Genomic DNA, 56,071 nt, shown 5'->3' with positions numbered 1-56,071 from the left:
ACCTACGACAGCATCGTGCGGGTCAACAGCCAGTCGGGCAAGGGCGGCATCGCCTACCTGCTGCAGCGCGACCACGGCGTGGTGATGCCAAGGCGGATGCAGGTGGAGTTCAGCGCCATCGTGCAGCGCCAGGCCGACAGCAGCGAGACTGAGCTGAGCAGCGAGGCGCTGTGGCAACTGTTCGCCCAGACCTACCTGGCCCCGGCGCGACCCGGCGGCGCCTTGGCCTACGTCTGCCACCGGCTGTTCGAGGCCGAGGGCGGGCAGGGCATAGTGCTGGAGGTGGAACTGGCCGACGGCCGCCGCCGGCAGCTGCAGGGCATGGGCAACGGCCCGATCGACGCCAGCGTGGCGGCCCTGGGCCTGCCGATCCGCATCGACGGCTACGAGGAACGCAGCCTCGGCGGCGGCGCCGACGCCCAGGCCCTGGCGCTGGTGGAAGTGGCCTGGCCGGGCGAGGCGGGCACGCGCTTCGGCGCCGGTTGCCATGCCAACATCGTCAGCGCGTCGATTCAGGCTGTGCTTTGTGCGGTGTCGCGCTTTGCTGGGAGTGGTGAGTTGCTGGGGGACGTGTAGCGACTGGAGTGGCTTTTCGTAAGAGCGAGGGGGACGCCTAGTTCTTGCTCGCGAACGGACGGTACTGGTGACTTCGGCGTCGGGTGCACGAGCACCCTCTCCCCAGCCCTCTCCCTGAAGGGAGAGGGGGCTTTATCCGTGCCGAGAGAAGGAATGGTTTCAGCTGGAAACCACCGGGACTGCCGGCTGACTCCAGAATACCGAGCCCTGCCCAACGGTCCCCTCTCCCTTCAGGGAGAGGGTTAGGGAGAGGGAGCGGAGTCAACCGAGTGCACTGAAATCACCAGCGAAGCCGGTTCGCGAGCAAGCTCGCTCCTACGAAGAGCGCCCTGGAGTGGCCTACGAGAGCTGCCCACTAAAGCGGAAAAGGCCGCAACCGCCCCCGCGCGCCATCTACCGCAAGGGCACCCAGCACCAGCCGGCTCACGCTTTCAGCCACCGCCCGGTAGTCCGCCTCCGCCGGCCGTGTCTTGCCGGTGATCAGCGACGCCTGCCAGCCGAAATGGGTGTGCGCCTGGGTGGCTGACCAGAGGAACAGCAGCAGGTGCTGCGGGTCGGCCGTGGCGATCAGGCCGCGTCCCATCCAGCTGCGCAGGCAGGCGAGGTTGTCCTGGGCGGCCTGGCGCAGGCGTTCGCCGCAGGGGGCCGGCAGTTGCCGGGCGCCCAGCAGCATTTCGCCGAGCACGGCCTTGTAGGTGTGCGGGTGTTCGTGGGCCACGCGCATCCGTGCCTCGATGTAGGCGGGCAGGGCCTGCTCCGGGGGCAGCTCGGCGCGCAGCAGGGCGGCGGCTTGCAGCAGCGGTTCGACCAGGGTCTCCAGCACCCGCGCGTAGAGGTTCCGCTTGTTCTGGAAGTAGTAGTAGACGTTGGCCTTGGGCAGCCCGACGCGGGCGGCGATGTCTTCGGTGCGCGCGGCCTGGAAGCCCTTGGCGGCGAACTCCTGGCTGGCGGCCTTGAGGATCAGGCGCAGGTTGCGCTCGCGGATGCCCAGGGCTTCGCTGTCATCGACGGCCGCCTTGCGGCGGTTGGCGGGGGTACGGGCAGGGCGGGTGGCCTGGTCGCTCATGGGATATCCGGGGACTGCTATCGCTATTTACAAAAGTATATAGCGCTAGGCGAGGCCTTGTCCCCTGGACCTTCCGCCGCCTCAGGGCAGGGTGTACAGGCGCAGCAGCATGCGTTGCTGTTCCGAGGGCCGGCCGAAGTAGCGGCTGTACAGCGCCTCGCCGCCGGGGCCGCGCAGGGTTTCGCTGATGGCGCGGTCCACCAGCAGGCGGAAGGCGTCGTCGTCGCGGGGCAGGGCCAGGGCGACGCGGGCCACTTCGAACAGGTGCTCGGAGACCTGCAGGCGGTCGCCTTCGGCCGAACGGGCCTGGTAGTTGAGCAGCGACAGGCGCTCGCCGAAGAAGGCGTCCACCTGGCGGCGCAGGACGCGCTCGACGCCTTCCTGGTAGCTGCCGACCTCCTCCAGGCGCGACTGCAGGCCCAGGGCGCGGGCCTGCTGCTGCGCCCATTGCACGTTGGTGCTGCCGCGCAGCACGGCGAAGCTGCGCTTGTTCAGCCCCTGGTTGATGGTCGCCCGCCAGGTCGGGGTGCGTTCTCGCGGGGCGCCGCTGAGCGCGGCCAGCAGGGTGGGGTCGGCGTCGCGGCGGAGGATCACCCCGAGGCCGGCGGTGAACACCGGCAGCGAGAAGCTGACGCTCTCGCGGCGCTGCAGGGTTTCCACCAGCGGGCTGCAGAACAGGTCGACCTGGCCGCCGTGCACGGCTTCCAGGGCCTGCTCCAGGGGCAGCGGCCGGTAGCGCACCTGCAGCTCGCCCAGGCCCGGCTGGCTGCGCAGGCGGGCGACCAGCGCCTGGCACAGGTCGATGGCGTAGCCGCTGGCCGTGCGCTCGTCGCCCTCGGAGAAGGGCGCGTTGTCGGCCAGAAAGCCCAGCGTCAGGGTATGGCTGGCCTGGATGCGCGCCAGGGTGTCGGCCTGGGCGGCGGGCACCAGCAACAGCAGCGCGAGCAGAGGAACGAGCAGGCGGTTCATGGCGACTCCGGCGGCGCGGCGAGGCGCTCGTAGGCCTTGACGAAGCGCTTGGCGATGAAGCCGAACAGCAGGTAGCCGACCACCATCACCAGGGCCGCACCGAACACCGCTTCCAGCCCCGAGGCGTAGAGCGCGTAGAAGCAGTAGCAGGCGGCGACCAGCATCACGGCGGTGTTGCGGCGCACCAGGTCCAGGCCGACGCCGGCCTTGTAGAGGATCACCACCAGCCCAGTCAGCGAAGTGATGTAGGGGATGATGTTGGTGACCGCGGCCAGGCTCACCAGCTTGTTGAACTGGGCAGTGGCGTTGGGCGAGATGGTCGAGAGGGCGATCAGGCTCTGCAGCACCGCGCAGGTGACCAGCCCTGCCAGGGGCGCGCCGCGCCCGGTGACGCGGGTGAACAGCTGCGGGAACAGGCCCTGGGCGGCGGTGACCTTGGCCGTCTCGGCCAGGGTGAACTGCCAGCCCAGCAGCGAACCGACGCAGGCCATCACCGCCAGGGCCATCACCAGGTTGCCCACCCCGTCGTTGAACAGGCGCGCGTAGGCCAGGGCGAAGGGCGCGCTGGAGTTGGCCAGCTCCGGGTTCGGCACCAGGCCCTGGATCACGGTGGTGGACAGCACGTACACCACCGCGGCGCCCAGGGTGCCCAGCAGGCAGGCCAGCGGCACGTTGCGCTTGGGGTTGTCCACCGCGTCGGAGTTCTGCGCCGCCGATTCCATGCCGAGGAAGGCCCAGAGCGTCAGCGGGATGCTGTCGGTGATCGCCTGGCTGACCGGCAGGTCGTTGGGGTTCCAGGCGGCGGCGAAGACCTCGGGGCGGAACCAGAACCAGCCGAAGAAGCCCAGCCCGGCCACGGGGATGATCACCCCCCAGACGGTGACCGAGCCCAGCCGCCCGGTGATCCGCGGGCCGCCGAAGTTGGCCAGGGTGGTCAGCCAGATCAGCCCCAGGGTCCCGAGTAACAGGGGCACCGAGCCGCTGCCCAGCCAGGGGAAGAAGGGCGTCAGGTAGCCCACCGCGGAAAGGCTGATGGCGACGTTGCTGATCACCAGGGACAGGAAGTACAGGTACGAGCAGAGGAAGAACGCCGACTTGCCATGGGCCTCTTCGCTGTAGGCGGACATGCCGCCGGAGCGCGGGCAGTAGATGCCGCATTGGGCGAAGCAATAGGCGATGGCCATGGAACCGACGGCGGTGAACACCCACGACAGCAGCGAGACCGCGCCCAACTGGGCCATGCTGGAGGGCAGCATGATGATCCCCGAGCCCATCATGTTGACCATCACCAGGGTGGTCAGCCCGGTGAGGCCCATCTTCCTGGTCGCGGCCATGCAGGCCTCCTGGGGCGGTGAGCGAAGCGGCGGAATGCTCAAAGAATAGGCACGGCCTGGCGGGGCGGCCATCGAGTGGCGGGGTGTTTTTCAGGAATGGGATTGGGGTGGCATTTGCGGGGGAGTGGAGTACAGGGTTGGCAGCGGAGTGGCGGTGAAGTCCGTTGCCCTCACCCCAGCCCTCTCCCGGAGGGAGAGGGGGCCGTTCGGAGCGGGCGGAAAGTTCGGAGTCATCCTGTGAGCGCGTAGGGCGTATAACCGTTCGCGGTTATACGCCGTTGGCCGGCGCGCCGATGCCTGACGATTCTGGCCCCGTAGGAGCGGACTCCGTCCGCGATTGGTTTGACTAGACGGATGAGGGGGCAGGGAGCTTCGTGAATGCGCTTCACGCCGAACGGTCCCCTCTCCCGCTTGCGGGGGAGGGTTAGGGAGGGGGAGCGGAGTCAGGGTTGGCAGAGGTGTGTGGGTGGAGTCCGTAACCCACCCCAGCCCTCGGCTGCGCGCCCCGCCCTGAAGGGAGAGGGGGCTGTTTGGAGTGGGTGGGGAGTTTGGAGTCATCCTGATACTCCTAACCCCAACCCCGTCATTCCCGCGAACGCGGGAACCCAGTGGCTTGGGGGCTTGGTGTAGCGCGCCGCTCCGAGTGCGTTGATGTTTCTCGTTTCGCCCCCTCGTGCGAGTCCCTTTTGTCAAACGGTGGAAGGCCACCCCCGCAAAAGGAACCAAAAAGGCTTGCCCCAACATACGGGCCCGATGAAGCCGGGCTACCCTCACGAATTCCCCCGCCACGGAGGCCCGCCCCGAGGGTACGTCCCTGTAGCCCATCGGGGCTCTCGCGACATCCATGTCGCATGACCTCCTGAGCGCCGGTTTCGCTCGGCCTTCTGAAGGGGCGTTTCGGAGTGCGCGGAGGTTTCTCTGGAAGTCCCAAGAGCGGACGCGCTTTTGCTTTTCGTAGGAGCGAGCTTGCTCGCGAACCCGCCAGTCTCTGGATTCCCGCGTTCGCGGGAATGACGGGGGAGGAGGATCGGCGCGTGAGATAAAGGCTCGCCATCAAACAAAACATGCCCCAGAAAAAACGCCGTTCCCCTCAACAGGAAACGGCGCTCTTCCAGACCCAGGCACTATCCATCCATCACCAGTGCCGATACCCACGGTAGTAACCATGGGGCGGCCCGTAATAACGCGGCCCATAGTACGCCGGCCCGTAGTACACCGGCCGGTAATAGCGCACCGGCGGCGCCACCACCACGGCCACCGGAGGCGGCGGAGCGTAGTACACCGGGGCCGGCGGATAGTAGGCCGCCGGCGGCGGGGCAGGCTGCACGTAGACCGGGGCAGGCGGCGCGGAGGCGCCGGCGACGACAGCGCCACCCACGACGGCGCCGATCACCGCGCCGATGGCCGCCGCATCGGTATTGCTGTTGGCCGATGCCTGCCCGGCCAGGGCGAAGGACGCGCACAACACCAGGGCGAGTTGCGGGATCCGGCGAATCATCTGTCTTACCTCCTGAAATTCCCGGCCTGGGGGCCGGATACTTCTAAGACATTCTGTTCCCGCAAAGTGTAACCGGCGCTGTGTAAATCCTGTGTAAAGGGCGCCGTACGGTCGTTCCGGGGCCGATTCGATGCAGCCGGCAACACAAAAACCGGGCCGGCTGCGGCGCGGCTTGTTATGGTTGCGGTTTTCCCTCAAGCCAAGGAGGCTTTATGCCCTTGAATCGAGCCCTGCCGGCCATGCTGTTCGGCGCCATCCTGCTGGCCGGTTGCAGCAGCGCCGACAAGCCCGCCGAATCCCCGGCCGCCGCCGCGCCCGAAACCGGCCGCTGCAATGCCGGGGCGGTGCAGTCGCTGGTCGGCAAGCCGCTGTCCCAGGCGCTGGTGGAGCAGGCCCGGCGCGACTCCGGCGCGCAGAGTGCACGCGCGCTGCACCCCCATGATGCGGTGACCCTGGAGTACAACTCGCAGCGCCTGAACATCAATGTCGACGACAGCGAAATAGTGCGCGGGCTCAACTGCGGTTGAGGCGGCGAAACCGCGCCCGGCGTGCAATGCCCGGGCGCGGGGTGACGGGAGCCCGGCGAGGGCTCCCGCACCCTGGGTACCCGGTCAGCGGTTGGCCGGTTTGCGGATGATGCGCAGCGCCTGGGTGGTGTGGTTCACGCAGGACTCGTAGTCGCCGGCGGCGCGGGCCTTCTCGGCCTGGTCGATATGCTCCTGCACCACGTTGACCTTCACGCCGGTGGCGTTCTTGCTGGCCGTGGCGATGAAGTCCTTCAACTGCGTCAGGTTGGCGTCGCAGAGCTTGCTGTCGGCCATGGCTGCCAGCGGCAGGGCAAGGGTGGCGGCGAGGACGAGGGCGATCTTCTTCATGGGGCTGTCTCCTGGATGGGTTCACCATGAACCTGGGGCGCAGGGCCTTGGCAGGGCGAGCCTGCGGGTCCGTGGATGGCGCTTCACCCGATGCCGATCGGGGCGGTCAGGAATACCTGACGCCTGTTTCGACCTTGCCTTCTGCCGGACGTGTCATTTTTTTCGCGTTACAGCGCGGAGAAGCGTTGGTCCAGCTGCCGCGCGCGGAACTGCTCGAGAACGAAGTCGACGAAGGCGCGGGTCTTCGCCGGCAGCAGCTTGTGGGCGGTGTAGTAGAGGCTGGTGATGCCGGCGTCCACGTACCAGTCCGGCAATACCCGCAGCAGACGGCCATCGTCCAGGTAGGGCACGGCGTGCTGCATGCTCACCAGGGTGATGCCCAGCCCTTGCAGGGCGGCGTGGCAGGCCGCCTCCGGGTCGCTCATGTACATGCGCTCGCCCAGTTCGATGGGCGCCTGGCCCTTGCCGCCACGGTGGCTCAGGCCCCAGGGGCGCACGCGGCCGGTCTGCGGCGAGCGGATACGGATGCCGTCGTGCTGCGCCAGGTCCTCCGGCGTGCGGATCGGCCGGCGGCTGTCGAGGTAGGCGGGGCTGGCCAGCAGCACCAGGTGCGCCGGCGACAGGCGCCGCGCCACCATCCCCGGCGGCAGCTCGAAGCCACCGCCTATGGCGGCGTCGAAGCCCTCGGCGATGAGGTCCACCTGGCGGTTGTCGAAGTGCCAGTCCGGGCGGATTGCCGGATAGCGGCCGAGGAACTCGCCCAGCAGCGGCAGGATGTAGTCGCGGCCGAACACCAGCCCCATGCTCACCTTGAGGGTGCCGCTGGGCTGGCCGTCGGCGCTGGCCAGGTTGGCCAGGGCGTTGCGGATGCTGCCCAGGCCGGGCGCCACCTCGGCCAGGAAGCGTTCGCCGGCCTCGGTCAGGCTGAGGCTGCGGGTGCTGCGCTGGAACAGGCGCACGCCCAGGCCGGCCTCCAGGCGGGCGACGTTCTTGCCCACTGCCGCCGGCGTCAGCCCCAGGCGCCGGGCCGCCGCGGCGAAGCTGCCGGCCTCGGCGCTGCGGACGAAGCATTCGATGCTGTTGAGGGTTTCCATGGCCGTGCTCGCATAAACCAATCGGATCGACTGAATATAGCGATTACCGGCTACCGGGTAGGGAATCCCAGGAAGAGACTGTGCCTGTCGCTTCACTTCCCACCCTTTCCCGGAGCACCGACATGAGCACCAGCACCCCCAACACCTCCCTCGCCGGCAAGGTCGCCTTCGTCCAGGGCGGCTCGCGCGGCATAGGCGCGGCCATCGTCCAGCGCCTGGCCCGTGACGGCGCCGCCGTGGCCTTCACCTACGTCAGCTCGGCGCAGAAGGCCGAAGACCTGGCCGCCACCGTGCAGGCCGCCGGCGGCCGCGCCCTGGCCATCCAGGCCGACAGCGCCGACGCCGACTCGCTGACGGCCGCCATCGAGCGCGCCGCCGCGCACTTCGGCCGCCTCGACATCCTGGTGAACAACGCTGGCGTACTGGCCGTGGCACCGCTGGACGAGTTCACCCTGGAGGACTTCGACCGCACCCTGGCGGTCAACGTGCGCAGCGTGTTCGTCGCCACCCAGGCCGCGGCTCGGCACATGGGCGAGGGCGGCCGCATCATCACCGTCGGCAGCACCAACGCCGAGCGCATGCCCTTCGCCGGCGGCGGCGTCTACGCCATGAGCAAGGCCGCGGTGACCGGCCTGACCCGCGGCTTCGCCCGCGACCTGGGCCCGCGCGGCATCACCGTGAACAACGTGCAGCCCGGCCCGGTGGACACCGACATGAACCCCGACAGCGGCGAGTTCGCCGAGTCGCTGAAAGGCCTGATGGCCCTGGAGCGCTACGGCCGCGCCGAGGAAATCGCCTCCTTCGTGGCCTACCTGGCAGGCCCGGAAGCGGCCTACATCACCGGCGCCAACCTGCTGATCGACGGCGGCTTCGCGGCTTGAGACCTTTCATGGAGGCGCGTGGCGGCAGGGGATGCCGCCACGCGCCTTACCCATCATCCCGCCAAAGCCAGAGGGCATGACTCGCATTGAGAAGCGCAATCCCAGGGGCTGGCATGGATATAAGGTATTTATCGGAATTCTAATAAAAGGCTAATATCCGATGAACTCCGTCAACTGGACGCGGAAGGCGGTCAAGCAGTTGCTCAGGTTGGACGGGCGCCACCAGGCACAGATTCGCGATGCCGTTGGCGAGTTGAGCCGGATGCCTGATTGCCGGCATGTGAAGGCGCTGAACAATCACACTTACGGTTACCGGCTTCGCGTCGGCAACTACCGGGTACTGTTCGATTGGGACGGTGAAATCAGGATCGTTGCGGTGCAAGAGGTGAAGAAGCGCGATGAGCGAACCTACTAAGGTGCAGATCATCAATGACACGGACGGTAAGCCGGCCTTCGTGGTGATCCCCTATGCCGACTATGTGGCGCAGCATCGCCTGGATGAGAACCTGATTCCCCATGACGTGGTCAGCCGCATGGTGGACGGCGCCAGCGCCATCCGGGCCTGGCGCGAGCACCTGGGGCTGACGCAGCTGGAGGTGGCCGAACGCCTGGGCGTGACGCAGTCCGCCTATGCGCAGCAGGAGGCGTCGACGCGGCCGAGGAAAGCCACCCGGGCGCGCATTGCCAGTGCGCTCGGCATAGCGCCGGCGCAATTGGAGCTGTAGTTTCCCGACACCGCAGTGGGCGCCCGAAGGCTCACCGCGCCGGCGCCCGGTCGCGGCTCTGGATGTTCCAGTGCGCGGCGCTGCCGGCCAGTTGTGCGGAGAGCTGTTCCACCTGCTCGTACAGGCGCAGGGTCAGCCAGTAGAAGCCCTGCACCTCGAAGGAGCCGGTGAGGCTCTGCGGGCGCGGCGGCAGGTGGCCGCTGCCTTGGCATTCCTGCACCAGGCGCGAGGTGCGGCTGAACTTCAGGGCGTGGGCCGATTGCAGCAGCAGGCGGCCGATGGCCTGGCGCATGGGTTCCAGGTCGGCGGGCGGCGGGGCGATGTCGCCGGCCTGGGCGGCGAACTGGCGCGAGGCGAGCAGCGATTCCAGGGTGCCCATGATGGCCCGGTGGGCGCGCTGGATCAGTTCCAGCTCGCGCAGCGGCATGCCGGTTTCCCGCGCCACCGGCGCCAGGTGCGCGCGGGAGGCCACCAGGCGCTGGTCCAGTTCCTCCAGCTGGCTGGCGAAGTGCTCGGCGCGCAGGTCGGCGTTGCTGCTCAGCTGGCCGAACAGGCGGGCGCAGGCGCGCAGGTTGTCCGACAGCAGGTAGCGCCAGACGTACACCGCGCGCAGCGGGTAGATCTGCGCGAAGACCAGCGCCAGGGCCACGCCGATCAGCACGTTGAGCATGCGCCAGAGGCCCTCGGTCATGCTGTTGTCGCCATGCCCGGCCACCGTGCACATGGTGATGCCCGCCAGTAGCGCCACGTAGCCGGGGCGGCGGATGGCGTAGAAGGCGGCGATGGCGCCGGCCAGCGACATCAGCAGGTAGACCAGCACGTTGGAGCCGCTGAGGTTGTGCACCAGGATGATCGCCAGGCCCACGGCGGCGCCCAGCAGGGTGCCCAGGATACGGTCGCGGGACTTGCCGCGGATGGTGCCCTGGTGCACCAGCCCGCCCATCACCACCAGCACCGTGACCGAGGCCCAGAGGCCGTGGGGGATGTCGACGCCGGTGGTCAGCAGGATGGAGGCCAGCAGCGCCAGGCCGACGCGCACGCAGTGGATCCAGGCGGCGTAGCGGTAGCGCGTGTAGGGGTTGGCCAGGCGGCGCCAGGGCAGGGCCAGGGATTGCAGGATGTTCGCCAAGGGGGCTCCTCGTGGAGTGAACCCGCTCAGCTTAGGTGCTGTGGCCGACGAGCGGCAAACCCGGCGGCGCCCCGCAACCGAAATGCATCTGGTTGAAGGTGCCGGCGCTTGGCTAGAATCTGCGCTTTTGCGCGCGCCACGGGCCGCGCTGCAGAGATTCGACATGCTGACAGGCCGCTACGACCTCGCGCTGGTGCTGATTTCCCTCTTCGTCGCCGTTCTGGCCTCCTACACCGCCCTCGATCTCGCCGGGCGCATCGCCAGGGCCCGGGGCGCCAGCGCCTGGCTGTGGATCGGCGGCGGCGCCGTGGCCATGGGCATCGGCGTGTGGTCGATGCACTTCATCGGCATGCTCGCCTTCAGCCTGCCCATCCCGCTGGGCTACGACCTGAGCCTGACGCTACTGTCGCTGGCCCTGGCGGTGCTCAGCTCCGGCTTCGCCCTGGCCCTGGTCGGCCAGCGGCAGCTGCCCACCTGGCAGTTGCTGGCTGGCGCCCTGGTGATGGGCTGCGGCATCGCCGGCATGCACTACCTGGGCATGTACGCCATGCTCATGCAGCCGGGCATCGACTACGACCCGCTGCTGTTCGGCCTGTCCCTGGTGGTCGCCGGCGTCGCCTCGGGCGCGGCGCTGTGGATCGCCTTCCGCCTGCGCCGCAACACCCCATACGTGCGCCTGGTGCGCGGCGGCGCGGCGCTGTTGATGGGCCTGGCCATCGTCGGCATGCACTACACCGGCATGGCCGCCGCGCGCTTCCCCCTGGGCAGCTTCTGCGGCGCCGCGCCGGCCGGGCTGGACAACGGCTGGCTGGCGCTGCTGGTGATCCTCGTGACCCTGGCCATCCTCGCCATCGCGCTGCTCACCTCGGTGCTCGACGCCCGCCTGGAGGCGCGCACCGCGCAGCTCACCGACTCCCTGGCGCAGGCCAACCAGGAACTCACCCAACTGGCCCTGCACGACAACCTGACGCGCCTGCCCAACCGCCTGCTGCTGGAGGACCGCATCGGCCAGCTGATCGCCAAGGTGCAGCGCCACGGCGGCTGCTTCGCGCTGATGTTCCTCGACCTGGACGGCTTCAAGCCGGTCAACGACGCCTTCGGCCACCACATCGGCGACCAGCTGCTGCAGGCCGTGGCCCGGCGCCTGCGCGAGAGCCTGCGCGGCGAGGACACCCTGGCGCGCATCGGCGGCGACGAGTTCGTCCTGCTGGTCGAGCTGAAGGCGCCGGAGGACGCCGCGAGCCTGGCCGGGCAGCAGATCGGCCTGCTGGCCGAGGCGTTCCACGTCAACGATCAGGAGCTGCGCATCTCCGGCAGCATCGGCATCGCCCTCTACCCGGGCAATGGCGCCACCCAGCAGGAACTGCTGATGAACGCCGACGCCGCCATGTACCACGCCAAGGGCAGCGGCAAGAACGCCTACAGCTTCTTCGAGCAGTCGATGAACACCAACGCGCGCAACCACCTGCAGATGCTCCAGGACCTGCGCGCGGCCCTGGAGCTGCGCCAGTTCGTGCTGCACTACCAGCCCAAGTTCGACGCCGCCAGCCAGCGCCTGGTCGGCGCCGAGGCGCTGCTGCGCTGGCAGCACCCGCAGCGCGGCCTGCTGATGCCCGACGCCTTCATCGCCCTGGCCGAGCGCACCGGGCTGATCATCCCCATCGGCGAGTGGGTGCTGGACGAGGCCTGCCGGCAGATGCGCCAGTGGTACGCGCAGGGCTACACCGACTGGCGCGTGGCGGTGAACCTCTCGGCGCTGCAGTTCTGCCATGCCGCGCTGGTGGAGAACGTCGCCGCGACCCTGCGCCGGCATTCGCTGCCGGCCAACTGCCTGACCCTGGAGATCACCGAGACCACCGCCATGCGCGATGCCGACAACAGCCTAGCGATCCTCCGCCAGCTGGCCGACATGGGCGTGGACCTGTCCATCGACGACTTCGGCACCGGCTATTCCAGCCTGCTCTACCTCAAGCGCCTGCCGGCCAACGAGCTGAAGATCGACCGCGGTTTCGTCCGCGACCTGGAGCAGGACAGCGACGATGCGGCGATCGTCTCGGCCATAGTCGCGCTGGGCCAGGCGCTGGACCTGCGCATCGTCGCCGAGGGCGTGGAGACGCCGCGCCAGCAGGACTTCCTCACCCGCCTGGGCTGCGACTCGCTGCAGGGCTACCTGCTCGGCCAGCCGTGCCCGGCCGAGCAGTTCCTGGGCCGTCTCACCCAGCCGGTGTGAGGCTGAGCTGCGCGCACAGCTCGCGCAGTTGCTCGCACAGGCTGCGGCCGGCGCTGGGCAGGTCGGCGCGGGCGTAGAGCGCCAGTTCCAGGCCGGTGATTTCCGCGAAGCCCTCGGCGGCGGTGAGCACCCGGTGCGCCGGCAGCCGGCAGCGCTGTGGCAGCAGGCTGACGCCCAGGCCCGCGGCCACCGCCGCCGACAGGCTGGCCAGGGCAGCGCTGCCGTAGGCGATGCGCCAGCGCCGGCCCTGGGCCTCCAGGGCGTGGATCATCTCCTGGCGGTACAGCGCGCCGAGCGGGAAGGCCACCAGTGGCAGCGGCTCGCGGGCGGCCGCCGGGTTGGCGGCGCTGTCCAGCCAGCACAGCGGCTCGGGCCAGCGCGCCAGGCAGTCGCTGTCGGCGCCCCATTGCTTGACCAGGGCTAGGTCCAGTTCGCCGTTGCGGTACTGGCGCAGCAGCTCGTGGCTGAGGCCGCTGGAGACCTCCAGGCGCAGGCGCGGGCGCTGCGTGGCGAAGGCCGCCAGCAGCGGCATCATGCGCTCGCCGGCGAAGTCCTCGGGCATGCCCAGGCGCAGCACGCCCTCGCTGTGTTCCTCGCCGAGGGCGGCGCGGGCCTCCTCGCCGAGCTGGAGGATGCGCCGGGCATAGCCCAGCAGGCGCTCGCCGGCCTCGGTGGGCAGCACCTGGCGGCGGCCGCGTTCCAGCAGGCGGCAGCCGAGCTGTTCCTCCAGGCGCAGGATCTGCTGGCTGACGGTGGACTGGGTGAGGTGCAGCCACTCGCCGGCGCGGGTGAAGTTGCCGGCGTCCACCACCATGACGAAGCTGCGCAGCAGGGTCGGGTCTAGCATTTGGAAATCCACTGGAAGTCATTTTTCCATTTAATTTCACCATGGAAGGCCATGCCGGGATAATCCCTTTCGACGAAAGGGGCGCCGCACGGGCCCCGCTGAAGAGGATTCCCCATGCAACACCTGGCATTCATGCGCGAAGCCCTGGCCCTGGCGCGGGCCAACGTCGAGGCCGGCGGCCGTCCGTTCGGCGCCGTGCTGGTGCGCGACGGCGAGGTGCTCGCCCGCGCCGCCAACGGCATCCACCTGGAGCACGACCCCACCGCCCACGCCGAACTGCTGGCCATGCGCGAGGCCGGCCGCGCCCTGGGCAGCCCGCGCCTGGATGGCTGCGTGATCTACGCCAGCGGCCACCCGTGCCCGATGTGCCTGGCGGCCATGCACCTGAGCGGCGTCAGCGCCGCCTACTACGCCTATTCCAACGCCGACGGCGAGCTCTACGGGCTGTCCACCGCGGCGGTGTACGCGCAGATGGCGCAGCCGGTGGAGTGGCAGGCGCTGCCGCTCAAGCCGCTGCGCCCGGAAGACGAGGAGGGGCTCTACGGCTTCTGGCGGGAGCACCAGGCGTGAGCGGCGACAAGGCGCGGGTCGGCTGGATCGGCCTGCTGGTCATAGTCGCGCTGGGCATCAACCTGCGGCCGATCCTCACTTCCATCGGCCCCTTGCTCGCGGAAATCCGCCAGGCCACCGGCCTGGGCTTCCAGGGCGCGTCGCTGCTGACGGTGCTGCCGGTGCTGTGCATGGGCCTGTTCGCCCTGGCGCTGCCCTGGGTGGGCCCGCGCCTGGGCGAGAGCCGCGGCATGCTCGCCGGGCTGCTGGCCATCGCCGTGGCCTGCGCCTGGCGCCTGCTGCTGGACAGCGGCCTGGCGCTGATCGCCAGCGCGGTGCTGGCCGGCACCGGCGTGGCGATCATCCAGGCCCTGGTGCCGGGGGTGGTCAAGCGCTGGTTCCCGCAGCGGGTGCCGGCGGCCATGGGCCTGTACTCGGCCTCGCTGATGGCCGGCGGCGGCACCGCCGCGGTACTGGCGCCGGTGCTGGCCGGTGGCTCCGGGCACTGGCAGCTGGGCCTGGGCGCCTGGGTGGCGCTGGCGGTGCTGGGCTTGGCGCTGTGGGCCCTGGTGCGCCCGCGCGAGGCGGCGGTGCCCAGCGTGGCGCGGCGTGGCGAACACTTCTTCGGCAGCCGCCGGGCCTGGCTGCTGGCGCTGTACTTCGGGCTGATCAACGGCGGCTACACCAGCATGGTGGCCTGGCTGCCGATGTTCTACCGGCAACTGGGCTGGAGCGCCCAGGGCAGCGGCCAGCTGATCGGCCTGATGACCCTCTTCCAGGTGCTCGGCGCACTGAGCATGCCGGCCCTGAGCCGCGGCTCGGCGGACCGCCGGCCCTGGCTGTGCCTGTGCCTGCTGATCCAGCTCGGCGGCTTCGCCGGCCTGCTGCTGTCGCCCCTGGCGCTGCCGGCGGCCTGGGTGGCGCTGATCGGCTACGGCCTGGGCGCCTGCTTCGCGCTGAGCCTGACGCTGACCCTCGACCACCTGGCCGAACCCGGCCCGGCGGGCAGCCTGGCGGCCTTCGTGCAGGGCATCGGCTTCATCATCACCGGGATCATTCCCTACGTCACCGGCTGGCTGCGCGACGCCACCGGCAGCTTCCAGGCCTCCTGGACGCTGCTGGCACTGTCGGTGCTGCTGATGCTGGGGGTGACCCTGCGCTTCGCCCCGGCCGGCTATGCCCGGGCGATGCACGGCTGGCGCGGCGCTCAGACCGCCGAGGTGGCGAGGTAGATGCGGTAGGTGATGATCGACAGCATGCTCAGCACGCCGACCCACATGAGCAGCACGCCCGCGCCCCGCTCGCGGATGGTGAAGCCGATGCCGAGCATGAACATGCCGAAGATGATGACTGCGAGGGTGACGCCGAAGGAATCCATGGGTGGGCCTTATCCATTGTGTCGTTGGAACAAGTCTAGGCCAGCTGCGGCTCGAAAGGGGTTGATCCGGGGCAAATCCGGCGTCATGGCACGTGGTCTTCCTGTAGGAGCGGGCCCTGCCCGCGATTCGCGCGCAGGGCGCGCTCCTACAGATGGGCATACCCCAGGCGCAAGAGTCTTGCCGACCGCGCCGAGGCGCTTCTCGTAGGAGCGAGCTTGCTCGCGAACGGACGGTACCGGTGACTTCGGCGTGTTCGGCTGGCTCCGCTCCCTCTCCCTAACCCTCGGCTGCGCGCCCCGCCCTGAAGGGAGAGGGCTGGGGAGAGGGCGCTCTCATACCCAACACCAGCGCAACCGGTAAACCCCGTTCGCGAGCAAGCTCGCTCCTACGAAGAGCAGGTCGGCGCAGCTTGTAGTCGTTTCTACAGGCGGAAGTGCTGCACCAGGCCGCTGAGGTCCACGGCCAGGCGCGACAGTTCGTGGCTGGCGCTGCTGGTCTGCTGCGAGCCGGCGGCGCTCTGGTTGGACAGGTCGCGGATGTTGCCCAGGTTGGTCTCGATGTCGCGGGCCATGGCGGCCTGGTGTTCCACCGATTCGGCGATGCGCCGGTTGCGCTCGTCGATGCTGCGCGCGGCCTCGATGATCTGCGCCAGGGCGCGGTCGGCGGCGCTGGCCTGGCCCTGGGTGTGCTCGGCCTGCTCTGCGCTTTGCTGCAGCGCCTCGACCGTGCGCCCGGTGCCTTGCTGGATGGCGCCGATCAGCTGTTCGATCTCGCGGGTGGAGTCGCCGGTGCGCTTGGCCAGCGCGCGCACCTCGTCGGCTACCACCGAGAAGCCGCGCCCGGCCTCGCCGGCGCGGGCCGCCTCGATGGCGGCGTTGAGCGCCAGCAGGTTGGTCTGCTCGGCGACGTTACGGATCACGTCCAGCACCTTGCTGATGTTCAGCGTCTGCTCGGCCAGGCCCTGGGCCTGCTGCGCCGCGTGGCGCACGCCTTCGCCCAGCTCGCGCAGCGAACCCAGGGTGGTGGCCAGCTGCTGCTGGCCGTCCAGGGCCTCGTCGTTGGAGCGCCGGGCCACCGCGGCGGTGCTCTGCGCGTGCTCGGCGACGTCGCCCACCGCCGCGCTCATCTGGCTCATGGCGCGGCTGACGTTGTCGATCTCGCCGTGCTGCTGGTGCAGGCCGCGGCTGCCTTCGTCCATCACCATGCTCATCTGCTCGCTGGAGGTGGCCAGCTGTTCGGCGGCCTCGCCGATCTGGCGGATGGTGCCCTGCAGGTTGTCGCGCATGCGCCCCAGGCGCTCCAGCAACTGCGCCGCCTCGTCGCGGCCGCGGCTGTGCACGCCCTGGCTGAGGTCGCCGCCGGCGATGCGCTCGGCCACCTGCAGCGCCTCGGCCAGCGGCCGCACCAGGCTGCGCGTCAGGCGCCAGGCCAGCAGCAGGGTGACCAGCAGGGCGCCGCCCAGGGCCGCCCAGACGATGCGCAGGGCCTGGGCGTAGGCGCTGGCGGCCGCGCTGGTGGCGCTGTCCGCGGCCTGGCGGTTGAGCTCGCGTAGCAGCTGCACCTGGGTGTCGATGGCTTCGCCCTGCTGGTCGATGTTGGCGATCAGCAGGGTGCGCGCCTCGTCCAGCTTCTGCTGCTCCAGCAGTTGCTGTTCGTCGCGGATGGTCTGGATGAACTGGCCGAAGGCCTGGTGCAGCGCCTCGATGGCGCCGCGCTCGGTGTCGTCGCTGATCAGCGCCTGGTAGGCGCGGAATTCCTGTTCGATGTCCAGGGCCAACTGCTCGATGATCACCTTGTTGCCGCTGCGCACCATGGGATCGGGGTTGGCCACCTGCTGCATGGAGCGCACGCGCAGCTGGGCGAGGTTGAGGGCGATGCTGTCAGCCAGGGCGATGCTCGGCAGCTGGTCGCTGTCGATGGCCTCGCCCTGGGCGCGGATGGCCGCCATCTGGTACAGGCAATAGGCGCCGACGCCTCCCAGCAGCACCGCGCTGAAGAGGAAGCAGAGCAGGGTACGCTGGCCGATGCGCAGGCGCCGCAGGGGCTCCCAGCGGGCGAATCGACCGAGGAGGGCTTGGAGTGTCTTCATCACGGGCTACCACGGACTGCTGTGATGCTCTGGCGAGCGGGTTTCGGACGCGCAGAGCATATGAAAGCCATGTGACAGTCTTGTGTAATGGCCAAGGGATATCACTGCCTTCGGTCGGGCAGTGCCTTGATTTGCCTGGGGAATTTCGCTGTCAGGCAGGCGTCGGATGGCGCCGGGCCGGGTGCACCAGGTAGGCGGCGAGGCTGTCGTCCAGCTCGCCGTCGCGCAGCCAGCGCAGGGCGATGGGCCAGAGGCTGTCCTGGAAGCGGCTGTGGAAGAAGGCGAAGTGGCCGATGCCGGCGAAGCCCATGGCCCGGGGCGGCAGGCGCAGGTGCAGGCAGCGGCTGTTGCGGTAGTAGTCGAGCAGGCGCTGGATGGCCGGGTCGGTGCCGAATTCGTCGTCGGTGACGCTCAGGGCCAGGGTGTCGCCGCGCAGCCCGGCGAAGCCTTCGGCCAGGCGCTTGCGTTCCTCCGCCGGCATGGCCCGCGGGCCGCGCCGGTAGGCGTCCTCGAAGCGCGGGGCGCGGTGCGTCCAGTCGCGCACCACGCCGTGGGGCGTGTCTTCCATCCAGCCCAGGCGCTTGGCCGGGAAGTAGCCGAACAGGCCGCTGAGCACCGGCATCGCCAGGTGCCACTTGAGCAGCATGCGCAGGCGCCGCTGCGGGTCGTAGTCGCGCCAGTGGGCGAACTGCGCGCCCATGCTGAACACGCGCTGGATGAGGTGGTTGGAAGGGGCCAGGCCGACGAGGAAGCCGCCGACGCTGTGCGCCACCACCTGGATGGGTTGCTGCGGGGCGTTGGCAAGGGCCCATTGCAGGGCGCCTTCGAAGTCCAGGCGGCCCCAGTCCAGCCAACTGGCGGAGAAGCCGCGCAGCGAGGCCGGGCGCGAGCCGCCGATGCCGCGGTAGTCGTAGCAGAGCACGTCGAAGCCCTGGCCGTGCAGGTAGTCGGCGAAGCGTGCGTAGTAATCGCTGCGCACCGAGGTGGCCGGGTTGACGATCACCAGCGGCCGCGGCTGCGCCGCCGCTTCGGCATGGCGCCAGAGGCGGCCCTGGAGCGGGTAGCCGTCGGTGGCGTCGAAGGTCAGTGGCTGGCCCATGGCGTTCTCTTTTCCCGTTGCGCAGCAGGCACTCTAGCGCCGGGCGACGGGGCGCCACCAGTACAGTTGCGGGAAAAAAGACCGCCGCACCCATCCGGGTGCGACCGGGGTTGGGGCGGCGGAGGCTGCAGATCGGCAGAGGGGAGGTTGGCCCCGCTGATCCGGTTGGCAGTGTGCGCTGGGGCGGGGTTGGGGGGTAGGTTCAGGTGGGATGGGAAAAAACGGAGCAGAGGGGGCGGGGCTCTTCGTAGGAGCGAGCTTGCTCGCGAATGGGCCTCGCTGCGGGGGCTGTTCGCGAGCAAGCTCGCTCCTACGAGAGGCCGTGCCTGGCTGTGCCGTGGGGGTAACGGTTTATTGGGTTCCCGCGTTCGCGGGAATGACGTCGGAAAACACCATTCTTACCCCGTCATTCCCGCGAACGCGGGAACCCAGAAAACAATGGAGCGGACTTTGTCCGCGATGGGAGTTGGCCGGTGGCTGTGGTGTTTTGGGTTGATGCCGTTCCCTCTCCCCAGCCCTCTCCCTGAAGGGAGAGGGGCTAGTCAGTGCCGAGAGAAGGCCTGGTTTCAACCGGCAATCTCTGTGCTAGCCGGCTAACGCCGAAACACCAACGCACGCCGAACGGTCCCCTCTCCCTTCAGGGAGAGGGTTAGGGAGAGGGAGCGGACTCGCCCCAGTACACCGATACCCCAGGAAAAACACCCACCAAGCCCCCCCCATCAAGCCAACAACCCACTCGCTTTGGCCCTTGCCACCGCCTGGGTGCGTCTTTCCACCTCCAGCTTGATGTTGATGCGCCGGGCATGGGTTTTCACCGTGTGCAGCGAGATCTCCAGCTGCTCGGCGATTTCCTGGTTGGAGCAGCCCTGGGCGATCAGTTCCAGCACTTCCAGTTCGCGCTGGCTGAGCATTTCCGTCGGCGCCGGGGCGGTGGTCGCTGTGGGCTGGGCCTGGGGGGCCGTGGGCAGTTGCGCCAGCAGTTGCCGCGACCAGCTGGCGTCCTTGCGCTGCAGCCTTGCCAGGGGGCGCAGCAGGGACAGCCGGCGGCAGTCCTGCAGGGCTTCGCGCAGGTGTTCCTCGGCGGCGGCCGGGTCCAGGCCGTGCAGGGCTTCGGCCAGGCGCAGCTGGCTTTCGCAGGCCAGGCTGCGCAGGCCCAGGCGCTGGCAATCGCGCTGCAGGGCCAGCAGTTCCTGGCTGGCGCGGGTGGTTTCGCCCAGCTCGCCATGGGCCTGGGCCAGCAGCAGGCGCACGCGGTACTGCAGGTCGTAGAAGCCGGTGGGCGCCAGCAGTGGGTTGAGGCGCAGCTCGGCGAGCACGCCGAACAGCTCGTCGCGTGCCTTGGCCGGTTCGCCGCTGGCCAGCCACAGGCGGGCGCGGGCCAGGCGCAGCACTTCGCGGTAGCGGATCTCGGGGATGCACAGGCGCTGCATGCGCCGCTCGGCGGCCAGCAGCAGCTGGTGGGCGCGCTCCACCTCGCCGCGCTCGCAGGTCAGGCTGATCAGCGCGTGGTAGGCATAGAGCAGGTAGGCGTCCTGGCATTCCTCGGCCTCGCGCAGGCCCTGCTGGAGCGCGGCTTCGGCGGCGACGTCCTCGCCGCGCAGGGTCAGCAGTTCGCCGCGCAGCACGTGCAGGCGGGCGCTCATGGGGCCGCCGTGGGTGCCCTTGCGCAGCTCGGCGAGCATCTGCTCGGCGTAGTCCAAGGCGTGGTGGTGCTCGCCGGAAAGGGCCAGCAGGTGGATGTGCTCGACGCTGAGCAGGGCCTCGAAGCACAGGCTGGCGTGCCGGCGCGACAGGCGCAGGCCGGCCTGGCAGTGCTGCCGCGCGGCGGTCAGGTCGCCTTCGACCATGGCCTGCTGGGCCAGGGCCTGGTGGCAGAGGATGTGCTGGCCCCAGTAGTGCTCCTCCAGGTGCTCCAGGGCGTCGCTGCAGTTGCGCCGCGCATCGGGCAGGGCGAACTGGCGTTGCAGCACGCCGAGGATGGCCTGGTAGTGCGCCAGGCTGAGCCGCTGGCGGTGGGCGTCCGGCCGCGGCAGGAAGCGCTCCAGCGCCTGCAGGCAATCCATGGCCTCGTCCAGGCGGGCGCAGATGATCAGCGCCCAGGTCTCCAGGAGGATCAGCTTGGGGCTGGACTGCAGCAGGCCGGCGGGCAGTTCGTCGCGCCAGCGCAGCAGCTGCACGGCGCTGTGCTCGACCATCATCTGGTCGCTGTTGGCGTCCTGCAGCAGCGCCACGGCGCGTTCGATGGAGCCGGCGGCCAGGGCCAGCTGGGTGGCCTGGCGCAGGTCGCCGTGCTCGGCGAACCACTGGCTGGCTTCGAGCAGGGCGTCGGTGGGCGGCGCGTCGTCCTGCTCCTGGCGCAGCAGCTCGGCGAGCGGCGGCCAGACGGCGAACCAGCCCGCGTTCTCGTCCAGGCGCCGGAGCAGCTGCAACTGGCCGAGCTGGGCGAAGGCCGCCTCACCGACCGAGCCCAGATGCCGGCACAGGCCGGCCTTGAAGCGGGGCAGGTGGCTGAGTATGCGCAAGGCTCCGCGCAGCTGCGCCGGCAGCGGGGCGAGCACCTCGCGGCGCAGGTAGTCGTGCAGCAGGCCGCCGCCGGCCTCGGGCCAGCGCAGGCGGCCCTGCAGGGCGAGCAGGCCGAGCAGTGCCGGCCAGCCGGCGCTGCGGTTCAGCAGGTCGACGCTGTCGCTGTCGCTCGCTTCGGCCTGCTGCTTGCGCAGCAGGTGCTCCAGTTCGTCGTGGTCCAGGGCCAGCTCGCCGGCGTCGAGTTCCAGCAGTTCGCCCTGCAGCAGCAGGCGCGGCAGGTTCCAGTCCGGGCGGCGGCGCGAGCCGATCCACCAGCGGATGTCGATGGCGCTGGTCTCCAGCAGGCGGGCCACGCAGGCGTCCAGCCGCGCATCGCTCTGCCGCGGGTAGTCGTCGAGCACGATCCACAGTGGCTGCGCGCTGCCCTCCAGCAGGCGCTGCAGGTCTTCCTGCCAGTTCCGCGCGCTGGGGTCCAGGTCCAGCACTATGGCCAGGCGGCTGAGGAAGTCGCCCTCCTGCAGCGGCCGGCCGCGCAGGTCCAGCCAGGCGACGCGGCCGCGCGGGCCGGCCTGGCGCGCGCATTCGTTGAGCAGCACGCTCTTGCCGAAGCCGGCGGGGGCGTGCAGCAGGTTCACCCGCTGGCGCCCGCCGAGCAGGCGCTGCAGCAGGCGCGGCCGCGCGACGTGGCGGGCCGGCAGCAGCGGCAGCGCGCCGCTGAGGGCGCGTGGGGCAGGGCGGCTGGCGATGGCGTGGAGGTTGGGGTGCGAATTCATCTGCGGAACTCCTGGCCCCGGGGCTGCCGGGGCGCTGATGCGGATGTGCTGCCGGCTCAGCCGCGCAGCGGCGGCAGGCGCGAGGCCCAGGGGCGGGCGCGTTCTAGCTCGGCGGCGAGACGGAAGAGGGTGCCTTCGTCGCCCAGGCGCGCGGCGAACTGCACGCCGATGGGCGTGCCGCCGGCGGTCCAGTGCAGCGGCACGCTCATGGCCGGCTGGCCGGTGGCGTTGTACACGGAGGTGAAGGCGGCGAAGGGGCCTGAACGGGCGAAGAAGGCTTCCAGGGTTTCGCCTTCGCGGAAGGCCAGTTCGCCGATGGCGCTCGGCGGGCAGGCCATGGTCGGGCTGAGGATCAGGTCGTAGTGCTCGTGGAAGGCGGCGATCTCCCGCGTCATGCGTTGCAGGGTGCGCTGGGCCAGCACGTAGTCGGTGGCGCTGACCTGGCCGGCCAGGCCGACCACCGCGCGGGTCAGCGGCTCGATGTCGTGCTCGCCGGCCTGGCGGCCCACCTGTTGTTCCAGGCTGCGCAGGTGCAGCGCCGCGGACACCACGAAGAGCCGGGCGAAGGCCTGGCCGACGGCGGGCATGTCGCTCACCGTCGGCGCCTCGTCGTTGACCTCGTGGCCCAGGCCGCGGCAGAGCAGGGCGGCCGATTCCAGCGCGGCGAGGCAGTCGGGGTGCACCGCGACGCCGGTGAGCGGCGTGCGCAGCAGGCCGATGCGCAGGCGGCGGTGCGGTGCGTCGACTTCCTGCAGGTAGGGGCGGGCCTTGGACGGGGCCACGTAGGGCGCGCCGTAGTCCGGCGCCGAGGTGGCGTCGAGCAGGGCGGCGCTGTCGCGTACCGAGATCGAGCAGCAGTGCTCGGCGGGCAGGCCGCCGGTGCCTTCGCCGATCTTGGGGCCGACCGGGTTGCGCCCGCGGCTGGGCTTGAGGCCGAACACCCCGCAGGCCGAGGCGGGAATGCGGATGGAGCCGCCGATGTCGCTGGCGTGGGCCATGGGCACCAGGCGCGCGGCCACCGCCGCGGCGGCCCCGCCGCTGGAGCCGCCGGCGGAGAGGCCGAGGTTCCAGGGGTTGAGGCAGGGGCCGAAGGCCGCCGGCTCGGTGGTGGGGGTGATGCCGAATTCCGGGGTGTTGCTGCGCCCGACGGTGATCAGCCCCGCGGCGCGGTAGCGGCGCACCAGCTCGGTGTCGTGATCGGCGCGGTTGCCCAGGCCCAGGCGGCTGCCGTAGGACAGCGGCTGGCCGCTCTCGGCGCCGCCGGCCAGGTCCTTGAGCAGGAAGGGCACGCCGCGGAAGGGGCCGCCGGGCAGCGGGCCGCGGGCGCGCTCGCGGGCCAGTTCGAACTGGCGCCAGATCACCGAGTTGAGCGCCGGGTCGTGCGCTTCGATGCGGGCGATGGCGGCGTCCACCAGCTCCAGCGGGGTGACTTCGCCGCGGTAGACCAGTTGGGCCTGGGCGGTGGCGTCGAGCAGGTGCAGCGAATCGTTCATGCGGGGGCTCCTGTGCGGGCGGCCAGGCCGTCGAGCGCCTGGTGGGCGGCATCCAGCGCCTGTTCGACGATGCGTTCCTTCCAGTGGTCGGTGTCGACGTAGAAGGCGTCGCGCAGGCGGCGCTTGATGGCTTCGCGGGTGCCGGCGTCGGCCTCGGGGTGGCGGCTCAGCCACTGGTCGCCGCGCAGCGCCATCAGCACCTCTTCCGAGGGCACGGTACCGTATTCCAGGCCGATGCCGGTGTATTCGGCCTGCGGGCAGGCCTGGTAGGCCAGGTGCCACATGTTGCCGGCCAGCTCGGCGGAGACGCAGTCGTCCCCGTACAGCGAGGTCACCTGCTCGCCCCACCAGGCGCGGGCCCGGGCCAGGCCCGCGGAGTCGCCGGGGCGGGCGTGGGCGATGCGCTCGCCATGGCCGCAGGGGCCGAGCGCGGTGTGCAGGTCGATCCAGCCCAGGCGCGCGCAGCGGCTGGCGTGTTCGGCCAGTATCGCGCGCAGGGTGAGGTTGCTCCAGGTCGGCGCGGCGCCGCCGTAGAACAGGCCTTCGGGGTGGCTGTACTGGCCGCCGCTGATGGCCCGCTGGATGGCTCGCGGGCCATGCTCGGCGAGGTAGGCGTAGAGCACCGCGTCAGCCTCCGGCGCCGGCCAGGTGTCCGGCACCAGGGCCTGGGCCAGGGCGTCGTAGCCGGGGTTGGCGGGCAGCGCCGGGGCGGCGTCGAAGTCCTGGAAGTTGCGGTTCAGGTCGACGTTCTCGTGGGTCCAGCGGCGCCACCAGGAGAAGCCCCAGGGGTTGAGGCCGTGGACGTACAGCACGGCGACGCCCGCGGCCGCGGCCCGGCGGTGGAATTCGGCATCGGCGAGCAGGGCGTTCTGCACGCCGGAGCCGCAGAAGCCCTCGACCCCATGGCAGGCGCTGCTGAGGATGAGCAGCGCCTCGGCGTCGGCGGCGCCGAAGCGCGCCACGTCGGTGGCCAGCGGCTCGCCGTCGCGCCCCGGCAGGGGGTGGGCGTGGCTGTGCACGTCGAGCCCGGCGGCGCGGGCGGCGGCGAGGAACAGCCCGCGGGCCTGGGCGTAGCTCTGGGCGAAGCAGGCGGGTGCGTGGATTGGCGATGACATGTCTATTCCTCGGGGCCGCTTCAAGCCGGCTGCTGCGATGTCGCCAGGGCCTTGCGCATGCCCAGGGCCATGGCCACGGCGGCGATCACGAACAGCGCGCAGAGCAGGTAGATGGCGTCGTCCAGGCTGCCGGTGCGGGTCTTGATGGCGCCGACCACGGCCGGGCTGATGCCGGCGACGCTGGCCAGGGTGTTGACCAGGGCGATGCCGACGGCGGCGCGTTCGCGCGCCAGGTAGCGGGTGACCATGGCCCAGAACACCGGGGTGGCCGCCACCAGGGCCGAGCCGCCGGTGGTGATGGCGACCAGCGTCCAGGCCAGGCTGCCGTTGCCGATGGCCCAGGCCAGCAGCAGGAAGCCGGCGGCGGCGGCGACGAAGGCCCAGGCCCAGTGCAGGCGCTGTTCGTCGCGGCGGTCGGAGCGGCGGCCGTACCAGAACATGGCGAACAGCGCGAAGACGTTGGGAATGACCGCGTAGAGGCCGACCAGCTGCAGGTCGGCCACGCCCAGCTCGCGGATGATGGTCGGCGTCCAGAAGGCCAGGAAGTAGCCGGCGCAGCCGGAGACGAAGGCGCCGAAGGCCAGCAGGTAGACCCGTGGGTCGCGCAGCGCCGCGGCGAGTGCGCCCTTGCCATGGCCGCCGCCGTCGACGTCGGCGCCGGTGGTGCCCTGCACGCCCTGGCGCACCAGTTCGCGCTCGTCCGGGGTCAGCCACTTGGCGTCCTGCGGGCCGTTGGGCAGCAGCCACAGCACCAGCAGGCCGAGCAGCACCGTGGGCATGCCCTCGATGAAGAACATCCACTGCCAGCCTTCCCAGCCATGGGCGCCGTGCAGGTTCTTCAGGATCCAGCCCGACACCGGGCTGGTGATGAAGGCCGCGGCCACCTGGGCCATGCAGAAGAACGCCAGCACCCGGGCGCGGCGCTGCGGCGGGTACCAGAAGGTGAGGTAGAGGACGATGCCGGGGAAGAAGCCGGCCTCGAACACCCCGAGCAGGAAGCGCACGACGTAGAACTGGGTGGGCGTGGTGACCAGCAGGGTGGCGCTGGAGGCCAGGCCCCAGAGCAGCATGATGCGCATGATGGTCAGGCGCGCGCCGATGCGCTGCAGGAGCATGTTGCTGGGCACTTCGAAGAGCACGTAGCCGACGAAGAACATGGCCGCGCCGAGGCCGTAGACGGCGTCGCTGAAGCCCAGCGAGCTCTTCATCTGCAACTGGGCGAAGCCGATGTTGGCGCGGTCGATGAAGTTCAGCAGGTAGCAGATGAACAGGAAGGGAATGAGGCGGCGGGTGATCTTGCCGTAGACGGCTTCGGCGTCGCCCTGGGGCGCCAGGGCGGCCTGTGCCGCGGCGGGGGCGCTGATGACTGTGGACATGCGAGGCTCCGGGGTGGGGTCTACCGCGGGTTACCGGCCGCCGCCACGGGGCCCTTGTGGGGCCGCCGCGCGGCGGGCCGGCGCCGGGATCACTGGACCTGTGTGGCTTCGGCCGCTGCCGGCTGCGGCGCGGGGCTGGGCTGTTGCGCCGCGGCGCCGTTCACCTTGCGTCGCGGCGGGGCCGCCGGCCGGGCCTTGGGCAGCGCCTTGGCGGGGTTCCTGGCCTTGGCTGCCGGTTTATCCGCGGCTTCGCCCTGCTTGCTGGCGACGGCCTTGGCGGCGGTGTGCTTCTGGCTGGCGGGCTTGTCGCCGCCCTTGCCCTGCGCCGCCGCGGCGGCCTTGTTGCGCGCCAGTTCGAGCAGGCGGCGGTGTTCGGCCAGCAGGTGGTCGCCCAGGTCGTTGAGGTCCGGCAGGGCCCGGCGGCAGGCGATCAGACCGTAGTCCAGGCGGTCGTGGTAGCTGGTCACGGTGACGTTCAGCGCCATGCCGTGGGAGGGGATGGACACCGGGTAGTAGCACAGCACCTTGGCCCCGGCGAAGTACAGCTGGGCGGGGATGCCGGTGACGTTGGAGATCACCAGGTTGGCCGGCGGCGGCATCCAGTTGGCCAGGCGCGAGCGGCCGTACATGGCGGCCATGCCGGAGAGCAGCCAGGGCGCGGCGAAGATCGGGAAGTCCATGGGGATGGCCGAGCGGAACTTGTTCATCGCCGCCTTGCGCTGCGTCGAGGAGGCGTTGATGCGCTGCAGGCGCTGCAGCGGGTCGGCCTCGTCGGTGGCCAGGTCGACCACCAGCATGCTCACCTGGTTATTGGCGGTGTCGTCGCCGGGGGCGCGCAGGCTCACCGGCGCGGCGGCGGTCAGGGGTTTCTCCGGCAGCTCGCCGCTGGCCTTGAGGTAGCGGCGCAGGGCGCCGGAGACAGTGGCCATGACCACGTCGTTGAAGCTCACGTCCAACTGGCGCGCCATGTCCTTGATCTCGGCCAGGGGCACGGTGCGCCCGGCGAAGCTGCGCTGGTTGGTGATGGCCACGTTCAGCGGGGTGCGCGGGGCCAGCAGCTTGCGCGGATCGAGGCTGCGCCAGTTGCGCAGGTTGCCGTCGCCGATCACCGGCAGCAGGCTGCGCCCGGCGCGGAGCATGTCCGGCAGCATCTTCGCCAGCTTGACGTACTGGCGCCCGGCGTTGCCGATGGCCGCCCCGGCCAGTTCGGCGACGCCGAGCTGGTACTGGTTGCGCCGCAGCCTGGGCGGCGCCGGCGGGACGACGCGGCCGCTGGGCACATCGTCGAACAGCGCGCGGACCAGCTCGATGCCGGCCTGGCCGTCGACGTTGGCGTGGTGGACCTTGGCGTACAGCGCCACTTCGCCGCTGCGCAGGCCGTCGATGATGGTGACTTCCCACAGCGGCCGGCTGCGGTCGAGCAGGCTGGCGTGGCTGCGCGCCACGGCCTGCTGCAGCTGGCGATTGCTGCCGGGCTTGGACAGGGTGATGTGGCGGATGTGGTGTTCCAGGTCCAGCTGCTCGTCCTCCACCCACACCGGGTCGGACAGGTCGAAGGGCATGAACGCCAGCTTGCGGGTGAAGACCGTGGCCAGGTGCAGGCGCCCGGTCAGGTACTGCTTGACCTCCTCGAAGAAGTCGCCGTCATGGCCCTCGGGGAGTTGCAGCACATGCAGCGAACCGATGTGCGTAGGCATCTCGGCCGATTCCATGTGCAGGAATATGGCGTCCATCCCGCTCAAATGTTTCATCGCATCACCAACCTTCGTTCTTGTTGTTGCAGGGAAAGTACTCGCAAGGCCCATTGCCGCCGGGCCGGTGTGCCCCTCAGCGCCGGGGGGCGCGGAAGGGGTAGAGCGCGCGCTTCAGACCGCGCGGCCGGAACTTCTGCCACTGGTCCTGCGCTTGCGCCAGGCGGTCGCCGATGGCGTACCAGACCAGTGGGTGTACGCCCAGGCCGATGTGGCTGGCGCAGTTGACTTCGATGTTGTCGGTCAGGCGCCCCTGGCGCTCGACGCTGCCGCCCCAGCCGACGATGCCGTCGGCGCGGCTGTAGATGGAGGTGGTGGGCACCGGCGGCGCCTCTTCGCCACGCTCCTCGCTCTCGCGATTGAAGCTGCGCACCAGGCGGTACAGCTCCCAGGCGTTGGTGCTGGTCTGCGGCGGGCCGTACAGCGGGCTGCCGAGGGTGATCACCTGGCGCACGCTGGCGGGCATGGCGCGGGCCATCTCGCGGGCGAAGATGCCGCCCAGGCTCCAGCCGATCAGGCTGACCTTGCGCCCGGACGTCTCGTGCAGTTCTTGCAGCTGCGCCAGCAGGCGCTCCACCACGCCACGGCTGGGGCCGCGGTTGAGGCCCTGGCCCCAGCCGTGGGTGTCGTAGCCGCGGTTGTCGAGGAAGCGCCGCAGGGGCAGGGTGGTGCAGTCGTGGGCCATCAGCCCGGGCAGTACCAGCACGCTGTGGCCGTCGCCGCGCGGCACGTTGAGCAGCAGCCAGGGCATGGCCGCCGGGATCGAGGCCCATTCCAGCAGGGCACGCGACTCCAGCGCCCAGAGCATGGGCGAGGGGCGGCGCTCCACCGGGTGCCGGCGGAAGGGGGCGGTGAGGGACTCGTAGAAAGCGGCGGGCATGATGGCGGTTTCCTTGTACGGGGGTACTACGGGTTCAGTTACCGGCGCTCGCTTGAGCGGCGGCGATTTCGTCCTTGAGCAGCTTCTTGGACAGTTTGCCCACGGCGGTCTTGGGCAGGTCGGCGCGGATTTCCAGGGCCTGCACCATCTCGTGCTTGCCCAGGCGCTCCTTGAGGAAGTCCTTGAGCGCGTCGAGGTCGAAGGCCGCATGGCCGGGGCGCAGCTTGACGTAGGCCTTGGGCGACTGGCCGCGGTAGGCGTCGGGGATGCCCAGGACCATGACTTCCTCCACCGCCGGGTGGGCGTAGATGGCTTCCTCGATCACCCGCGGGTAGACGTTGAAACCGCCGCACAGGAGCATGTCCTTGGTGCGGTCGACGATGTAGATGTAGCCGTCCTCGTCCATGTAGCCGACGTCGCCGGTGCGGAAGTAGCCGTCGTGGGTGAAGGACTCGGCGCTGGCCTGGGGGTTGTTCCAGTAGCCGCGCATGATGTTCGGCCCGCGGATGGCCAGCTCGCCGTTCTGCCCCGGCGGCACCTTGCGCCCGGCGTCCTCCAGGTCGAGGAAGCAGATGTCCACGCCGATGTGCGGCACGCCGCAGGAGCCGGCCTGGGGTCGCTCGGCGGGGGTGAAGGTGCCGCCGGTGCAGGTCTCGGTCATGCCCCAGCCCTCGGTGATCTGGCAACCGGTCAGGGCCTTGAACTGCTGCATCAGCTCCACCGGCAGCGGCGCGCCGCCGGAGGCGCAGATCTTCAGGCAGCGCAGGTCGTATTCGCTGACCTGCGGGTGGCTGAGCAGGGCGGTGAACATGGTCGGCACGCCGGGGAAGCAGCTCACCCGGTTGTCGTGGATGTCGCGCAATACGGCGCCGGCGTCGAAGCGCGTGTGCAGGCGCATTTCGGCGCCCGCGGCCACCGGGAACAGCAGGCAGCCGACCATGGCGTAGACGTGGAACAGCGGCAGCACCACCAGGATGCTCTCGCGGCCCTCGTGCAGGCGCTGGTCGTTGTCGACGTTGATCATCGCCACCTGGGCCGCGGCGGCGCCGAGGTTGGCGTGGGTCAGCATGGCGCCCTTGGGCAGGCCGGTGGTGCCGCCGGTGTACTGCAGCACGGCCAGGGCCTGGTCCAGCGGCGGCAGGGCGTGGGGCTGCCAGTCGCCCTGGTTGTCCAGCAACTGTTCGAAGGGCAGGCACTGCTCGCTGTAGTGCACCTGGGCGAGCTGGCCTTCCTGCTGCAGGCGGGCGCGGATCTCCCGCGGCTGCGCGCCGAACTCGCCCAGCGAGCCGACCACCAGGGTGTGCAGGCGGGTGCTGTCGAGCAGGCGGGCCATCAGCGGGTAGAGGCTGTTGAGGTCGAGGGTGACGAGGATGTCGGTGCGGCTGTCCTCGATCTTGTGCGCGAGCACCTCGCCGGCATCCAGCGGCGAGTAGTTCACCACGGTGCCGCCAGCGCGCAGGATGGCGAAGAAGGTGATGACGTACTGCGGCACGTTGGGCAGGTACAGGCCGACGTGGACGCCGGGGCCGACGCCCAGGTCCTGCAGGCCCTTGGCGGCGCGGTCGATCAGCGAGGCGAGTTCGCGGTAGTCGATGTTGCGGCCCATGAAGTCGATGGCCGGACGGTCGGGCCAGCGGCGCACCGAGTCATCGAGCATGTCCAGCACGCTGAGGCCGGAGAGGTCGGTGTTCCAGCGCACGCCGGCAGGGTATGAGCGAGTCCAGGGGGTTTGCACTTGCTGGTGTCTCCTTATTGTTTGCAAGCATGGTGAGGCTGCGGCGCTTGTATGAACTGTCCGGAATTTGCGGCTTGGAGAAAGTGCCGGTGGTGGGGGTTGGCGTTCGTGCCAAAGGCTGATGGATGGGGGCTGGAGGGGCTCTGGGGCGGGGGTTCTGGCGTGATCAGCGGCGTGGAGGGTGGGGGATTCATGGGGGTTATGGGGTGGTTGGTGTGGGGGGATAAGCAGTTGTGGTTTGGGGTTGCTGTGTTCCCTGTTTGCGATGTGCTCCTGCAGGTTGGCGGGGGTGTGTTTCCCTGGACTGCAGGAGCGCTCCCTGCGCGCGAATCGCGGACGGAGTCCGCTCCTACGGTCGTCCCCTGTGCCAGGCGCCGTAGGAGCGGACTCCGTCCGCGATTAACTCAGGTCTCGAAATAGAAACTCTGGAACCGCTCCGCCAGTTGCACGGTGAGTTGCGCCGCCTGCATATGGTTGGGATGGGGCCCATAGTCCTGGGCCGCCTTGAGCGACTCGAAACTGACGATCATGGCGAAGTCGAAGCTGTCGTCCGAGCCGACGCTGCCCAGGTTGGCCCGGGGGCCGAAGCGGACTTCGCTGACGCCGGGGATCTGCCGCAGGCTTTCGCAGGCGGCGGTCAGTTGGGCGATGTGTTCCAGGTTGCCCGGCTCTTTCAGCCAGGACACGACTACGCAATGCACGCTCATGGGCAGCACTCCTCTGTTGTTTGCGGGTTGATGCAGTTGCGCAGCGGCGCGCCCTGCAGGGCGTCGAGCAGGTTGTCGAAGGCCTCGAGGGTCATGCGCTTGTGCGTCTCGCGGGTGGAGGCGCCGTTGTGCGGCGACAGCACCAGGTTGGGCAGGCCGAGCAGCGCCGGGTTCACCGCCGGCTCGCCTTCGGTGACGTCCAGCCCGGCCGCCGCCAGCCGGCCTTCGCGCAGGGCCGTGGCCAGGGCGGTTTCATCCACCAGGCCGCCGCGGGCGGTGTTGATCAGGATGGCCTCGGGCTTCATCCGCGCCAGCTGCGGCGCGCCGATGATGTGGTGGGTGGCGGCGCTGTAGGGCAGTTGCAGGATGAGCGCGTCGCTCTGCTCCAGCAGGCTGTCGAAGTCCAGGTAGCGCACGCCGAGCCGGACTTCTTCCTCCACCGGCAGGCGCCGCCGGTTGCAGTAGGTGACGTCCATGTCGAAGCCGCGGGCGCGCTTGGCCACTTCCATGCCGATGCTGCCCAGGCCGAGGATGCCCAGCTGCTTGTGGTGCACGTCCTGGCCGAACAGCGGCGAGGAGTCGGCGCGCCAGCCGCCGCCGCGGACGAAGGCGTCGGCCTCGACGATGCGCCGGGCCGCGGCCAGCAGCAGGCCGAAGGCGAGGTCGGCGGTGGCCGCGGCGACCGCCTTGGGCGTGTTGCAGACGCGGATGCCGCGGGCCGTGCAGGCGGCCACGTCGATGTGGTCGAAGCCGGCGCTGACGGTGCTCAGCACCTTCAGGCGCGGGCAACGCTCCAGCAGGGCGGCGTCGATGCGGTCGGCGGGCAGCACCAGGGCGTAGTCGGCCCCGCTCAGCAGCTCGCCCAGGTCATCCGGGAGGCCGCGTTCGGGCATGCGGAGCTCGGCCCTTTCGCGCAGGCTTCCCAACAGCGCATCGGGTACCTGGCGCGACAGGGCGATGCAGGGAATGCTGTTCATCGCTGGCTCCTCAGTCGCGATAGCTGGTGTCGATGCGGTTGAGCTTGCGCAGCAGCGCCGGCCAGACGAAGTCGCCGCCCTGGCCGCCGGTCTGCTTGTCGACCACCTCGGCCACACCGTCGATGATCTGCGGATCGACCTGCACCAGCTGGCCGCCGGCCTGGGCCGCCAGCTGGATCTGGCAGGTGGTCTCGAAGGTGTACATGTTGAGGAAGGCGTCGGCGACGCTGCGGCCGACGGTGAGCAGGCCGTGGTTGCGCAGCATGAAGAACAGCTTGTTGCCCAGGTCCGCCTGCAGGCGCGGCTTCTCGTCGTCGCGCAGGGCCACGCCCTCGTAGTCGTGGTAGGCCAGCGAGGAGAGCACGAAGGTGGACTGCTGGCTGATCGGCAGCACGCCGCATTCCTGGGCGCTGACCGCGACGCCGGCGCGGGTGTGGGTGTGCAGCACGCACTGGATGTCGTGGCGCGCGGCATGGATGGCGCTATGGATGACGAAGCCGGCGCGGTTGGCGTCGTAGGGGCTGTCGATCACCTTGTTGCCGTCCTGGTCGATCTTCACCAGGTTGGAGGCGGTGATCTCGTCGAACAGCAGCCCGTAGGGGTTGATCAGGAAGTGATGCTCGGGGCCGGGGACGCGGGCGCTGATGTGGGTGAAGACCAGGTCGGTCCAGCCGAACAGGGCGACCAGCCGGTAGCACGCGGCGAGGTTGACGCGCAGTTGCCATTCTTCGTCGCTCACCTGGTCGCGGACATGGGGGAGGGCGAGTTCGTGGGCCATGGGGCATTCCTTCTTGTAGGTGTTGTGGTGGAGCGCCCGAGGCTAAGGCGTGGCGGGGGCCGGCGACTGTCCTGAATTTGACGTCCGTCACGCCGGCGCCCGCTCCGCCGTCGCGGCCGTTTGGGGGAGGCCGCCGATGCGCCTTGTGCTGGTTCGCCCGTCGGCCGAATAATGGCGGCAACGTCCCGGATTCCATGGAGCCTTCAGGCGTGACCTTCCCCTCGATGTTGTCGGAGTCGCACCTCGCCGTGCTGCTGGCCAGCCCCTGGTTCGGCGGCCTGCCGGAGCAGGTTCGCGACGACATGCTGGCCCGCGCCGGCGTGCGCGCGCTGAACACCGGCCAGCAGCTGTTCCGCTGCGGCGAGCCGCCGGATGGCCTGTACATCGTGCTGCAGGGCATCATCCGCCTGAGCAACACCACCCGCGATGGCCAGGAGGCGGTGCTGAACTTCTACGAGCCGGGCACCTGGCTGGGCGAGGTGTCGATGCTCGACCACAGCAACCGCCTGCACGACGCCCATGCCCACGTGCCCTCCCAGGTGCTGCATATCAGCCCGCTGGCGCTGGGCGAGCTGTGCGATCGGCACCCGGCGCTGGTGCGCATGCTGCTGGACCTGGAGGTGTCGCGCCTGCGCGCCATGCTGGTGGCCTTCTCCGCGTTTTCCACGCAGTCGCTGGAGCAGCGCCTGGCCGGGCGCCTGCTGGGGCTGAGCGAATCCTTCGGGGCGAAGGAGGCCGAAGGGGTGAGCCTGGACCTGCGGCTGTCCCAGGAGTCCATGGCGCAGCTCATCGGCGCCACCCGCCAGCGCGTCAACCAGGTGCTCAAGCAGTGGGAGCAGCAGGGCCTGATCCGCCAGCGCTACGGCCAGCTCCTGCTGCTGCGCCCGGACGCCCTGCAGACGCTGGCCCAGGAGCGGCCGGACCGCTAGCCCAGCGAACCTAGGTGCCTGCCGGCGGCTGGCCCGCGGCCTGCAGTTCGGCGCGCCGGTCGTGGGCGCGCTCGATCAGGTAGGCGCGGATCTGCTCCACCTGCTCCGGCGCCAGCCGCCCGGCGAACGGCGGCATGCCCCGGCCGGCCCGCGCGCCGGCGACGATGCTCTGGAAGTCCTCGTGCGTCTGCGCCGTCATGTAGCGCAGGTCGGGGATCACGTTCGCGCTGAAGGCGCCCAGGCCGTGGCACACCCCGCAGTGCTGGCGGAACAGCTGGTCGCCGGCCGCCACCGTGGCCGCGTCGGCGCTCAGCGGCGGCGGCTCGGGCAGTACGATGGCGCGCCGCCGGACCGCGGGCATGGGCGCGCTGCCGCCGAGCCTGAAGGTGAACACCCGGGCGTCGGGCACGCCGCGGGTGCGCTCGGACAGGGCGCCGAAGGTGATCGGGTAGGCGCCGCCCCAGCCGCTGCTGAAGGTCACGTACTGCTCGCCGTCCACGCTGTAGGTGATGGGCGCGGCCACCACACCGCTGCTCACCTCGCGCTGCCACAGCAGCTTGCCACTGTCGGCCGCGTAGGCCAGTAGGCGGCCATCGTGGGTGCCCTGGAACACCAGGTTGCCGGCGGTGGCCAGGGTGCCGCCGTTGGCGATCTGCGCGTAGGGCACCGACCAGACCTCTTTCTGCCGAAGCGGGTCCCAGGCCTGCAGCTTGCCGGTGTAGATCTGCGCGAATTCGTCGATGCTCTTGCTGTCCCGGGGCATCGGCGGGATTTCCATCCCGGTGTTCCACTGGCCCTTGGCGGGCGTATCCAGCTTCGCCTTCGGGTGGTGGATGTCGGCCGTCGATTGCGTGGGGATGTAGACCAGGCCGGTCTTCGGGCTGTAGCTCATCGGGTGCCAGTTGTGCCCGCCCTGGGAGCCGGGGAACACCAGCCTGGCCTCGCCCTTGCTCCAGTAGTCGGCCGCCTCCGGGTCGATGAGCGGCCGGCCGCTGTCCAGGTCCACGCCCTTGGCCCAGTTGACCTTGGGGGCGTACTGGGCGGCCGAGAGCAGCTTGCCCGTGGCCGCGTCCAGCACGTAGAAGAAGCCGTTCTTCGGCGCCTGCATCACCACCTTGCGCGGCTTGCCGTCGATGGCCAGGGTGGCGACGATGATGTGTTGCGTGGCGGTGTAGTCCCAGGCGTCGCCCGGCGTGGTCTGGTAGTGCCAGACGTACTGCCCGGTGTCGGGGCGGACCGCGACAATGGAGGAGAGGAACAGGTTGTCGCCCTTGCCCTGCGAGCGCTGGCCGTAGTTCCAGAAGGCGCCGTTGCCGACGCCGAGGTAGAGCAGGTCCAGTTCGGCGTCGTAGGCCATCGAGTCCCACACGGTGCCGCCGCCGCCCTGTTTCCAGTACTGGTCGCCGAACCAGGTCTTGCGGATCATGCCGATGGTGTCGCTCTCGTCGCCCTTTGCCGGGTCGCCCGGCACGGTGAAGAAGCGCCAGGCCTGCTTGCCGGTCTCGGCGTCGTAGGCGGTGACGTAGCCGCGCACGCCGAACTCGCTGCCGCCGTTGCCGATCACCACCTTGCCCTTGATGATGCGCGGGGCGCCGGTGATGGTGTAGTTGCGCGCGTGGTCGAGCACGGTGTCCACCGACCACAGGCGCTGCCCGCTGCGCGCGTCCAGCGCCTCCAGCCGGCCGTCGTACACGCCCACGTAGACCTTGCCGTTCCACACCGCCACGCCGCGGTTGGCCGCGTCGCAGCAGCCCGAGCCCTGGATGCCGCGGTAGACCCCGGGGTCGTACTTCCACAGCAGTTCGCCGGTGCGCGCGTCCAGCGCGTGGACGATGCTGTAGGCGCTGGTGGTGTACATCACGCCGTCCACCACCAGGGGCGTGGCCTCGACCACGCGGTCCAGCCCGAAGCCGTAGTTCCAGGCCAGGCCGAGCTGCCCCACGTTCCCCTCGTTGACCTGCTCCAGCGGCGAATAGCGCTGTTCGCCGTAGGTGCGGCCGGTGCTCATCCAGTTGCCGGGCTCGCTGTCGGCGGCGTTCAGGCGCTGGGCGTCGACCGCCGCCGGGCCGCCGGCCCAGGCCAGCGGAGCCGCGAGCAGCAGCGCCGCCCCGGTATTCCAAGGTGCTTTCATGGTTCGTTCCCTCATGGCGCCGCCAGCGGCGGCTCGTTTCGGGCGAGGCTCGGTGTGCAGGACGGTGCCCCGGCGGTAGGCCGCCGCCGGGGCTGGCCGTCAGGCGTGACGCGCAGTGCCGGTCACGGTTCGAGCCCCAGCGCAGCTGCCACCTGCGGGTAGGCCACCGTGTCGATCAGCTGGCGCGTGGCGGCGCCGTAAGGCGGCGTGATCAGCTCGAAGCTGCCGCCGGCGCGGCGCTCGTAGAAGCCGCGCGGGTTGGAGAACTCGCGGAAGCCTTCCTCGCCGTGGTGCCGCCCCATGCCGCTGGCGCCCACCCCGCCGAAGCCCATGGCGGCCAGCGCGCCCTGCATCACGGCGATGTTGAAGCACACGCCGCCCGAGCGGGTGCGCGTGGCGATCGCCTGGCGCAGCGCCGGGTCGTCGCTGAAGAGGTAGATGCCCAGCGGCGTGTCGCCCTGGTTGATGCGCGTGACGAGGTCGTCGGTGTCCTTGTAGGTCTGGATCGGCAGGATCGGACCGAAGATTTCCTCGCGCACCACCTGGGCGTCGTCGCGCGGGTTGACCACGATGTGGAAGGGCATGTCGCGGGCGCCGGCATCCATCTCGCGGCCGATGCGGATCACCTGCTCGCTCTTGCCCTGGGCGTCCTCCAGCAGGCGTTGCAGGCGCTCGACGTGGCGCTGGTTGATGATGCCGCTGGCGCTGCTGGCGCCGTTGTCGTGGCCGAAGCTGTGCTGCATCACTTCGCTCAGGGCCTTCACGAAGTCCTGCAGGCCGTCCTCGGGCACCAGCAGGTGGTCGACGGTGATGCACAGCTGGCCGCGCTTGATGGCCTTGATGCCGGCGATGGCCGCCAGCGTCTGCGCGTCGCCGAGCTTGTCGCGGCCGACGATGGTGGGGTTGCGCCCGCCCAGTTCGAGGGTGACCGGCACCAGGTTCTCGGCGCAGCGCTTCATGATCTCGCGGCCCACCGCCGTGCCGCCGGTGAACAGCAGGTGGTCCCAGGGCAGCGTGGCGCAGTGCCGGGCCAGCTCCAGGTCGCCGTTGACCACCGCGACCTCGTCCTCGGCGAAGTAGGCCGCGAACATTTCCTGCAGCAGGGCGCCGCTGTGGGGCGTCAGGTCCGAGGGCTTGAGGATCACCCGGTTGCCGGCGCCGAGCATGTCGATGAGCGGGCCGACGCCGACGTCGAAGGGGAAGTTCCACGCCGCCATGTTGCACACCACGCCCTTGGGGCTGTACTGCACGTAGGCCCGCGACTCGCCCTGGGTGGCCGGGTCGACCGGCTTGGCGATGGGCTTCATCCACTGCTGGACGTGGGCGCAGTCGAAGCGCACGCGCTCGACCATCGGCAGGATTTCGGTGAGGTCCGCCGCCGCGCCCGGATGGCTGCCGAAGTCTGCCGCCAGCGCTTCGTGGATCCTGGCGCGGTAGCTGTACATCATCGGCACGATGCGCGACATGCGCTCGATGCGCGTCTCGGCGCTGGGGAACATGTCCTGGGCGAAGGCCGCCTTCTGCAGCGCGAACAGGCGCTCCAGGCGCTGGATGGGGGTTTGCGTGGTCATGAAAGGTCTCCGGTGGGTAGCCGCGCGTCCCGCCCCGGATGGAGCGGGCCGTGCGGGAGGGCGCTGGCCCCCGGCCAGGGGCACGGGGGCAGCAAGATGCTCGGGCCGACGGCGTCGATGTCGGTGTGGCCGCAGAAGGCCATGCTCAGGCTCAGTTCGTTGTGGATGATCTCCAGCGCGCGGCTCACGCCGGCCTCGCCGAGGGCCCCCAGGCCGTAGACGAAGGCGCGCCCCAGCAGGCAGCCGCGCGCGCCCAGGGCGCGGGCGCGGAGCACGTCCTGGCCGCTGCGGATGCCGCCGTCCATCCAGACTTCGGTCTGCGCGCCGACCGCCTCGACTATCGGCGGCAGCGCGCGGATGCTCGACTGGGTGCCGTCGAGCTGGCGCCCGCCGTGGTTGCTGACCACGATGGCGTCGGCGCCGCGGGCCACGGCGTTGCGCGCGTCGTCCACGTCCTGGATGCCCTTGAGCAGCAGCGGGCCGTCCCACCAGCGGCGGATTTCGGCGACGTCGGCCCAGTTCAGCGACGGGTCCAGCTCGCCGCCGCGCCAGCGCGCCATGTCGGCCATGCTGTCGATGCCGGGCGCGTGGCCGACCACGTTGCCGAACGCCCGTCGCGGCGTGCCGGCCATGCCCAGCGCCCAGCGCGGGTGCCTGGCCACGTCGAGCAACTGGCGCAGGTTCATGCGCGAGGGGTCGGTCAGGCCGTTCTTCAGGTCCTTGTGGCGCTGGCCCACCAGCGACAGGTCGAGGGTCAGCACCAGCGCCGTGCAGCCGGCCGCCCTGGCGCGCTCGACCAGGCGCCGGGCGAAGGCGCGGTCGCGCATCACGTAGAGCTGGAACCAGAAGCCGGGGCCGGCGTGCTCGGCCACGTCCTCGATGGAGCAGATGCTCATGGTGGACAGCGTGAAGGGCACGCCGAAGGTCCGCGCCGCGCGCGCCGCGAGGATTTCGCCGTCGGCATGCTGCATGCCCAGCGCGCCCACCGGGGCGAGCGCCAGCGGCATGGAGGCGCGCTGGCCGAGCAGGGTGGTGGCGGTGCTGCGCCGGTCGATGTCGATGGCCACGCGCTGGCGCAGCAGCAACTGCTGCAGGTCGGCCTGGTTGGCGCGGTAGGTGCTCTCGGTCCAGGAGCCCGAGTCGGCGTAGTCGTAGAACATCCGCGGCACGCGGCGCTGGGCCAGGGCACGCAGGTCCTCGATGCAGGTGATGCAGGTCATGGCGCGCCGCCGTCGAGCAGCTTGCCCGGGTTGAGGATGCCGGCGGGGTCCAGCGCGCGCTTGATCGCGCCCATCAGCGCGCGTTCCTGCGGGCTGCGGGTGATCGACAGCCAGGGCTTCTTCTCCAGCCCGATGCCGTGCTCGGCCGACACCGAACCGCCGCGCGCGCGCAGTTCCGCGTAGACCAGCGCCTCGATGCGCGGCTTGAACCGTTCGAGGTCGGCGTGGGGCAGGGTGACGACCACGTGCAGGTTGCCGTCGCCCAGGTGGCCGAACACGTAGAGCCAGTGCGCCTTGGCTTCCGCGAGCAACAGTCGCTGCACCTGGCGCACGTAGCCGTCCATCTCGGCGATCGGCAGGGAGATGTCGAAGCCCAGCGGCATGCCGTGCCGCATCACCTGTTCCACGTCGTCGCGCAGGGCCCAGAAGGCCTGCGCGTCGGCGTCGGAGCGGGCGAGCACCGCGTCGCTCAGCAGCCCTTGCTCCAGGGCCGCTTCGAGCGCGGCCTCGAAGCGCTGGCCGTCGGCTTCGCGCTGGCTGCCCTGGGCCTCGACCAGCACGTAGAAGGGGTGCTCCTGGCCCAGCGGCGGCAGGCTCCTGGCCGGCGGCGTGGTCACCAGGCGGTAGAAGGACTGCCACATCACCTCGAAGGACGACAGCGAGCCGCCCAGCGCGCGGTCCATGTGGCGCAGCAGCCCGGCCACGGCATCGAAGCCCGGCGCCGCCAGCAGCGCGGTGTGGCTGGCCAGCGGCTTCTCGCGCAGGCGCAGCACCAGGCGGGTGATCACCCCCAGGGTGCCTTCGCTGCCGATGAACAGCTGCTTGAGGTCGTAGCCGGTGTTGTTCTTGATCAGCGGACGCAGGGACGACACCACGGTGCCGTCGGCCAGCACGGCCTCAAGCCCCAGCACCATGTCGCGGGTCATGCCGTAGCGCAGCACGCGGGTGCCGCCGGCGTTGGTGGCGGCGGTGCCGCCCAGGGTGGCGCTGCCGCGCGCGCCCAGGTCCAGCGGGTAGACCAGGCCCTGGGCCTCCACGGCTTCCTGCAGGGCCTGCAGGGTGACGCCGGCCTGCACGGTGGCGGTGCGCTGTTGCGGGTCGATGGCCTCGATGGCGCGCATGCGCTCCAGCGACAGGATGATCTCGCCGGGCCCGGCATCGGCGCCGCGCACCAGGCCGGTCAGGCCGCCCTGGGGTACTACCGGCAACTGCCGTTGGTGGCACCAGCGCAGCACGGCGGCGACTTCCCCGGTGCTGGCCGGGCGCACCAGCGCCCGCGCCCGCAGATGGTCGGCGCGGAAGGCGCCGGCCGAACGGCTGGCGAGGTCGGCCGCGCAGAGCACGCCGTTGTCGCCGACGATGGCGCGCAGCGCCTCGACTATGGGGTCCATATGCGATCGTCTCCTAGCGGGGAGCGGCGGGCGCTCGGGCGGTGTCGTGCAGCGAGGCCTTGAGCTGCGCGCGTTCCTTTTCCACCTGCTCGACGTGGCGCTGGCGCACGTGGCCATAGCCGCGGATCTTCTCCGGCAGCGAGGCCAGGGCGACGGCGGTGTCGAGGTTGCCGGCGTCGAGGCTGGCGATCAGGCCGTCGACCTCGCGCTCGTACTCGGCCAGCAGGCGCAATGCGAGCCGGCGTTCGGCGCTGTTGCGGAAGGGGTCGAGGAGGGTGCCGCGCAGGCCCTTGCAGTGCTTGAGCAGGCCGAAGGCCTTCAGCAGCCAGGGCCCGACTTCCTGCTTGTACGGCTTGCCGTGCTGGTCCAGGCCGCCGAAGGGCCAGGCGCCGACGTTGAAGTGGACCTTGTAGTCGCCCTCGAACACGGCATCGAGTTCTTGCCTGAAGGTGGCGGAAGCGTAGAGGCGGGCAACCTCGAACGCGTCCTTGATCGCCAGCAGCTTGAAGTAGTAGCGCGCCACCGCCGTGCTGAAGCGCTCGCCCAGGCTCAGCCCGCGCTCGGCCGCCATGGCGCGGTCCACCAGGGCCTTGTAGCGCCGGGCATAGGCCTTGTTCTGGTATTCGGCCAGGTAGGCCATGGAGCGCTGGACGATGGCGTCGAGGGACATGTCGATGCGCGGCGCGGGCACGACCGGCTTGCCGGCGCAGGCGGCCTGTTCCACCGCCTGCAGATCGACCGCCGCGCGGCGGCCCCAGAGGAAGCTCGCCTTGTTGAAATCGACCTGCACGGCGTTGAGTTCCAGCGCGCGCATGATGGCCGCGTGGGACAGCGGCACGCTGCCCAGCTGCCAGGCCGCGCCGAGCATGAACATGTTGGCGGCGATGCTGTCGCCCATCAGCTGCGCGGCGATGCGCAGGCCCTCCATGGCCAGCAGCTGGCCGTCGCCGCAGCGCTGGCGGATGCGTTCGACCAGCGCGCCGGCATCCATCTTCCAGTCGGGGTTGCGCGCGAAGTCGCTGGTGGGCACCAGGTCGCTCGCCACTATCACCCGGGTGCGGCTGGGGCGCACGCGCGTCAGCGCCTCGTCGCCAGCGGTCACCACCAGATCGCAGCCCACTATGGTGTCGGCTTCGGCCGTGGCTATGCGCGTGGCATGCAGGCGCTGCGCATCGGCGGCGATGCGCACGTGGGACATCACGGCGCCGTATTTCTGCGCAAGGCCCGTGACGTCCAGCACCGAGACCGCCAGCCCCTCGATGTGCGCGGCCATGCCGAGCACCTGGCCGATGGTGACCACGCCGGTGCCGCCGACGCCGGTGATCAGCAGCGAGAACTCGCCTGCGAGCGCCGGCAGCGTCGGTTCCGCGATGGCCGGAAAGTCCGCCGCGCCCACGCCCGCGGTGCGCGTCTTGCGCAGCTTGCCGCCGTGCACGGTGACGAAGCTCGGGCAGAAGCCCTCGACGCAGGAGTAGTCCTTGTTGCACGAGCTCTGGTTGATCTTGCGCTTGCGCCCGAAGGGGGTTTCCAGCGGTTCGATGGACAGGCAGTTGGAGGCCCTGGAGCAGTCGCTGCAGCCCTCGCAGACGGCCGCGTTGATGAAGCTGCGCTTGGCCGGATCGGCCCACTTGCCGCGCTTGCGCAGGCGCCGGCGCTCGGTGGCGCAGGGCTGGTCGTAGACGATCACCGACACCCCTTCGATCTCGCGGCAGCGCAGCATCACCGCGTCGAGTTCGGCGCGGTGCAGCAGCGGCACGCCGGCCGGCAGGCTGCCGGCGGGGTGCTTGGCCAGGTCGTCGGTCAGCACGAAAATGTGCCGGACGCCCTCGGCCATCAGCTCGCTGACCACCTGCGGCACCGTCAGCTCGCCGTCGATGGGCTGGCCGCCGGTCATGGAGACGAAGCCGTTGAACAGCACCTTGTAGGTCATGTTGGCCTTGGCCGCGATGGCCTGGCGGATGGCCAGGAAGCCGGAATGGAAGTAGGTGCCGTCGCCGATGTTGACGAATACGTGCTTTTCCCGGGTGAAGCGGTGCTGGCCCAGCCAGTGCATGCCTTCGCCGCCCATCTGGGTGAACATCGGCGGCGTCTTGATCGGGTCGTGCAGCACGGCCATGGCGTGGCAGCCGATGCCGACCATGGCCCGCGAGCCGTCGGGCACCTGGGTCGAGCGGTTGTGCGGGCAGCCCGAGCAGAAGCCGGGGTTGCGATTGGGCGAGGCCGGGTCGGGCAGGCCGGGCAGCTTGTTGGTGGCCGGCGGCAGGGCCATGGCGGGCAGCTCGGGGTGCAGCTTGCGCAGTTGCCCGTGGATGGCGTGCATGATCTGCGTCGGCGACAGCTCGCCCCAGCCCTGCAGCACCGCCTCGCCATGCTCGGGCGCGAAGGCCTGGGCCGCCGCGTACTTGCCGGCCACCCGCGGGTGGTTGGGCAGCGCCAGGTCGTAGAGGATGCCCTTGACCTGGTCTTCGAGGATGCCGCGCTTTTCCTCGACCACCAGGATGGCGTCCAGCCCGTCGGCGAATTCGCCGACGAACTGCGGGTCCAGCGGCCAGATCAGCCCGGCCTTGCCGATGCGCAGGCCCAGCTCGCGCTGGCGCGTCTCGTCCAGGCCCATCCCGGCCAGGGCCTGCAGCACGTCCTGGTACGACTTGCCGGCCGACAGCACGCCGAGCCGGGCGCCGGGCACTTCCTGCAGCAGATGGTTGAGCCGGTTGGCGCGGGCATAGGCCACGGCCGCCGGCAGCCGGTGGTTGACCAGGCGTTCCTCGCCCATCAGCGGGATATCGAAGGTGCGGATGTTCAGGCCCTGCGGGCCGAGGTGCGGGGCAACCTGCAATTCGGGCAGGACGATGCGCGGCGAGTCGGGGCCGACGCGCACCGAGCCGCCGCCCTCGACCACGTCGTTGTGCACCTTGAAGCCCACGGCGCAGCCGCTGAAGCGGCTCATGGCGAAGCCGTGCAGGCCCAGGTCGAGCAGTTCCTGGGTGTTCGACGGGTAGAGGATCGGCAGGCCGGCGGCGATGAAGATCGGGTCGGAGAAGTTGATGACCGAGGAGGACTTGACGCCGTGGTCGTCGCCGGCGATGGCCAGCACGCCACCGTGCCTGTGGGTGCCGGCGCTGCCCAGGTGGCGCATGGCGTCGGCGCTGCGGTCGGTGCCCGGGCCCTTGCCGTACCAGATGCCGAACACGCCGTCCACGTTGGCGCCGGGCAGCAGGCCTGCGTACTGCGAGCCCCACACCGCGGTGAGCGCTAGGTCCTCGTTGACCCCCGGCATGAAGTGGATGTTGTTGGCCTCCAGGCGCGCCTGCTGGGCCCACAGCTCCATGTCGTAGCGGCCCAGCGGCGAGCCGCGGTAGCCGGAGATGAAGCCGCCGGTGTCCAGGCCCGCGGCCTGGTCGCGCCAGCGCTGCTGCAACGGCAGGCGCGACAGGGCCTGGGTGCCGGTGAGGTAGATCCAGCCGTCGCGGATTTCGAACTTGTCGTCGAGGCTGACGCCCTGGCGAGGCAGAGGGGCATTCATCACGGTGTCTCCTGCTTATTCTTGTTCTGGCGCCTTGTGCGCGGTACAAGCGGCGGGGCGGGCAGGGCGTGCCCGCCGGGCGGCTCGTGGCGCCACGACGATCGTTGGAAAAATAGTGCGGCGCGATACCGCGGGAGACTGTTAGGTATTTGCAATGCGAGGACGCTGTAGGAGTACTCATGACTACCCCTTCCGAGGTATCGGCAAGCCACCTGCGGACGCTGCTGGGCAACCCCTCGTTCGCCCTGCTGCCGGCGGAGGTGCGCGACGATGTCCTTGCCCACGGCCGGCAACGCCGGCTGGCGGCCGGGCAGCGGTTGTTCCGCCGCGGCGACAGGGCCGATGGGCTGTACATAGTGCTGGAGGGCTCGCTGCGCCTGAGCGGCACTTCCCGGGACGGCCTGGAGGCGGTGCTGAACTTCTACGAGCCGGGCTGCTGGGTCGGCCTGGTGTCGCTGCTCGATGGCCTGCCGCGCATCCACGATGCCCAGGCGGCCATGCCGTCCCTGGTGCTGCAGCTCACCCCGGCGGACGTCGAAGGCCTGATCGGCCGCCATCCCGCCTTCTCGCGCTTCCTGCTGCACCTGCAGAGTTCGCTGCTGCGCGCGCTGCTGGTGGGTTTCGAGGCCTTTTCCACCCAGACGCTGGAGCAGCGCCTGGCCAGCCGCCTGCTGGCGCTGGCCGCGGCCTTCGGCTCGGCCAACGCCGGGGGCGGGCTGGCCATCGAGCTGCGCCTGTCCCAGGAAACCCTGGCGCTGCTATTGGGCAGCACCCGCCAGCGGGTCAGCCAGTTGCTGAAGCAGTGGGGCCAGGACGGCATGATCGCGCAGAAGTACGGCAGCGTCGTGCTGCTCGACCAGGGCCGGCTGGAGGAACTGGCCCGGGTGTGAGGCTTCAGTCTTCCTGGCATTCCTGCCAGCGCTTGCGCGCGCGCAGGTAGGCGGCGGTGTCGGCGTAGCCGAGGCGGGTGGCGATGCGTTCGCGGTCCAGGCCCTGCAGCTCCAGGTACTGCTCCAGCTCCGTGCGCACCGCGGCCAGCACCTGACGGTAGCCCAGGTCCTGCTCCAGCAGGCGCCGGCGCAGGGTGCGCGGGGTCATGTGCAGCGCCGCCGCGGCGCTCTCCAGGCTGGGCGCGGCGCCGCTTTCCAGCTCGCCGCGGATGTGCTGCGCCACCCGCGCGGCGGCCCCGCTGAACTGCTGCAGGCGCGCCAGGCGCTGTTCCAGGCCGCTGACGATCAGCTCCACCAGCACCGGGTGGTGGCCGCGCATCGGCTCTTCCAGCAGGCTCCTGTCGAAGACCAGGCGGCTGCGTTCGCAGCCGAACTGCAGGTTCGGGCCGAACAATTCCCGGTACTCGGCGTGGTAGGGCGGCCGCGAATAGGCGAACTCGGCGCGCAGCGGCAGCACTGAGTGCACGCAGCCTTCGCGCAGCTGCGTCATGGTCATCACCAGGGCATGTTCGCTGTAGTGCCGACGCAGCCGCTCCGAGGCCTCTATCTGCACCTCCAGTGCCACTTCGCCAGCGGCTTCGACGACGCGCAGGCGATCGAGGTCCGAGCCCAGGCGGGCGAAGCGCTGCCAGTGCTGCAGGGCCTCGCCGACGTTGGCGCAGCACAGGGTGAGGGGCACCAGCACGAAGCGCTCCCTGGGCAGGAAGTGGCTGAACAGGTGCAGGCCGATGGCCGGGTCGATGCGCGCCGCGCGTTGCCACAGGCGTTCCAGCTGCGTCCGGTCGAATTCCTCGGCTTCGCTGTGCTCGCTGAGAAAGCGCGCCAGCACCCGGCCCATGGCGCCGCGGTGCCGCGGCTGGACCGGCGTGGCCACTTTGGTTCGGTTTTTGTCCCTTTCTGGCATGTTCGCCAGCGTCCTCTTGCCGTTTCATGTGGCCGTTCGAGCGTGCTGTCCCGCCTTGCCTGTTGGCGGCCAGCCACGCCCCGCCGTTGATGATAAACCGAGAATAAGAAACATGACCCGCAAATACCTGCCACGCCGCGCCGCGACCCTGGCCGCGCGCCTGCTGTTTCTCGTTCTGCCCGTGCTGGGCGGCGCCGCCCAGGCGGCGGACAAGCCCAACATCGTGGTGATCTTCGGTGACGACATCGGCATGTGGAACCTCAGCGCCTACAGCCGTGGCGCCATGGGCTACCGCACGCCGAACATCGACAGCATCGCCAAGGGCGGCGCCATCTTCAGCGACCACTACGCCCAGCCCAGCTGCACCGCCGGGCGCGCCGCCTTCATCACCGGCCAGCTGCCGATCCGCTCGGGCATGACCACCGTCAGCCAGCCGGGCGGGCCGCTGGGCCTCAAGCCGCAGACCGTGACCCTGGCCGAGGTGCTCAAGACCCAGGGCTACACCAGCGGCCAGTTCGGCAAGAACCACCTGGGCGACCGCAACGAGCACCTGCCGACGGTGCACGGCTTCGACGAGTTCTTCGGCAACCTCTACCACCTCAACACCGAGGAAGAGCCGGAGGACGTCGACTACCCGAGCGACCCCGGCTTCAAGAAGCGCTACGGCCCGCGCGGCGTGCTGCACTGCTACGCCACCGACAGCGAGACGTCCGGCGAGGACCCGCGCTTCGGCAAATGGGGCAGGCAGCGCTGCGAGGACACCGGCGCGCTGACGCGCAAGCGCATGGAGACCGTCGACCAGGAACTGATCCAGGCCTCGTTCAAGTTCATGGACAAGGCCGTGGCGCAGAAGAAGCCGTTCTTCGCCTGGATCAACACCACGCGCATGCACGTCTTCACCCACACGCCGAACCAGTACCTGGAACGCTGCAAGCAGTTCACCAGCGGCGAGGACGAACACTGCGCCGGCATGTTGCAGCACGACGAGGACGTCGGCACGGTGCTGAAGAAGCTCGACGACCTGGGCATCACCGACAACACCATCGTCATCTACTCCACCGACAACGGCCCGGAGCACGAGACCTACCCGTTCGGCGGCACCAGCCCGTACCGCAGCACCAAGATGACCACCTGGGAAGGCGGCGTGCGCGTACCGATGATGGTGCGCTGGCCGGGGCACATCCCGGCGGGCGAGGAACTCAACGGCATCCAGTCCCACGAGGACCTGTTCACCACCCTGGCGGCCGCCGCCGGCATGCCCGACGTGCGCGAGCGCCTGGCCAAGGGCGACGACCTGGGCACCGGCGTGGTGAAGAAGAACTATATCGACGGCCTCGACAACCTGGCCTATTGGGAAGGCAAGACCGACCAGTCGGCGCGCCACGAGATCTTCTACTACGCCGAGAGCCGCCTGCAGGCCGTGCGCCTGGACCAGTGGAAGGCGCACTTCTATACCCGCGACGGCTACTACGGCAGCACCACCACGCTGGAGATGCCCTGGCTGTTCAACATCCGCCAGGACCCCTTCGAGAGCTACGACCAGGCGCCCGGCCCGCGCGCCAACCTGCTGCAGAAGAAGACCTACCTGTTCAACCGCATGACCGACGCCATAGTCGCGCACCTGAAGACCTTCAGGGACTTCCCGCCGGCGCAGAAGGGCGTGTCGCTGAGCTTCGACCAGCTCAAGGAACAGATCACCAAACAGGCCGAGAAATGATTCCCCGGCGGCCGCCCGACGGCCGCCAGGTTTACCCCCGCGCGCCCGTCGCGCGCAGAACAACAAGACCGGAGTTTTACCCCCGATGAGCCAGCTCAGCCCCGCCGCCATGCAAGTCTTCGCCGCCATGCAGAACGCCCCCGTGGTGTCCCGCGACCACGCCCGCGAGGCGATCCTGCTGCTGGAGGACGACCTGCCCTGGGTCGCCCTGCCCGACGGTTCCACCATCCAGCTGCTGCACGTGGACCTGAACCAGAACCTGTGGATCAACCGCACCCGCATGAAGCCGGGCTTCGGCGTCGACACCCACTACCACACCGGCCCGGTGTTCGCCGTCACCCTGCAGGGCGAGTGGTTCTACCGCGAATACCCGGACAAGGTGAACAAGGCCGGTTCCTACCTCTACGAGCCGGCGCATTCGCTGCACACCCTGTGCGTGGCCGAGGACGCCACGGAGATCGCCGACGTCTGGTTCGCCATCTTCGGCAGCAACGTCGACATCGACGAGAAGGGCGACGTCATCCGCATCCTCGACGCCAAGACCGCGCTGGCCGTCTACCGCGCGCTGTGCGCGGCCGAAGGCAAGAGCTGCGACAAGCTGATCGTGCTCGGTGAGTGAGATGAGCCGCTTGCAGAGCGCATTCGTCACCGGCGCCGGCGGCTTCATCGGCCGTCACCTGGTGCGCCAGTTGCTGGCCGAGCAGGTGGCCGTGGTCGCCCTGATGATGCCCGGCGAAGCCGTGCCGGCGGAGTGGGGCGATAACGTCCGGGTGGTGGTCGGCGACGTGCGCCGGCTGCTCGAACTGCGCGAGCGGATCGGCCCGGTGGACGCCATCTTCCACCTGGCCGCGGTGGTCAGCGACTGGGGCAGCACCCAGTCCCACGTGGAAGTGACCGTCAAGGGCACCGAGCAGGCCATCGAACTGGCCCTGGGCTGGGGCGCGCACTTCGTGGTGACCACCAGCGTCTGCGCCTTCGCCAGCGCCCTGGCCAAGGGCCGGCTGAGCGAGGACAGCCCGGTCGGCGTGCCGTCGTCGGCCTACGAGTTCTGCAAGCAGGAACAGGAGCGCGTCACCCGCGAGGGCGTGGCGCGCGGGCTCAAGGGCACCATCGTGCGGCCGGCCAACGTCTTCGGCGTGGGCAGCATGCCCTGGGTGAACTCGCTGGTGCAGGTGCTGCGCGAAGGCGCGCCCTGCCTGCTGGGTTCCGGCGACTGGGATGCCGGGCTGGTGCACGTGAACAACCTGGTGGCGCTGCTGATCGCCGCCGCGCGCTCGGCGTTCGTGCATGGCGAGGTGTTCATCGCCGCCGACGGCTTCGGCGTGACCTGGAAGACCTACCTGGAGGCCCTGGCCCAGGCCGCGCAGACGCCGCCGCCGAAAAGCCTGCCGAACTGGCTGGCGCGCTTCATGGCCAGCGCCCTGGAGTGGTGGGGGCACCTGCGCAAGCAGACGCAGCGCCCGCACCTGACGCGGCAGACCTTCCGCCTGATGGGCGGGCCCAACGAGTTCGCCATCGACAAGGCCCGGCGCCTGCTCGACTACCGGCCGCCGGTGAGCTTCGAGGCGGCCATGGCGGAGCTGGCCGAGCATTTCCGTACACAACGCCAGGCGTCGGCAGGCGCCGCAAGTGCAACAGCAGGACTGGGGAGCCAGGCATGAGTCAGTGGATCCACGGCGCGCCGCGCGTCGCCTTCATTTCCGGCGCCGGCAGCGGCATCGGCCTGCAGGTCGCCAAGGCCCTGGTGGGCGAGGGCGCCAGCGTGGCGCTGTTCGACCTGCGGGTGGACGAGGGCGTGCTCGCCGAGCTGCGCGCCCTGTGCCGGCAGCCGCAGCAGAAGGTCGAGGCCTTCATCGTCGACATCACCAAGGCCGCCGAGGTGGACGCGGCGGTGGACGCCGCCGCCACCAAAATGGGCGCGCCGGACTTCGCCTTCAATTCCGCCGGCATCCTGCGCACCGCGCTGTTCACCGAGCTGCCGGCGGAAACCTTCGAGCTGGTGGTGCGCATCAACCTGATCGGCAGCCGCAACTTCGCCGCCGGCGCGCTGCGCTACATGCAGCGGGGCAGCCACCTGGTGCTGGTGGCCTCGCTGTCGGGAATCATGGGCGGCTACACCCAGGCCGCCTACTGCGCCTCCAAGTTCGGCGTGGTGGGCCTGGCCGAGGTCCTGCGCCTGGAGCAGAAGCCGCGCGGCATCGACGTCTCCGTGGTGTGCCCCGGCGAGATCGCCACGCCGCTGCTGACCTACGAGCGCCAGCACGGCAGCAAGGTCACCGAGGCGCTCAACGCCACCGCCGGGGTGCTGACGGTGGAGGAAGCCGTGGCCGGCATCCTCGCCGGGCTGCGCAAGCGCGAATTCATGATCACCCCGGGCCTGCGCGCCAGGCTGTTGCGGGGCATGGCGCGCAAGACCAGCTCGCTGCTGCGCTGGCTCACCGACCAGACCCTGGCCAAGGCCCTGCGCCTGGAGCAGCAATGATGCGCAGCGGTACGCAGAAGCGGGCGGGCGCCCCCGCCATGGGGCAGGGTACGCGCACCCTGGGCGCGCTACTGATCGGCACGGCGCTGCTGGCGGCGACGGCGCCGGTCTTCGCCCTGCCCCCGGTGAGCCCGGCCGAGGCACGGGCCATCGCCAGGGAAGCCTATGTCTATGGCTACCCGATTGTCGAAAGCTACCGCATCGAGTACGCCTACTTCGAGCATGCCGGGACGCCGATCTTCCGGGCGCCCTGGAACCGGATCCACAACGAGACCCGCGTCGCCGGGCCGGAGGACAGGACTGTCCAGGCGGCCAACACCGACACGGCCTACTCCGAGCTGGGCCTCGACCTGCGCACCGAGCCGATGGTGCTCAGCGTGCCGCCGGTCGAGGGCAAGCGCTACTTCTCGGTGCAACTGATCGATTCCTACACCTACAACTTCGCCAGCATCGGCAGCCGCACCACCGGCAACGACGGCGGCAGCTTTCTGGTCGCCGGGCCGGACTGGAAAGGCGAGGCGCCCAAGGGCATCACGGGCGTCATCCGCGCCGATACCAGCCTGGTTTCCGTCTACTACCGGACCCAACTGCTCGACGCCGGCGACTGGGACAACGTGAAGAAGGTTCAGGCCGGCTACAAGGTCCAGCCGCTGTCGGCCTTCCTCGGCCAGGCGGCGCCGCCCGCCGCGGCGAAGATCGACTTTCCCGCGCCGCTCAAGCCCGGCAGGGAAAACACCTCGCTGGACTTCTTCAAGCTGCTGAACTTCAAGCTGCAATTCGGCCCCATCCACCCTTCGGAGAAGGCCCTGATGGCCCGCTTCGCCAGGATCGACGTAGGCCCCGGGCTGAACTTCGACACCGAGCGCTTCTCGCCCGAGGCGCGCAAGGCCATCCAGGCCGGCATGAGCGATGCCTGGGCCGCCCACGACGCGCTCAAGCCGCGCATCGATAGCGGCGAGCTGGGCGACGCCGTGTGGTTCGGCACCCGCGAACACCTCGCCGGCAACTACCTCTACCGCATGGCCGGCGCCTACCTGGGCATCTACGGGCTGTCCAAGGAAGAGGCGATGTACCCGAAGTACTTCGTCGACTCCCAGGGCCGTGACTTCGACGGCAGCCACCGCTACAAGCTGCGCTTCGCTCCGGGCCAGTTCCCGCCGGCCAACGCCTTCTGGTCGATCACCCTGTACGACCTGCCGGATCGCCAGCTCTATGCCAACCCGCTCAAGCGTTACGTCATCAACTCGCCGATGCTGCCCAGGCTCAAGCGCGATGCCGACGGCGGGCTGACCCTGTACGTCCAGCACGCCTCGCCGGGCAAGGCGCACGAGGCCAACTGGCTGCCGGCGCCGAAGGGTGCCTTCTTCCTCAACATGCGCATCTACTGGCCCAAGCCTGAAGCGCTGGATGGCCGCTGGAAGCAACCGCCGGTCGAGCGGGTGGACTGAACGGCCCGGCGGCGAACCTCGTCAACCCAGGCCCCGTGGCTGATCCGCGCAGCCACGGCCTGGCACCGAACCCAAGGAGCACCGATGCGATCATTACTCGAACCGGGCCTCAAGCGCCTGGCGCTGCTGGTGCTGGCCGCGTCTCCCTGGCTGGCGCACGCAGCGCTGCCCAGCCCCGTCGAGGCCCGCGCCATCGCCAGGGAAGCGACCGTCTACGGCTTCCCGATGGTGGACAGCTACCGCGTCCAGTACACCTATTTCGTCGACCGGCAGAACCCGGAATACAAGGCGCCCTGGAACACCCTGAAGAACGTCGCGCGGGTATTCACCCCCGAAGACAAGACGATCCAGACGCCCAACTCCGATACGCCGTTTTCCTTCCTCGGCGCCGACCTGCGGGCCGAACCGCTGGTCATCAGCGTGCCCGCGGTGGAAAAGGGCCGCTATTACTCGGCGCAGTTCGTCGACATGTACACCTTCGACTTCGCCTACGTCGGCACTCGCGCGACCGGCAACGGTGCCGGCAACTTCCTGCTGGCCGGCCCGCGCTGGAACGGCCCGGTTCCGCCGGGCATCAAACAGGTCCTGCGCTCGGAGACCGACTTCGCCTTCGTGCAGTTCCGCACCCAGCTCAAGGCCCCCAGTGACCTCGGCAACGTGGAGAAGGTGCAGGCCGGCTACAAGGTCCAGCCGTTGTCGGCATTCCTCGGGCGGACGCCACCGGCGCCTGCGGCCAGGATCGACTTCCCCAGGCCGCTGGGCGCGGGCGAGCGGACCTCGCTGGAATTCTTCAACCTGCTGGGCTTCCTGCTCCACTACGCCCCGGCCCACCCCGCGGAGGCGGGGCTCAGGGCGCGCCTGGCCCGGCTCGGCCTGGAGGCCGAGGGGTTCGACGTCAACCGGCTGCCCGCCGATGTCCGCGACGCGCTGCGCCAGGGCATGGCCGACGCCTGGAGCGACTACGAGACGTTCAAGGCTCGAAAGGTGGATACCGGCATCCTCACCGCCGCCGATGTCTTCGGCACGCGCGAATACCTCGACGGCAACTACATGGGGCGCATGGCGGGGGCGGTGCTCGGCATCTACGGCAACCCGAAGGAAGAAACCCTCTACCGCACCTACTACCTCGATGCCGGCGCCCGCAAGCTCGACGGCGCCAACCGCTACCGGCTGCGTTTCCCGCCGGGCCAGTTGCCCCCGGCGAACGCCTTCTGGTCGGTGACCCTGTACGACATGCCGGCGAACCTGCTCGTCGCCAATCCCATCGACCGCTACCTGATCAACTCGCCGATGCTGCCCGGGCTGCAGCGTGACGCCGATGGCGGGCTGACGCTGTACATCCAGCACGGGTCCCCGGGCAAGGAGCGGGAAGCGAACTGGTTGCCCGCGCCACGCGGCCCCTTCCAGGTCACCCTGCGTATGTACCTGCCCAAGCCGCAAGCACTTGACGGCAGCTGGAAACGACCGCCGCTGCAGAGGATGGACTGAGCGGGAAGGCCCTGCATGAGATTCCCGAAACAAGGGACGGAGACAAACCATGTGCAAACATAAAAAAGCCATTCAAACATTGGGCATCCTCTTGCTGGCCACGCAGTTGCACGGGTATGCCCATGCCCAGCCGATACAGGAGCCATTGAACGGCCAGCCGGAGGCCGGCAGCCGCCCCTCGGTGAGCGACTTCGACTACCAGGTGAAGTACCAGCGCGCCTTCGAGGCGGTGCTCTGGTCGCTGCCCAGGGTGCAGACCCAGGGCGGGCGGGAGGCCACCCTCGGCGGGCTCGGCATCAAGGACAACGACATAGTCGCCATGTCCGGCACGGCCACGCCCAAGTTCGAGACCTGGACCGCCAACAGCTCCACGCCCTACGTCTTCGCCTATTCCGACCTCAAGCGCGAGCCGGTGGTGCTGGAGGTGCCGCCGGCCGGCCCGGACGGCAGCCTCTACGGCCAGGTGGTGGACGCCTGGCAGCGGACCATCGCCGACATCGGCCCCTCCGGCATCGACGCCGGCCGCGGCGACAAGCTGCTGCTCACCGGCCCGGACTTCAAGGGCACGGTGCCGGCCGGCTACCGCCAGGTGGTGTCGCCGACGCGGCGGATCGTCTTCGCCTTCCGCTCGGTGCGCGCGCCGGGCAAGAGCGCGGCGGACGCCTACGCCTATGCCAAGCGCTTGAAGATGTACTACCTGTCGCAGGCGGCCAAGCCGCCGCAGCAGCGTTTCGCCGACCCCGTGAAACAGCGCTATTCGTCCCTGCTGCCGCAGGACGAGCGCTACTTCCAGCTGCTCCACGACACCGTCACCTACGAGCCGGTGCAGCCCGAGGACAAGCACATGCTCGGCCTGCTGGCCTCGCTGGGCATCGAGCAGGGCAAGCCCTACCAGCCGGACGAGAAGACCCGCCGGGCCATGCGCCAGGCCGTGGTGGACGTCTGGTACTACCTGCAGCAGCGCTTCGACCAGCTGCCCCGGGACTATTACTACTGGGCCGACCGCCAGTACGTGCCGCTGCTGCTGCCGGACGCCAACCGCGGCTTCGGCTTCGACTACCCCGGGCGCCTCGACGTGGACGGCCGCGCCTTGGCGTTCTTCTGGTGCACCCTGGTGCCGCGGCAGGTGCCCGAGCGGCCGGCGGCCTACTACCTGATGGCCATGGCCGACAGCCAGGGCCGCCCGCTGGAGGCGGGCGCCAGCTACAGGCTGGTGGTGCCGGCCGACATGCCGGTGAAGCAGTTCTGGTCGCTGACCGTCTACGACCGCGCCACCATGGCCTTCATCTACACCCGGCAGAACCGCACCACGCTGGACTCCTACGGCCTGGACAAGATGAAGAAGAACGCCGACGGCAGCGTCACCCTCTACGTCGGCCCGCAGGCGCCCAAGGGCCTGGAGTCCAACTGGATTCCCACCGGCGGCAAGCGGCCGTTGCCGGCCCTGCGCTTCTACGGCGGCACCGACGCGCTGTTCGACAAGCAGTTCAAGATGCCCGACTTCGAGCGACTCGACGAACCGGCCGCCGCGGCCGCGCCCAGCGCCACGCCCATCGGCCTGGCGATGGGCAGCCACCTGCTGCCATGACGGATGCCTGGCATGCGCTGTAAATCCACCCTGCTGGCCGGCTGCCTGCTGTTCGGCGCCGGCCAGGGCTGGGCGGTGGAGAACGGCGCCGGCTTCTACCTGCTCGGTTCCCGCGGCCCCATGGCCGGGGTGCTGCCGCCGCCGGGGCTGTACCTGCAGAACGACCTCTACCGCTACGACGGCAGCGCCGGGGCGAGCCGGGACTTCCCCCTCAACGGCAAGGTGGTGGCCGGCATCCAGGTCGAAACCTGGCTGGCGATGCCGACGCTGCTCTGGTCCACGCCCGCGCAACTGCTCGGCGGCAACCTGGGGCTGTCCTGGAGCCAGCCCCTGGGCGGGCCCGGCCTCGACGTCGATGCCGAGCTGACCGGGCCCCAGGGCGGGCGCTTCGCCAGCGACGTGCACGCCTCCAACTACACCTACGGCGACCCGGTGCTGGCGGCCTTCCTCGGCTGGCACCGCGGCAACTTCCACTGGCAGGGCGGGCTGGCGCTGAACGTGCCGGCCGGCGACTACGACGACCAGGCCCTGGCCAACATCGCCTTCCACCACTGGGGCGCCGACCCCTTCGCCGCGCTGACCTGGTTCGACCCGGCCATCGGCCTGGACCTGTCCGTCGCCGCCGGCGTCACCATCAACGCCGCCAACCCCGCCACCGACTACCGCAGCGGCAACGAGGCGCACCTGGAGTGGGCCGCCGAGCAGCACTTCGGCCCGCGCTTCTCCGCCGGCCTGGTCGGCTACCACTACCGCCAGCTGACCGGCGACGGCGGCCGCGGCGCCAGCCTCGGGCCCTTCCGGGGGCGCGCCCGGGCCCTGGGCGCGACCCTGGCCTGGAACTTCCCCGGCGCGCGGCCCTGGTCGCTGCGCCTGAAGGCCTACAAGGAGCAGGGCGCCTACAACCGCCTGAAGGGCCACGCGGCCTACCTGACGCTTTCCGTGCCCCTGTCTTCGTTCTGACGCGCAGACGGGGGCCGCACCAGTTCCAACCCAGAGCAAGGAGTTCATGATGAAAGCCACACGCACGATGCTGTCCGCGCTGAGCGTGGCCGTCGCCCTGGCCGCCGGCCACTGCCTGGCCGCGCCGAGCTATGCCGATCCGCAGGTCAGCCTGGTGATGACGCCGCAGAAGGTCGCCCAGGCCCAGGAGATCGACGCCTACAACCTGGGAGTGATGGCCTACACCTGGGGCTACCCGCTGGTGCGCCTGGAGCGGATCCTGCGCGAGTACATCGACGTGCCGGCGAACAAGCCGCCGACCAGCTACCGCGGGCCGCTGAACCAGATCGGCTGGGCCACGGCGCTGTCCACCCCGGCGGACAAGGACATGCCCACCGCCAACAACGACACCCTGTACATGAGCGCGGTGGTCAAGCTGGACGAGCCCTACGTGCTGAGCGTGCCGGACACCGCCGACCGCTACTACGTGATCAACGTCTTCGACATGTACCACGACCTGGAGCACTACATCGGCCGTCGCGCCACCGGCACCCAGGCCGGGCGCTTCGCCCTGGTGCCGCCGGGCTGGGAGGGCAGCCTGCCGGCAGGCGTCAAGGCACTGCCGGTGAGCACCGACAAGGTCTGGCTGTGGGGCCGCGTGCACATCCGCCAGGGCGAGGACCTGGCGCCGGTGCTGGCGCTGCAGAAGCAGTTCGACCTGCGCCCGCTGAGCCAGCTGGGCAAGGCCGGCTACGTGCCGGCGAAGCAAAGCCTGCCGGCGCTGCCGTCGATCGATGGCGACGAACTGGGCTTCTTCACCCACCTGGGCTACGCCATGCAGCACAACCGCATGAAGACCGTGGACCAGGCGCTGGTGGGGCAACTGGCGCGCATCGGCCTCACCCCCGAGCACGGCTTCGACCGCAGCAAGCTGACCGCCGAGCAACTGCGCGGGCTCAAGCGCGCCCTGGCCGACGGCCCGCTGGTGGCCGGCAAGGCCACCATGACCTCCACCGTGCTGCGCAATGGCTGGAACGTGGCCCTGGTCAAGGAGTTCGGCTACGACTACCCGGGCCGCTCGGTCATGGCCGGCGCCTACCTGGGCGGCAACCTGGCGGAGGAGGCGGTCTACCCGATCCGCTTCACCGACGAGCAGGGCAAGCCGCTCAACGGCGAGAACCCGTACCGCCTGACCTTCGCCAAGGCGCCGCCGGTGGGGGCGTTCTGGTCGCTGACGATCTACAACGCCGGCGACAAGATGCTGGTGGACAACCCCATCGGCCGCTACAAGGTCGGCTCGGACACCCCGGGCCTGCAGGTCGCCGCGGACGGCTCGATCAGC

46 protein-coding genes and 1 pseudogene (2 of these 47 running past the window's edge) are annotated in these 56,071 nt (G+C 70.0%); 19 read left to right on the top strand and 28 right to left on the bottom strand.

Translation table 11 applies throughout. The features are described from left to right. A protein-coding gene (locus tag M8R19_RS01470) for a 2-isopropylmalate synthase (RefSeq protein ID WP_249916805.1) crosses the window boundary here: on the top strand, positions 1 to 576 show its end. It extends 1,107 nt beyond the left edge of the window; the window shows 576 of its 1,683 coding nt (coding positions 1,108-1,683); its start codon lies off the left edge, out of view; the stop codon is at positions 574 to 576. 355 nt (positions 577 to 931) lie between these two features. On the opposite strand, the gene M8R19_RS01465 is transcribed toward M8R19_RS01470, so the two are convergent. From M8R19_RS01465 to M8R19_RS01450, 4 genes are all read right to left on the bottom strand, one after another. After that, entirely contained in the window at positions 932 to 1,642 is a 711-nt protein-coding gene (locus tag M8R19_RS01465; protein WP_249916804.1) for a TetR/AcrR family transcriptional regulator, read from the bottom strand. Positions 1,643 to 1,723: 81 nt separating this feature from the next. Next, entirely contained in the window at positions 1,724 to 2,611 is an 888-nt protein-coding gene (locus M8R19_RS01460) for an amino acid ABC transporter substrate-binding protein (RefSeq protein WP_249916803.1), read from the bottom strand. Next, positions 2,608 to 3,945, bottom strand: a complete 1,338-nt coding sequence (gene potE, locus M8R19_RS01455) for a putrescine-ornithine antiporter (protein ID WP_074978722.1) — start codon at positions 3,943 to 3,945, stop codon at positions 2,608 to 2,610. Before potE ends, M8R19_RS01460 begins: the two co-directional genes overlap by 4 nt. 1,135 nt (positions 3,946 to 5,080) lie before the next feature. Then, entirely contained in the window at positions 5,081 to 5,443 is a 363-nt protein-coding gene (locus M8R19_RS01450; protein ID WP_249916802.1) for a hypothetical protein, read from the bottom strand. A gap of 212 nt (positions 5,444 to 5,655) precedes the next feature. Between M8R19_RS01450 and M8R19_RS01445 the strand changes: the two genes are divergently transcribed. Then, positions 5,656 to 5,970 (top strand): I78 family peptidase inhibitor, encoded by a 315-nt coding sequence (locus M8R19_RS01445; RefSeq protein ID WP_009622335.1) that lies wholly within the window; start codon positions 5,656 to 5,658, stop codon positions 5,968 to 5,970. Between the two features lie 84 nt (positions 5,971 to 6,054). Here M8R19_RS01445 and M8R19_RS01440 read toward each other — a convergent pair whose 3' ends face one another. Together M8R19_RS01440 and M8R19_RS01435 are read right to left on the bottom strand one after the other, a co-directional pair. Then, positions 6,055 to 6,318 (bottom strand): PA2433 domain-containing protein, encoded by a 264-nt coding sequence (locus M8R19_RS01440; protein WP_009622333.1) that lies wholly within the window; start codon positions 6,316 to 6,318, stop codon positions 6,055 to 6,057. A gap of 167 nt (positions 6,319 to 6,485) precedes the next feature. Then, positions 6,486 to 7,412 carry a LysR family transcriptional regulator gene (locus tag M8R19_RS01435; protein ID WP_249916801.1) on the bottom strand — a complete coding sequence of 309 codons (927 nt, stop codon included), beginning with the start codon at positions 7,410 to 7,412 and terminating at the stop codon, positions 6,486 to 6,488. A gap of 122 nt (positions 7,413 to 7,534) precedes the next feature. Here M8R19_RS01435 and M8R19_RS01430 point away from each other — a divergent pair, with 122 nt between their 5' ends. The 3 genes from M8R19_RS01430 (at position 7,535) to M8R19_RS01420 (ending at position 9,018) form a co-directional block, all read left to right on the top strand. Continuing rightward, a complete protein-coding gene (locus M8R19_RS01430) occupies positions 7,535 to 8,293 on the top strand; it encodes a 3-oxoacyl-ACP reductase family protein (protein WP_249916800.1) in 759 nt (252 codons plus the stop codon). 160 nt (positions 8,294 to 8,453) lie between these two features. Continuing rightward, a complete protein-coding gene (locus tag M8R19_RS01425; RefSeq protein ID WP_074986334.1) occupies positions 8,454 to 8,708 on the top strand; it encodes a type II toxin-antitoxin system RelE family toxin in 255 nt (84 codons plus the stop codon). Next, positions 8,692 to 9,018 (top strand): helix-turn-helix domain-containing protein, encoded by a 327-nt coding sequence (locus M8R19_RS01420; protein ID WP_074986332.1) that lies wholly within the window; start codon positions 8,692 to 8,694, stop codon positions 9,016 to 9,018. The genes M8R19_RS01425 and M8R19_RS01420 overlap by 17 nt, the downstream gene beginning before the upstream one ends. A 31-nt stretch (positions 9,019 to 9,049) precedes the next feature. Here the strand turns inward: M8R19_RS01420 and M8R19_RS01415 are convergent, their stop codons facing one another. Beyond that, complete coding sequence (locus M8R19_RS01415; RefSeq protein WP_249916799.1) at positions 9,050 to 10,147, bottom strand: FUSC family protein; 1,098 nt, start codon at positions 10,145 to 10,147, stop codon at positions 9,050 to 9,052. Positions 10,148 to 10,310: 163 nt separating this feature from the next. Between M8R19_RS01415 and M8R19_RS01410 the strand changes: the two genes are divergently transcribed. After that, entirely contained in the window at positions 10,311 to 12,377 is a 2,067-nt protein-coding gene (locus tag M8R19_RS01410; RefSeq protein WP_249916798.1) for a putative bifunctional diguanylate cyclase/phosphodiesterase, read from the top strand. Here M8R19_RS01410 and M8R19_RS01405 read toward each other — a convergent pair. Next, positions 12,361 to 13,224 (bottom strand): LysR family transcriptional regulator, encoded by an 864-nt coding sequence (locus M8R19_RS01405; protein WP_249916797.1) that lies wholly within the window; start codon positions 13,222 to 13,224, stop codon positions 12,361 to 12,363. The genes M8R19_RS01410 and M8R19_RS01405 overlap by 17 nt on opposite strands. 114 nt (positions 13,225 to 13,338) lie before the next feature. Between M8R19_RS01405 and M8R19_RS01400 the strand changes: the two genes are divergently transcribed. Next, a complete protein-coding gene (locus tag M8R19_RS01400) occupies positions 13,339 to 13,794 on the top strand; it encodes a nucleoside deaminase (protein ID WP_249916796.1) in 456 nt (151 codons plus the stop codon). Beyond that, the gene (locus M8R19_RS01395; RefSeq protein ID WP_502943057.1) at positions 13,773 to 15,005 is read left to right on the top strand and encodes a CynX/NimT family MFS transporter; all 1,233 of its coding nucleotides are present in this window, start codon (positions 13,773 to 13,775) and stop codon (positions 15,003 to 15,005) included. The genes M8R19_RS01400 and M8R19_RS01395 overlap by 22 nt, the downstream gene beginning before the upstream one ends. On the opposite strand, the gene M8R19_RS01390 is transcribed toward M8R19_RS01395, so the two are convergent. The 14 genes and pseudogenes from M8R19_RS01390 to M8R19_RS01325 form a co-directional block, all read right to left on the bottom strand. Further along, positions 14,981 to 15,151 carry a hypothetical protein gene (locus M8R19_RS01390; RefSeq protein WP_009622326.1) on the bottom strand — a complete coding sequence of 57 codons (171 nt, stop codon included), beginning with the start codon at positions 15,149 to 15,151 and terminating at the stop codon, positions 14,981 to 14,983. The genes M8R19_RS01395 and M8R19_RS01390 overlap by 25 nt on opposite strands. A 422-nt stretch (positions 15,152 to 15,573) precedes the next feature. Next, positions 15,574 to 16,287, bottom strand: coding sequence for a methyl-accepting chemotaxis protein (locus M8R19_RS33365; RefSeq protein ID WP_502943056.1), 714 nt, complete (start codon positions 16,285 to 16,287; stop codon positions 15,574 to 15,576). 144 nt (positions 16,288 to 16,431) lie between these two features. Continuing rightward, positions 16,432 to 17,241: pseudogene (locus M8R19_RS33360) on the bottom strand (MCP four helix bundle domain-containing protein); the annotation flags it as partial. Positions 17,242 to 17,392: 151 nt separating this feature from the next. Further along, positions 17,393 to 18,340 carry an alpha/beta hydrolase family protein gene (locus M8R19_RS01380; protein ID WP_249916793.1) on the bottom strand — a complete coding sequence of 316 codons (948 nt, stop codon included), beginning with the start codon at positions 18,338 to 18,340 and terminating at the stop codon, positions 17,393 to 17,395. 719 nt (positions 18,341 to 19,059) lie between these two features. Further along, on the bottom strand, positions 19,060 to 21,636 hold the full coding sequence (locus M8R19_RS33120; RefSeq protein WP_283939436.1) for a LuxR C-terminal-related transcriptional regulator: 2,577 nt from the start codon (positions 21,634 to 21,636) through the stop codon (positions 19,060 to 19,062). Positions 21,637 to 21,692: 56 nt separating this feature from the next. Continuing rightward, positions 21,693 to 23,129, bottom strand: a complete 1,437-nt coding sequence (locus M8R19_RS01365) for an amidase (protein ID WP_249916792.1) — start codon at positions 23,127 to 23,129, stop codon at positions 21,693 to 21,695. Then, complete coding sequence (locus M8R19_RS01360; RefSeq protein ID WP_249916791.1) at positions 23,126 to 24,244, bottom strand: M14 family metallopeptidase; 1,119 nt, start codon at positions 24,242 to 24,244, stop codon at positions 23,126 to 23,128. Before M8R19_RS01360 ends, M8R19_RS01365 begins: the two co-directional genes overlap by 4 nt. Positions 24,245 to 24,264: 20 nt before the next feature. After that, positions 24,265 to 25,620, bottom strand: a complete 1,356-nt coding sequence (locus tag M8R19_RS01355; RefSeq protein WP_249916790.1) for an MFS transporter — start codon at positions 25,618 to 25,620, stop codon at positions 24,265 to 24,267. A gap of 89 nt (positions 25,621 to 25,709) precedes the next feature. Further along, positions 25,710 to 27,371, bottom strand: coding sequence for a WS/DGAT/MGAT family O-acyltransferase (locus tag M8R19_RS01350; protein ID WP_249916789.1), 1,662 nt, complete (start codon positions 27,369 to 27,371; stop codon positions 25,710 to 25,712). 76 nt (positions 27,372 to 27,447) lie between these two features. Beyond that, a complete protein-coding gene (locus M8R19_RS01345; protein WP_051879030.1) occupies positions 27,448 to 28,251 on the bottom strand; it encodes a lipase family alpha/beta hydrolase in 804 nt (267 codons plus the stop codon). A 34-nt stretch (positions 28,252 to 28,285) separates the two neighbouring features. Continuing rightward, complete coding sequence (locus tag M8R19_RS01340) at positions 28,286 to 29,986, bottom strand: long-chain-fatty-acid--CoA ligase (RefSeq protein WP_249916788.1); 1,701 nt, start codon at positions 29,984 to 29,986, stop codon at positions 28,286 to 28,288. A 404-nt stretch (positions 29,987 to 30,390) separates the two neighbouring features. Then, positions 30,391 to 30,693 carry a Dabb family protein gene (locus M8R19_RS01335; protein ID WP_116423384.1) on the bottom strand — a complete coding sequence of 101 codons (303 nt, stop codon included), beginning with the start codon at positions 30,691 to 30,693 and terminating at the stop codon, positions 30,391 to 30,393. Beyond that, complete coding sequence (locus M8R19_RS01330) at positions 30,690 to 31,670, bottom strand: 2-hydroxyacid dehydrogenase (protein ID WP_249916787.1); 981 nt, start codon at positions 31,668 to 31,670, stop codon at positions 30,690 to 30,692. Before M8R19_RS01330 ends, M8R19_RS01335 begins: the two co-directional genes overlap by 4 nt. Positions 31,671 to 31,680: 10 nt before the next feature. Continuing rightward, on the bottom strand, positions 31,681 to 32,448 hold the full coding sequence (locus M8R19_RS01325; RefSeq protein ID WP_058070924.1) for a class II aldolase/adducin family protein: 768 nt from the start codon (positions 32,446 to 32,448) through the stop codon (positions 31,681 to 31,683). A 209-nt stretch (positions 32,449 to 32,657) separates the two neighbouring features. Between M8R19_RS01325 and M8R19_RS01320 the strand changes: the two genes are divergently transcribed. Then, positions 32,658 to 33,377 (top strand): Crp/Fnr family transcriptional regulator, encoded by a 720-nt coding sequence (locus tag M8R19_RS01320; protein WP_081884662.1) that lies wholly within the window; start codon positions 32,658 to 32,660, stop codon positions 33,375 to 33,377. Between the two features lie 10 nt (positions 33,378 to 33,387). On the opposite strand, the gene M8R19_RS01315 is transcribed toward M8R19_RS01320, so the two are convergent. The 5 genes from M8R19_RS01315 to M8R19_RS01295 form a co-directional block, all read right to left on the bottom strand. Next, complete coding sequence (locus tag M8R19_RS01315; protein ID WP_249916786.1) at positions 33,388 to 35,508, bottom strand: PQQ-dependent dehydrogenase, methanol/ethanol family; 2,121 nt, start codon at positions 35,506 to 35,508, stop codon at positions 33,388 to 33,390. 122 nt (positions 35,509 to 35,630) lie between these two features. Further along, on the bottom strand, positions 35,631 to 37,079 hold the full coding sequence (locus M8R19_RS01310; protein ID WP_116423389.1) for an aldehyde dehydrogenase family protein: 1,449 nt from the start codon (positions 37,077 to 37,079) through the stop codon (positions 35,631 to 35,633). Beyond that, positions 37,076 to 38,299, bottom strand: coding sequence for an alpha-hydroxy acid oxidase (locus tag M8R19_RS01305; RefSeq protein ID WP_116423390.1), 1,224 nt, complete (start codon positions 38,297 to 38,299; stop codon positions 37,076 to 37,078). Before M8R19_RS01305 ends, M8R19_RS01310 begins: the two co-directional genes overlap by 4 nt. Beyond that, the gene (locus tag M8R19_RS01300; protein WP_116423391.1) at positions 38,296 to 39,690 is read right to left on the bottom strand and encodes an FAD-binding oxidoreductase; all 1,395 of its coding nucleotides are present in this window, start codon (positions 39,688 to 39,690) and stop codon (positions 38,296 to 38,298) included. The genes M8R19_RS01305 and M8R19_RS01300 overlap by 4 nt, the downstream gene beginning before the upstream one ends. A gap of 13 nt (positions 39,691 to 39,703) precedes the next feature. Continuing rightward, positions 39,704 to 43,213, bottom strand: coding sequence for an indolepyruvate ferredoxin oxidoreductase family protein (locus M8R19_RS01295; protein ID WP_249916785.1), 3,510 nt, complete (start codon positions 43,211 to 43,213; stop codon positions 39,704 to 39,706). A 179-nt stretch (positions 43,214 to 43,392) separates the two neighbouring features. On the opposite strand from M8R19_RS01295, the gene M8R19_RS01290 reads away from it, so the two are divergent. Beyond that, on the top strand, positions 43,393 to 44,103 hold the full coding sequence (locus M8R19_RS01290) for a Crp/Fnr family transcriptional regulator (RefSeq protein WP_249916784.1): 711 nt from the start codon (positions 43,393 to 43,395) through the stop codon (positions 44,101 to 44,103). A gap of 4 nt (positions 44,104 to 44,107) precedes the next feature. Here the strand turns inward: M8R19_RS01290 and M8R19_RS01285 are convergent, their stop codons facing one another. Next, entirely contained in the window at positions 44,108 to 45,037 is a 930-nt protein-coding gene (locus tag M8R19_RS01285; protein WP_249916783.1) for an AraC family transcriptional regulator ligand-binding domain-containing protein, read from the bottom strand. Positions 45,038 to 45,179: 142 nt separating this feature from the next. Here M8R19_RS01285 and M8R19_RS01280 point away from each other — a divergent pair, with 142 nt between their 5' ends. The 9 genes from M8R19_RS01280 to M8R19_RS01240 form a co-directional block, all read left to right on the top strand. Further along, entirely contained in the window at positions 45,180 to 46,784 is a 1,605-nt protein-coding gene (locus M8R19_RS01280; RefSeq protein ID WP_083426744.1) for an arylsulfatase, read from the top strand. 85 nt (positions 46,785 to 46,869) lie between these two features. Further along, on the top strand, positions 46,870 to 47,403 hold the full coding sequence (locus M8R19_RS01275; RefSeq protein ID WP_051879015.1) for a 2,4'-dihydroxyacetophenone dioxygenase family protein: 534 nt from the start codon (positions 46,870 to 46,872) through the stop codon (positions 47,401 to 47,403). A 1-nt stretch (position 47,404) separates the two neighbouring features. Next, positions 47,405 to 48,445, top strand: coding sequence for an NAD-dependent epimerase/dehydratase family protein (locus M8R19_RS01270; protein WP_051879013.1), 1,041 nt, complete (start codon positions 47,405 to 47,407; stop codon positions 48,443 to 48,445). Then, entirely contained in the window at positions 48,442 to 49,266 is an 825-nt protein-coding gene (locus tag M8R19_RS01265) for an SDR family NAD(P)-dependent oxidoreductase (RefSeq protein ID WP_249916782.1), read from the top strand. The genes M8R19_RS01270 and M8R19_RS01265 overlap by 4 nt, the downstream gene beginning before the upstream one ends. After that, entirely contained in the window at positions 49,263 to 50,714 is a 1,452-nt protein-coding gene (locus M8R19_RS01260) for a DUF1254 domain-containing protein (RefSeq protein WP_249916781.1), read from the top strand. The genes M8R19_RS01265 and M8R19_RS01260 overlap by 4 nt, the downstream gene beginning before the upstream one ends. An 84-nt stretch (positions 50,715 to 50,798) precedes the next feature. Then, entirely contained in the window at positions 50,799 to 52,202 is a 1,404-nt protein-coding gene (locus M8R19_RS01255; protein ID WP_249916780.1) for a DUF1254 domain-containing protein, read from the top strand. 49 nt (positions 52,203 to 52,251) lie between these two features. Then, positions 52,252 to 53,790: a DUF1254 domain-containing protein gene (locus M8R19_RS01250; RefSeq protein WP_249916779.1), complete on the top strand. Its 1,539-nt coding sequence runs from the start codon at positions 52,252 to 52,254 to the stop codon at positions 53,788 to 53,790. 12 nt (positions 53,791 to 53,802) lie between these two features. Then, complete coding sequence (locus tag M8R19_RS01245; protein ID WP_249916778.1) at positions 53,803 to 54,750, top strand: SphA family protein; 948 nt, start codon at positions 53,803 to 53,805, stop codon at positions 54,748 to 54,750. Positions 54,751 to 54,799: 49 nt separating this feature from the next. After that, positions 54,800 to 56,071, top strand: partial view of a DUF1254 domain-containing protein gene (locus M8R19_RS01240; RefSeq protein ID WP_249916777.1) — the 5' portion only. Its footprint extends 156 nt past the window's final position; 1,272 of the gene's 1,428 nt are visible here — the first part of the coding sequence; its start codon is at positions 54,800 to 54,802; the stop codon falls past the right edge of the window.

Source organism: Pseudomonas sp. R3.Fl, from assembly GCF_023516765.1.
Classification (GTDB): Bacteria; Pseudomonadota; Gammaproteobacteria; order Pseudomonadales; family Pseudomonadaceae; genus Pseudomonas; species Pseudomonas citronellolis.
Note: the sequence above shows the minus strand (reverse complement) of the source record. Positions and strands in the feature narration are given on the sequence as shown.

What these genes read in the sequence shown, in the direction of transcription:
- M8R19_RS01465 (WP_249916804.1), bottom strand. Translation starts at nt 1,642, where the DNA reads ATGAGCGACCAGGCCACCCGCCCTGCCCGTACCCCCGCCAACCGCCGC.
- M8R19_RS01460 (WP_249916803.1), bottom strand. Translation starts at nt 2,611, where the DNA reads ATGAACCGCCTGCTCGTTCCTCTGCTCGCGCTGCTGTTGCTGGTGCCC.
- potE (WP_074978722.1), bottom strand. Translation starts at nt 3,945, where the DNA reads ATGGCCGCGACCAGGAAGATGGGCCTCACCGGGCTGACCACCCTGGTG.
- M8R19_RS01450 (WP_249916802.1), bottom strand. Translation starts at nt 5,443, where the DNA reads ATGATTCGCCGGATCCCGCAACTCGCCCTGGTGTTGTGCGCGTCCTTC.
- M8R19_RS01445 (WP_009622335.1), top strand. Translation starts at nt 5,656, where the DNA reads ATGCCCTTGAATCGAGCCCTGCCGGCCATGCTGTTCGGCGCCATCCTG.
- M8R19_RS01440 (WP_009622333.1), bottom strand. Translation starts at nt 6,318, where the DNA reads ATGAAGAAGATCGCCCTCGTCCTCGCCGCCACCCTTGCCCTGCCGCTG.
- M8R19_RS01435 (WP_249916801.1), bottom strand. Translation starts at nt 7,412, where the DNA reads ATGGAAACCCTCAACAGCATCGAATGCTTCGTCCGCAGCGCCGAGGCC.
- M8R19_RS01430 (WP_249916800.1), top strand. Translation starts at nt 7,535, where the DNA reads ATGAGCACCAGCACCCCCAACACCTCCCTCGCCGGCAAGGTCGCCTTC.
- M8R19_RS01425 (WP_074986334.1), top strand. Translation starts at nt 8,454, where the DNA reads ATGAACTCCGTCAACTGGACGCGGAAGGCGGTCAAGCAGTTGCTCAGG.
- M8R19_RS01420 (WP_074986332.1), top strand. Translation starts at nt 8,692, where the DNA reads ATGAGCGAACCTACTAAGGTGCAGATCATCAATGACACGGACGGTAAG.
- M8R19_RS01410 (WP_249916798.1), top strand. Translation starts at nt 10,311, where the DNA reads ATGCTGACAGGCCGCTACGACCTCGCGCTGGTGCTGATTTCCCTCTTC.
- M8R19_RS01405 (WP_249916797.1), bottom strand. Translation starts at nt 13,224, where the DNA reads ATGCTAGACCCGACCCTGCTGCGCAGCTTCGTCATGGTGGTGGACGCC.
- M8R19_RS01400 (WP_249916796.1), top strand. Translation starts at nt 13,339, where the DNA reads ATGCAACACCTGGCATTCATGCGCGAAGCCCTGGCCCTGGCGCGGGCC.
- M8R19_RS01390 (WP_009622326.1), bottom strand. Translation starts at nt 15,151, where the DNA reads ATGGATTCCTTCGGCGTCACCCTCGCAGTCATCATCTTCGGCATGTTC.
- M8R19_RS33365 (WP_502943056.1), bottom strand. Translation starts at nt 16,287, where the DNA reads ATGAGCCAGATGAGCGCGGCGGTGGGCGACGTCGCCGAGCACGCGCAG.
- M8R19_RS01380 (WP_249916793.1), bottom strand. Translation starts at nt 18,340, where the DNA reads ATGGGCCAGCCACTGACCTTCGACGCCACCGACGGCTACCCGCTCCAG.
- M8R19_RS33120 (WP_283939436.1), bottom strand. Translation starts at nt 21,636, where the DNA reads ATGAATTCGCACCCCAACCTCCACGCCATCGCCAGCCGCCCTGCCCCA.
- M8R19_RS01365 (WP_249916792.1), bottom strand. Translation starts at nt 23,129, where the DNA reads ATGAACGATTCGCTGCACCTGCTCGACGCCACCGCCCAGGCCCAACTG.
- M8R19_RS01360 (WP_249916791.1), bottom strand. Translation starts at nt 24,244, where the DNA reads ATGTCATCGCCAATCCACGCACCCGCCTGCTTCGCCCAGAGCTACGCC.
- M8R19_RS01355 (WP_249916790.1), bottom strand. Translation starts at nt 25,620, where the DNA reads ATGTCCACAGTCATCAGCGCCCCCGCCGCGGCACAGGCCGCCCTGGCG.
- M8R19_RS01350 (WP_249916789.1), bottom strand. Translation starts at nt 27,371, where the DNA reads ATGAAACATTTGAGCGGGATGGACGCCATATTCCTGCACATGGAATCG.
- M8R19_RS01345 (WP_051879030.1), bottom strand. Translation starts at nt 28,251, where the DNA reads ATGCCCGCCGCTTTCTACGAGTCCCTCACCGCCCCCTTCCGCCGGCAC.
- M8R19_RS01335 (WP_116423384.1), bottom strand. Translation starts at nt 30,693, where the DNA reads ATGAGCGTGCATTGCGTAGTCGTGTCCTGGCTGAAAGAGCCGGGCAAC.
- M8R19_RS01330 (WP_249916787.1), bottom strand. Translation starts at nt 31,670, where the DNA reads ATGAACAGCATTCCCTGCATCGCCCTGTCGCGCCAGGTACCCGATGCG.
- M8R19_RS01325 (WP_058070924.1), bottom strand. Translation starts at nt 32,448, where the DNA reads ATGGCCCACGAACTCGCCCTCCCCCATGTCCGCGACCAGGTGAGCGAC.
- M8R19_RS01315 (WP_249916786.1), bottom strand. Translation starts at nt 35,508, where the DNA reads ATGAAAGCACCTTGGAATACCGGGGCGGCGCTGCTGCTCGCGGCTCCG.
- M8R19_RS01310 (WP_116423389.1), bottom strand. Translation starts at nt 37,079, where the DNA reads ATGACCACGCAAACCCCCATCCAGCGCCTGGAGCGCCTGTTCGCGCTG.
- M8R19_RS01305 (WP_116423390.1), bottom strand. Translation starts at nt 38,299, where the DNA reads ATGACCTGCATCACCTGCATCGAGGACCTGCGTGCCCTGGCCCAGCGC.
- M8R19_RS01300 (WP_116423391.1), bottom strand. Translation starts at nt 39,690, where the DNA reads ATGGACCCCATAGTCGAGGCGCTGCGCGCCATCGTCGGCGACAACGGC.
- M8R19_RS01295 (WP_249916785.1), bottom strand. Translation starts at nt 43,213, where the DNA reads ATGAATGCCCCTCTGCCTCGCCAGGGCGTCAGCCTCGACGACAAGTTC.
- M8R19_RS01290 (WP_249916784.1), top strand. Translation starts at nt 43,393, where the DNA reads ATGACTACCCCTTCCGAGGTATCGGCAAGCCACCTGCGGACGCTGCTG.
- M8R19_RS01280 (WP_083426744.1), top strand. Translation starts at nt 45,180, where the DNA reads ATGACCCGCAAATACCTGCCACGCCGCGCCGCGACCCTGGCCGCGCGC.
- M8R19_RS01275 (WP_051879015.1), top strand. Translation starts at nt 46,870, where the DNA reads ATGAGCCAGCTCAGCCCCGCCGCCATGCAAGTCTTCGCCGCCATGCAG.
- M8R19_RS01270 (WP_051879013.1), top strand. Translation starts at nt 47,405, where the DNA reads ATGAGCCGCTTGCAGAGCGCATTCGTCACCGGCGCCGGCGGCTTCATC.
- M8R19_RS01265 (WP_249916782.1), top strand. Translation starts at nt 48,442, where the DNA reads ATGAGTCAGTGGATCCACGGCGCGCCGCGCGTCGCCTTCATTTCCGGC.
- M8R19_RS01260 (WP_249916781.1), top strand. Translation starts at nt 49,263, where the DNA reads ATGATGCGCAGCGGTACGCAGAAGCGGGCGGGCGCCCCCGCCATGGGG.
- M8R19_RS01255 (WP_249916780.1), top strand. Translation starts at nt 50,799, where the DNA reads ATGCGATCATTACTCGAACCGGGCCTCAAGCGCCTGGCGCTGCTGGTG.
- M8R19_RS01250 (WP_249916779.1), top strand. Translation starts at nt 52,252, where the DNA reads ATGTGCAAACATAAAAAAGCCATTCAAACATTGGGCATCCTCTTGCTG.
- M8R19_RS01245 (WP_249916778.1), top strand. Translation starts at nt 53,803, where the DNA reads ATGCGCTGTAAATCCACCCTGCTGGCCGGCTGCCTGCTGTTCGGCGCC.